This window comes from Microvirga tunisiensis, from assembly GCF_009296175.1.
GTDB lineage: Bacteria > Pseudomonadota > Alphaproteobacteria > Rhizobiales > Beijerinckiaceae > Microvirga > Microvirga tunisiensis.
This window is the reverse complement of the sequence record NZ_VOSK01000038.1, coordinates 1-41,958: the sequence shown is the minus strand read 5'-3', so window position 1 is coordinate 41,958 and position 41,958 is coordinate 1. Positions and strand designations below refer to the sequence as shown.

The 41,958-nt window shown below is 65.4% G+C and carries 46 protein-coding genes and 2 pseudogenes; 21 read left to right on the top strand and 27 right to left on the bottom strand.

What is annotated here, in order from left to right:
• Window positions 1-1,270: 1,270 nt before the first annotated feature.
• The 3 genes from FS320_RS12750 (at window position 1,271) to FS320_RS12740 (ending at window position 3,248) form a co-directional block, all read left to right on the top strand.
• Window positions 1,271-1,963, top strand: coding sequence for a recombinase family protein (locus FS320_RS12750; RefSeq protein WP_152712043.1), 693 nt, complete (start codon window positions 1,271-1,273; stop codon window positions 1,961-1,963).
• Window positions 1,964-2,111: 148 nt separating this feature from the next.
• Complete coding sequence (locus FS320_RS12745; RefSeq protein WP_152712041.1) at window positions 2,112-2,429, top strand: hypothetical protein; 318 nt, start codon at window positions 2,112-2,114, stop codon at window positions 2,427-2,429.
• Window positions 2,430-2,432: 3 nt separating this feature from the next.
• Window positions 2,433-3,248: a hypothetical protein gene (locus tag FS320_RS12740; protein ID WP_152712039.1), complete on the top strand. Its 816-nt coding sequence runs from the start codon at window positions 2,433-2,435 to the stop codon at window positions 3,246-3,248.
• Between the two features lie 84 nt (window positions 3,249-3,332).
• On the opposite strand, the pseudogene FS320_RS12735 reads toward FS320_RS12740, so the two are convergent.
• A pseudogene (locus tag FS320_RS12735) lies at window positions 3,333-3,587 on the bottom strand (His/Gly/Thr/Pro-type tRNA ligase C-terminal domain-containing protein); the annotation flags it as partial.
• A gap of 830 nt (window positions 3,588-4,417) precedes the next feature.
• Between FS320_RS12735 and repA the strand changes: the two are divergent.
• The 3 genes from repA to repC all read left to right on the top strand — a co-directional run bounded on the left by repA (window position 4,418) and on the right by repC (window position 8,051).
• Window positions 4,418-5,632, top strand: coding sequence for a plasmid partitioning protein RepA (gene repA / locus FS320_RS12730; protein ID WP_152712037.1), 1,215 nt, complete (start codon window positions 4,418-4,420; stop codon window positions 5,630-5,632).
• Window positions 5,629-6,651, top strand: a complete 1,023-nt coding sequence (gene repB / locus FS320_RS12725; RefSeq protein WP_152712035.1) for a plasmid partitioning protein RepB — start codon at window positions 5,629-5,631, stop codon at window positions 6,649-6,651. Before repA ends, repB begins: the two co-directional genes overlap by 4 nt.
• 188 nt (window positions 6,652-6,839) lie before the next feature.
• The gene (gene repC, locus FS320_RS12720) at window positions 6,840-8,051 is read left to right on the top strand and encodes a plasmid replication protein RepC (RefSeq protein WP_152712033.1); all 1,212 of its coding nucleotides are present in this window, start codon (window positions 6,840-6,842) and stop codon (window positions 8,049-8,051) included.
• Window positions 8,052-8,123: 72 nt separating this feature from the next.
• Here the strand turns inward: repC and FS320_RS12715 are convergent, their stop codons facing one another.
• From FS320_RS12715 to FS320_RS12690, 6 genes are all read right to left on the bottom strand, one after another.
• Complete coding sequence (locus FS320_RS12715) at window positions 8,124-8,756, bottom strand: hypothetical protein (protein ID WP_152712031.1); 633 nt, start codon at window positions 8,754-8,756, stop codon at window positions 8,124-8,126.
• 55 nt (window positions 8,757-8,811) lie between these two features.
• Window positions 8,812-10,740 carry a hypothetical protein gene (locus FS320_RS12710; RefSeq protein WP_152712029.1) on the bottom strand — a complete coding sequence of 643 codons (1,929 nt, stop codon included), beginning with the start codon at window positions 10,738-10,740 and terminating at the stop codon, window positions 8,812-8,814.
• Between the two features lie 10 nt (window positions 10,741-10,750).
• On the bottom strand, window positions 10,751-12,700 hold the full coding sequence (locus FS320_RS12705) for a coiled-coil domain-containing protein (RefSeq protein ID WP_152712027.1): 1,950 nt from the start codon (window positions 12,698-12,700) through the stop codon (window positions 10,751-10,753).
• Window positions 12,697-13,368, bottom strand: coding sequence for a hypothetical protein (locus FS320_RS12700; protein WP_152712025.1), 672 nt, complete (start codon window positions 13,366-13,368; stop codon window positions 12,697-12,699). The genes FS320_RS12705 and FS320_RS12700 overlap by 4 nt, the downstream gene beginning before the upstream one ends.
• Window positions 13,369-13,489: 121 nt before the next feature.
• Complete coding sequence (locus FS320_RS12695) at window positions 13,490-13,819, bottom strand: hypothetical protein (RefSeq protein WP_152712023.1); 330 nt, start codon at window positions 13,817-13,819, stop codon at window positions 13,490-13,492.
• 121 nt (window positions 13,820-13,940) lie between these two features.
• The gene (locus FS320_RS12690) at window positions 13,941-14,282 is read right to left on the bottom strand and encodes a hypothetical protein (protein ID WP_152712021.1); all 342 of its coding nucleotides are present in this window, start codon (window positions 14,280-14,282) and stop codon (window positions 13,941-13,943) included.
• A 269-nt stretch (window positions 14,283-14,551) separates the two neighbouring features.
• Between FS320_RS12690 and FS320_RS12685 the strand changes: the two genes are divergently transcribed.
• Complete coding sequence (locus tag FS320_RS12685; protein WP_152712019.1) at window positions 14,552-14,797, top strand: hypothetical protein; 246 nt, start codon at window positions 14,552-14,554, stop codon at window positions 14,795-14,797.
• Between the two features lie 195 nt (window positions 14,798-14,992).
• Here the strand turns inward: FS320_RS12685 and FS320_RS12680 are convergent, their stop codons facing one another.
• From FS320_RS12680 to FS320_RS12635, 10 genes are all read right to left on the bottom strand, one after another.
• Window positions 14,993-17,005 (bottom strand): hypothetical protein, encoded by a 2,013-nt coding sequence (locus tag FS320_RS12680; RefSeq protein WP_152712017.1) that lies wholly within the window; start codon window positions 17,003-17,005, stop codon window positions 14,993-14,995.
• A 422-nt stretch (window positions 17,006-17,427) separates the two neighbouring features.
• A complete protein-coding gene (locus FS320_RS12675; RefSeq protein WP_162002805.1) occupies window positions 17,428-18,288 on the bottom strand; it encodes a nucleotidyl transferase AbiEii/AbiGii toxin family protein in 861 nt (286 codons plus the stop codon).
• Window positions 18,289-18,536: 248 nt separating this feature from the next.
• On the bottom strand, window positions 18,537-18,722 hold the full coding sequence (locus FS320_RS12670) for a hypothetical protein (RefSeq protein ID WP_152712013.1): 186 nt from the start codon (window positions 18,720-18,722) through the stop codon (window positions 18,537-18,539).
• Between the two features lie 50 nt (window positions 18,723-18,772).
• The gene (locus FS320_RS12665; RefSeq protein ID WP_152712011.1) at window positions 18,773-18,976 is read right to left on the bottom strand and encodes a hypothetical protein; all 204 of its coding nucleotides are present in this window, start codon (window positions 18,974-18,976) and stop codon (window positions 18,773-18,775) included.
• A gap of 76 nt (window positions 18,977-19,052) precedes the next feature.
• Window positions 19,053-19,667: a hypothetical protein gene (locus FS320_RS12660; protein WP_152712008.1), complete on the bottom strand. Its 615-nt coding sequence runs from the start codon at window positions 19,665-19,667 to the stop codon at window positions 19,053-19,055.
• Complete coding sequence (locus tag FS320_RS12655) at window positions 19,664-19,948, bottom strand: DUF6634 family protein (protein ID WP_342211957.1); 285 nt, start codon at window positions 19,946-19,948, stop codon at window positions 19,664-19,666. Before FS320_RS12655 ends, FS320_RS12660 begins: the two co-directional genes overlap by 4 nt.
• Before the next feature lie 440 nt (window positions 19,949-20,388).
• Entirely contained in the window at window positions 20,389-21,321 is a 933-nt protein-coding gene (locus FS320_RS12650; RefSeq protein ID WP_152712004.1) for an HIRAN domain-containing protein, read from the bottom strand.
• 95 nt (window positions 21,322-21,416) lie between these two features.
• The gene (locus tag FS320_RS12645) at window positions 21,417-21,701 is read right to left on the bottom strand and encodes a hypothetical protein (RefSeq protein WP_152712003.1); all 285 of its coding nucleotides are present in this window, start codon (window positions 21,699-21,701) and stop codon (window positions 21,417-21,419) included.
• A complete protein-coding gene (locus FS320_RS12640; RefSeq protein ID WP_152712001.1) occupies window positions 21,698-22,102 on the bottom strand; it encodes a hypothetical protein in 405 nt (134 codons plus the stop codon). Before FS320_RS12640 ends, FS320_RS12645 begins: the two co-directional genes overlap by 4 nt.
• A 252-nt stretch (window positions 22,103-22,354) precedes the next feature.
• Window positions 22,355-22,573 (bottom strand): hypothetical protein, encoded by a 219-nt coding sequence (locus tag FS320_RS12635; protein WP_152711999.1) that lies wholly within the window; start codon window positions 22,571-22,573, stop codon window positions 22,355-22,357.
• Between the two features lie 136 nt (window positions 22,574-22,709).
• Here FS320_RS12635 and FS320_RS12630 point away from each other — a divergent pair, with 136 nt between their 5' ends.
• From FS320_RS12630 to FS320_RS12585, 10 genes are all read left to right on the top strand, one after another.
• Complete coding sequence (locus FS320_RS12630; RefSeq protein ID WP_152711997.1) at window positions 22,710-23,069, top strand: DUF6634 family protein; 360 nt, start codon at window positions 22,710-22,712, stop codon at window positions 23,067-23,069.
• 169 nt (window positions 23,070-23,238) lie between these two features.
• Window positions 23,239-23,925 carry a hypothetical protein gene (locus FS320_RS12625; protein ID WP_152711995.1) on the top strand — a complete coding sequence of 229 codons (687 nt, stop codon included), beginning with the start codon at window positions 23,239-23,241 and terminating at the stop codon, window positions 23,923-23,925.
• Between the two features lie 516 nt (window positions 23,926-24,441).
• Window positions 24,442-25,005: a hypothetical protein gene (locus FS320_RS12620; protein WP_152711993.1), complete on the top strand. Its 564-nt coding sequence runs from the start codon at window positions 24,442-24,444 to the stop codon at window positions 25,003-25,005.
• Window positions 24,980-25,252 (top strand): hypothetical protein, encoded by a 273-nt coding sequence (locus FS320_RS12615; protein WP_152711991.1) that lies wholly within the window; start codon window positions 24,980-24,982, stop codon window positions 25,250-25,252. The genes FS320_RS12620 and FS320_RS12615 overlap by 26 nt, the downstream gene beginning before the upstream one ends.
• Before the next feature lie 308 nt (window positions 25,253-25,560).
• The gene (locus FS320_RS12610) at window positions 25,561-26,889 is read left to right on the top strand and encodes a DNA cytosine methyltransferase (RefSeq protein WP_152711989.1); all 1,329 of its coding nucleotides are present in this window, start codon (window positions 25,561-25,563) and stop codon (window positions 26,887-26,889) included.
• A 161-nt stretch (window positions 26,890-27,050) separates the two neighbouring features.
• On the top strand, window positions 27,051-29,621 hold the full coding sequence (locus FS320_RS12605) for a heavy metal translocating P-type ATPase (protein WP_152711987.1): 2,571 nt from the start codon (window positions 27,051-27,053) through the stop codon (window positions 29,619-29,621).
• 17 nt (window positions 29,622-29,638) lie between these two features.
• Window positions 29,639-30,127: a Cu(I)-responsive transcriptional regulator gene (gene cueR / locus FS320_RS12600; protein ID WP_152711985.1), complete on the top strand. Its 489-nt coding sequence runs from the start codon at window positions 29,639-29,641 to the stop codon at window positions 30,125-30,127.
• A 32-nt stretch (window positions 30,128-30,159) separates the two neighbouring features.
• On the top strand, window positions 30,160-31,530 hold the full coding sequence (locus tag FS320_RS12595) for an adenylate/guanylate cyclase domain-containing protein (protein ID WP_152711983.1): 1,371 nt from the start codon (window positions 30,160-30,162) through the stop codon (window positions 31,528-31,530).
• 159 nt (window positions 31,531-31,689) lie between these two features.
• Window positions 31,690-32,667: a Vgb family protein gene (locus tag FS320_RS12590; protein ID WP_152711981.1), complete on the top strand. Its 978-nt coding sequence runs from the start codon at window positions 31,690-31,692 to the stop codon at window positions 32,665-32,667.
• Window positions 32,664-33,059 carry a c-type cytochrome gene (locus FS320_RS12585; RefSeq protein ID WP_202882854.1) on the top strand — a complete coding sequence of 132 codons (396 nt, stop codon included), beginning with the start codon at window positions 32,664-32,666 and terminating at the stop codon, window positions 33,057-33,059. The genes FS320_RS12590 and FS320_RS12585 overlap by 4 nt, the downstream gene beginning before the upstream one ends.
• A gap of 65 nt (window positions 33,060-33,124) precedes the next feature.
• Here FS320_RS12585 and FS320_RS12580 read toward each other — a convergent pair whose 3' ends face one another.
• From FS320_RS12580 to FS320_RS12550, 8 genes and pseudogenes are all read right to left on the bottom strand, one after another.
• A complete protein-coding gene (locus tag FS320_RS12580; RefSeq protein ID WP_338105280.1) occupies window positions 33,125-33,751 on the bottom strand; it encodes a class I SAM-dependent methyltransferase in 627 nt (208 codons plus the stop codon).
• A gap of 139 nt (window positions 33,752-33,890) precedes the next feature.
• Entirely contained in the window at window positions 33,891-34,352 is a 462-nt protein-coding gene (locus tag FS320_RS12575) for an EF-hand domain-containing protein (protein WP_152711979.1), read from the bottom strand.
• 123 nt (window positions 34,353-34,475) lie between these two features.
• On the bottom strand, window positions 34,476-35,087 hold the full coding sequence (locus tag FS320_RS47015; protein ID WP_202882855.1) for a class I SAM-dependent methyltransferase: 612 nt from the start codon (window positions 35,085-35,087) through the stop codon (window positions 34,476-34,478).
• Between the two features lie 138 nt (window positions 35,088-35,225).
• A pseudogene (locus FS320_RS50720) lies at window positions 35,226-35,552 on the bottom strand (DUF411 domain-containing protein); the annotation flags it as partial.
• 301 nt (window positions 35,553-35,853) lie between these two features.
• On the bottom strand, window positions 35,854-36,312 hold the full coding sequence (locus FS320_RS12565) for a DUF6691 family protein (RefSeq protein WP_152711974.1): 459 nt from the start codon (window positions 36,310-36,312) through the stop codon (window positions 35,854-35,856).
• A 3-nt stretch (window positions 36,313-36,315) separates the two neighbouring features.
• Complete coding sequence (locus FS320_RS12560; protein WP_152711972.1) at window positions 36,316-36,741, bottom strand: YeeE/YedE family protein; 426 nt, start codon at window positions 36,739-36,741, stop codon at window positions 36,316-36,318.
• Between the two features lie 244 nt (window positions 36,742-36,985).
• A complete protein-coding gene (locus FS320_RS12555) occupies window positions 36,986-37,462 on the bottom strand; it encodes a hypothetical protein (RefSeq protein ID WP_152711971.1) in 477 nt (158 codons plus the stop codon).
• Between the two features lie 45 nt (window positions 37,463-37,507).
• Window positions 37,508-37,786, bottom strand: a complete 279-nt coding sequence (locus tag FS320_RS12550; RefSeq protein ID WP_152711969.1) for a PepSY domain-containing protein — start codon at window positions 37,784-37,786, stop codon at window positions 37,508-37,510.
• A 131-nt stretch (window positions 37,787-37,917) separates the two neighbouring features.
• Between FS320_RS12550 and FS320_RS12545 the strand changes: the two genes are divergently transcribed.
• Genes FS320_RS12545 through FS320_RS12535 form a run of 3 tightly spaced genes read left to right on the top strand, consistent with a single transcriptional unit; the run spans window position 37,918 to window position 40,252 of the window.
• The gene (locus FS320_RS12545) at window positions 37,918-38,229 is read left to right on the top strand and encodes a PepSY domain-containing protein (RefSeq protein ID WP_152711967.1); all 312 of its coding nucleotides are present in this window, start codon (window positions 37,918-37,920) and stop codon (window positions 38,227-38,229) included.
• Entirely contained in the window at window positions 38,229-38,897 is a 669-nt protein-coding gene (locus FS320_RS12540; protein ID WP_152711965.1) for a response regulator transcription factor, read from the top strand. The genes FS320_RS12545 and FS320_RS12540 overlap by 1 nt, the downstream gene beginning before the upstream one ends.
• Window positions 38,894-40,252, top strand: coding sequence for a sensor histidine kinase (locus tag FS320_RS12535; RefSeq protein ID WP_152711963.1), 1,359 nt, complete (start codon window positions 38,894-38,896; stop codon window positions 40,250-40,252). Before FS320_RS12540 ends, FS320_RS12535 begins: the two co-directional genes overlap by 4 nt.
• 11 nt (window positions 40,253-40,263) lie before the next feature.
• Here the strand turns inward: FS320_RS12535 and FS320_RS12530 are convergent, their stop codons facing one another.
• Window positions 40,264-40,848 (bottom strand): cytochrome b/b6 domain-containing protein, encoded by a 585-nt coding sequence (locus FS320_RS12530; RefSeq protein WP_152711961.1) that lies wholly within the window; start codon window positions 40,846-40,848, stop codon window positions 40,264-40,266.
• Between the two features lie 4 nt (window positions 40,849-40,852).
• Window positions 40,853-41,281, bottom strand: a complete 429-nt coding sequence (locus FS320_RS50200; RefSeq protein ID WP_338105281.1) for a PepSY domain-containing protein — start codon at window positions 41,279-41,281, stop codon at window positions 40,853-40,855.
• A gap of 45 nt (window positions 41,282-41,326) precedes the next feature.
• Here FS320_RS50200 and FS320_RS12520 point away from each other — a divergent pair, with 45 nt between their 5' ends.
• Window positions 41,327-41,833, top strand: a complete 507-nt coding sequence (locus FS320_RS12520; protein WP_152711959.1) for a cytochrome b — start codon at window positions 41,327-41,329, stop codon at window positions 41,831-41,833.
• Window positions 41,834-41,958 lie beyond the last annotated feature (125 nt).

Here is a 41,958-nt window from a genome sequence, read left to right as displayed (position 1 = left end):
CTTCGAAGCGGTGCGGGATCTGCAAGTGGATTGATCCCCATTGGACGGGGCCTCGGTACCAGATGCGAAGTCCGCAGCACGAGCTTGGCGGTGTCAAACCGTCAAAATCACTGTGCTAAGGATCTAGTAGTACTACGCCGTCCTGAGGTCGGATCCGCATTCCTCCATGAATGGCATCGGCGCAAGATCTGCTCCTCCGCGATCTCCTCCTCGCCGACGTGGTCGGGCGGCTGCGCGGGTTCATCCTGCCTGCCGCCCCTTGGGACAGCCGTCCCCGGGCGAATGGTCGCCGGACGACGGATGGTCGGCCTGTATCCCGCACCTGCCCCGTGAGCGGAGAGCGGACAGGTCAGGGGTCGACGCGACGTCGCCGCGGGCCCGAGGACGGGCCCGATCATGCCAGCCCCGCCGGGTGGGAGGTGACGGGAAGAAACGTCCTGGTCCCTAGGCCCGTTGTCGCTACCGCAGTCAATTCGAATTCAATCCCCGGGGGAGGTTCGCTTTGGGCAGCGAGCCTCGTGAACAGGCATTCCGACACCGCTCACGGAGCGGGCGCCGCCGCCTGCCCGTGTGCATTCTCCAGGTCAGCGAGCGCCGACCGAAGGCGGCCGTGTACGTCTACCCCTCTCGCCCCGGGGATTCTGACACGGTTCGGTGCGAGTGGAACGGCGATGGCAAGGCGACCAACTGACTGAAAGGGCAGGCAGCGCTCCCGAGAACCGAAGGGAATAGGGCGCTGGCTACGGTCAGCCTATAGGCGGGTAGCTCCGCCTGCTCTGGAAGGATTCATGCCACGGGATTCCAATTTGAAGATCGGGTCATCATGGCATGGGAGCTTACGGGCGGCTGATTACCAATCCGTAAGCAGTTTGATGAAGAACCCGAGGTTCGGAAGGCTCGTCTGGGCTCGAGAGATGACTTCAACCGTCGTTGTCCTGCCGTTGGGAATAACCTTGGGATGAACTCACGCCTCTAGGCTGAGAGAGCGGAGACGAAGTCATTGACGACACGGGAATGGGCGCTGTGGGGGAACGTGTAAACTAGGTTCGACATGAGGCTATCATCGCAGATCCCCACGAGTTCTGTCCATAAACTTCGAAGGGCGAGGCTGAATGCGTCCGGGACGGCACCTCGGGTTCAAGCTTGACGGCATCCAGGGACACGTTACATTTGCCACTACGCTCGTCGTGGCTTCTGTCATTCCCGGCGATTGGTGTTATGCAGTAGCAGGTCGGAGCCTTCTCGGGCGTCTCGCGGCCGAGGGGTCTCCATGTCTCAACGCAAATTCGTCGCCTATTACCGCGTCAGCACCGAGAAGCAGGGAAGGTCTGGCTTGGGCCTCGAGGCGCAGCAGGAGGCTGTCCGGACTTACATGCGTGGCGGGGACTGGCATCTCATGGATGAGGTGGTGGAAGTTGAGAGTGGCAAGAGGAACGACCGCCCTCGCCTCGCCGAAGCCCTCCGGCTCTGCCGACTTCATGGCGCCATCCTCATCATCGCCAAGTTGGATCGCCTCGCCCGCAACGTGGCTTTCATCAGTGGCTTGATGGAGTCCGGTGTGGAGTTCACGGCCGTGGACTTCCCCCAGGCCAACCGCCTGACGGTGCACATCTTGGCAGCCGTCGCCGAGCATGAGCGTGAGATGATTTCCAGGAGAACCAAAGACGCCCTCGCCGCTGCCAAGGCTCGCGGGAAGAAGCTCGGAGGGAACAGAGGTAAAATCCACCTGGTGGCCAAGAAGGGAGCTGCGGCCAGTGCACTCGTGCGGTCGACCAAGGCCAAGAGGCGAGCGGCAGACATCGGACCCATCGTTGCCGATATCCGAGCGAGCGGCGCTACATCCCTCCAGCAGATTGCGGCCGCCTTGAATGGGAGGCACATCAAGACGTCCCGGGGCAAGGATTGGACCCCTACTCAGGTGATGCGAGTCCTTGAGAAGACGGAGCCTGGAAGGACCTCATAGAACTTGGGGGAAGTCGGCCTCCCACCGGGTCGGCGTGGGCTAAGCCGGATTTTCCTTTGCCGAGCATTTGGCTTCGTGCGTCGAATGTGGCTCCGCTCAACCTCGGCTTTGCGGTTGCCGTAACCTGGCGCACCGACTGGAGGCCATCATGCAACCGGGTGACAACCAAACGGGCGACGATGCCCTGAAAGAGGCGTCGTCCACGACCAGGGGAACCGGCATCTTTTCCGTCCCGGACCCTACCAGCCAAGATTATATGGCGCACAAGAAGGTCGTGGTGCCCGACATCACCTACCAGGAGTGCATCCGGAGGGGCGCCTTCTGCATCGCCTATAAGTGGGTCGCCCGCATACTGGATCCTGACGATCCCGCCGAAACGGAGTGCCCGAAACCGCCGAACGGTATGCTGTGCGCCGGCAGTTGCGCGAACGATCTGTGCCTTTGCGTCAATGGCATATGCGTATAGGAGATGTGGAGATACGCAGTCTTCGCCGTGTCCGTGGTCGTCGTTTTCGTCGCCACCTGGATTGGCTCGACTTATCTTCTCCCATATTTCTTCCCGACCTTGCCCGCTATGTCGGCAGACCTCCTGAAGACGCATGCGGAACTCCTGAAGGTGCTTTCGGCGGCCTTGGCGACCGTCGTGGCCAGCCTGTTCACGAGCGGCACTTCAGTAGTCGTGGCCGAGCTGCAACGTCGCGCGAATCTGAACCTTGAGACCCATAAGGGGCGCATCCTCCAGGAACTGGAGGACAAGAAGTTCAGCCTGTCCAAGGATCTCGAGGCGCACAAGAACGTCTTGGCCGCTGAGTTGGACAAGAAGAAGCAGGAACTCGGCTTCGACCTGGACAGGGAACGAAAGGAATTCGACGCCTCCTACTCCCGAACCATGGCCCTTCACGATGCAATCAGTGAATACCGCCAAGCCGTCAACGCGCTTCGATTGGGTCTCTTCGAGCGCGAGCGGGCCGACGCCGCGAAAGTAGGTCTCGATGCCGCGGTGGACTTCTTCCCGCAAGGCACCGCTCTGCGCGCGGCACTGGAGTCGTTCCGGCAACGGGGCCTCTACCTGACGGAGCGATCCGATCGCGTCGAAACGCCGGAAGGGCAGCGGAAGCTCTGGCGCGAACCCAGCAAGCATCCGAAGGATGCAGGCGCGGAACTCGGACGTCTCTTCGCCGCAGATGCCGAACTGGCCCTTTCGTTGCTACGTGGAAAGCGCCAGCGCCTTGTGGAGGGGCACGATTCCCCGCCTGGCTCTCAGCCAGCGGATGATCCGACCTGAATTCACATCCTTCGAGCACGCGTCCAAGGGCGAGGTCCGGCCCGGGGTCCGGGAGGGCGCCCTCCCGGACCCCGGGCCCTCCGCTCACACGCCACCCCTGCCGTCCAAAGCGGCCGACCTGATGGCGGCAGCCGCCTCAGCCAAGGGCACCATCCCGAGGTCGCAGTCCCTGAACTTCAGGGAGACGGCGTTCGCCGCGGCATCCCGACAGCCGATGACCGCCAGAACCGGGATCGCCATCTCCCGCGTCGACGATCCGGCGCGACAGGGTGCGGCCGCGTCGTCGAGAATGCTCCTGAGGCCCGCCTCCGACAGGACGTCGAACACGGCCGCGGCGTGGTCCGCATGGGCCTGCGGTCAAGCCGGACGTCGCATCCCCAAGACAAGGCTCAGCCTAGCCCTCCTGGCCCGAATCGAGCCGAGACATTGGCGGGATACGAGCCTTGGTGCGGCAAGCCACTCGAACTCTCTCCCTGTGTCGAGGAGACCATTCGAGTGGACAAGGAAATCCTTTCTCGTGAGGAGGAGGCCTTCCGGACGGGCCTCGGGTACAATGCCAGGATCTCCCTTGTCGGGTGCCGAATCTACTGCACGGTTCGCCAATTTCCCTCATGGCACCCCGGGCGAGTGCGAGCCGAGCGTTGCCAGGTTCGAGAAAGAAGCTGCTCGGAAGCCGTACCTGTGGCGAACGAACCTCCGACAACTTCTTCTTGAGAAGTGCAAGATCCCCTTCTGATGCTCTACAGTCCCGTGCCGGCGTCGAGTGTGCAGATGAATGGATAGCTTCCCGAACGTCCGGGGTGCATCTACGCATTCCATTTCGGTGTGCGATCATCGCAGCCCGTTGCAACTGATCAGACAGAAGATTTGTCAGGATGGTTGAAAGGGGTGGGTGAGGTGACGAGGAAGGCAGTACATTTATGCCCGTCCCCGTCCCTCCAGGTGTCGGCCGCAGTGTTGAATTTGGCATGGTCCGCGACAGGAACTTGACGGGTTGAAGGGATCCCAAATCGGATTGCCGTAGGGGTTGTTGTCAGGTGACAACACTGGTTTCACAGCGTTAATAGTCTCTTAACCCTTAATCGCTTGCTCCTTGCAACGAATCGTGGCCATATTTCAAGACGGCAAACAGGCGTTTGACGCCATAAAACCGTTTTGAGAGTAGGCTGATGGCAGAAGCGGCACTGAAAACCGAGCAACAAGGTGAGGCAACGAGTGCCCGCATCTCGCGGCATGCAAGCGCCCTATCTCAGCAGCTCCGGACACTGGGGACAGCCCTTTTCCCGCCCAAGGCACTGAAGGGTCTGCGGTCGTTCTCGTCCGGGGAGGTCGCCCGCATTGTCGGAGTGTCGGACGGATACCTGCGCCAGCTTTCCCTTGATGGTCTCGGTCCCAAGCCTGCCCTCGCCTCCGGTGGGCGCCGTTCATACACTCTTGGCCAAGTCAACGAGTTGCGGGACTACTTGGCAGAGGCTCGTCCCCGCGAAGCCCTGCAATTCAAGCCTGGCCGGCGACCCGGGGACAAGATTCAAGTCATCGCCGTTGCCAATTTCAAAGGGGGCTCGGCCAAGACCACGACGGCCCTTTACTTGACACAGTACCTCGCCCTGCATGGCTTTCGCGTCCTTGCAATCGACCTTGATCCGCAAGCCTCGCTGTCCTCCATGTTCGGGTATCAGCCCGAATTCGACATCGCGGAGAACCAGACCCTATACGGCGCGATCCGGTACGACGAGCACCGCCGCCCCATGAGCGACGTGGTGCGTCAGACCTATTTCGATGGCGTCGGCTTGGTCCCCGGCAACCTCGAGCTGATGGAATTCGAGCATCATACCCCGCAGGCGATGATGAGCCGTAAAGAGCGAGGTCATGACCTGTTCTTCCGTCGTGTCTCGTCCGCCATCAACCAAGTGGCCGATGATTACGACGTCGTGGTGATCGATTGCCCTCCCCAGCTCGGATACCTGACGCTTGGCGCACTTAATGCCGCGACCGCAATGCTCGTCACCATCCATCCGCAGATGGTCGATGTGGCATCCATGAACCAGTTCCTGCTCATGACGTCCGAACTGATCTCGGTCGTCGAGGAGGCAGGTGGACATCTCAGCCATGATTTCATCCGGTACGTGGTCACTCGTCATGATCCGAACGACGTCCCCGAGGCTCAGATTGTCGCCCTTCTCCGCAGTCTCTTTGGTGATGATGTCCTGAAAGCCACGGCCTGGAAGTCAACCGCCATTGCGAATGCCGGCCTCACGAAACAGAGCCTCTACGAGCTTGATCGCGGCTCCGTCGGACGGGCTGCTTATGACCGCGCCCTAGAGTCGGTCGACGCCGTGAACGCAGAGATTACGAGCCTCATCAAGGGAGCCTGGGGACGATGAACAAGCGGATGGACGCAATTCGGTCCGCCATCAACAGCCATCAGTCGGACGTGTTGTCAGGTGACAACAAGCCGGCGCCCCTGCCCCGTGTTTCCTCCGGTTCGGTCCGGTCCATGAAGGAATCCTTTTCCGACGTAGAGCGCGAGAATTCTGAGCTGCGTGAGCGCCTCAATTCCGCTGCGGCCGTTCAGGATGTTGATCCGAGCCTTATCGATCCGTCGCCAATCGCGGACCGTTTCCACGACAAGGAAGACGCGGGCTTCAAGGCATTGAAGGTCTCGATCCAGGAGCGTGGGCAGGAAGTTCCCGTCCTCCTGCGTGTCCATCCGGACGATCCGGGGCGCTATCAAAGCGCCTACGGACACAGGCGTATTCGGGCAGCTCGAGAGCTGGGACTGCCCGTTAAGGCGGTGATCCGTTCACTCACGGACCAGGAACTGGTTCTCGCGCAGGGCATCGAAAACTCGGCGCGACAGGATTTGAGCTTCATTGAGCGGGCGGCCTTCGCCGCCCGCCTCGAGGATGCCGGGCACGACCGGAGTGTGGTTCAGTCGGCGCTGTCCATCGACAGAGCGGAGGCCTCCAAGCTGGTATCAGTCGCCCGCTCAATCCCTACGGACATAATCGAAGCCGTCGGCAGAGCCCCGAAGGCAGGCCGGCCTCGCTGGTTAAAATTGGCTGAAGTCATGAAGGCGTCGAAGCCTGCCGTGAAAGCAGTAAGGGCAGTCATCAAGAGCCCTAACTTCACTTCTCGTCCATCAGATGAGCGCTTCCGCAAGGTATTCGCTGCGGCGAGTGCTGCTCCGGAGGACAAGGAGGCGGCAAAGACAAGTCCCCGAGCTGTGCTCTCCCGTGCGGGCAAGAAGATTGCTCAGGTGAAGCAGTCCGGACACGACCTGAAGATTTCACTCGATCAGGGATTGGACGCCGCGTTCGCGTCCTTCCTGGTCGAGCGTCTTCCTGACCTGTTCGCCTCCTTTGAGGGGACGAGCGGACGGGATGAACCTGGGGAGGCTTAACCGCCTTCCCGTGATGCAACGTAAACAGGAGTAGCGCGGCAAAAGAAAAAGGCCCCCGGAACGACGTCACGGAAGCCTCTCTCTGTAGTCTGGACAACTCAGAGAATCCCACTTCCGCACAACTCAGTCAAGAGTCTTGGCGCCATTTCGGCGGGCGGATTTCCTTTGCCCTGAGCAAGGCAAGGATCATGGATCACATTTCGTCGACGCCCTTTGGGCGGCCGCTCTCGCTTGCCATGGTGGCCGCGAGAGTGAGGGTAGGGAGCTGCCCTCAGGATACCATCGCCGAAAAATGGAAGGTGCTCGACAACCTGCGTGAGGCCAAGGAGGCTCTCGGGGTGTCGGATCGGGCACTGAGCGTTCTCAATGCGCTCCTGACCTTCCATCAGGACACTACGCTTGCCCTCAATGCGGACTTGGTTGTGTACCCCTCGAACCGAGCCCTGCTGCTTCGGGCAAATGGGATGGCGCCAGCAACCCTTCGCAGGAACCTGGCGGCCCTTGTCCAGGCTGGTCTTGTCGTGCGGAGGGACAGTCCGAACGGCAAGCGTTACGCCCGCAAAGGGGAGGGGGGTCAGATCGAACAGGCTTTCGGCTTCGACCTGGGCCCGTTGGTGGCCCGTGCGGCCGAGTTCGAGAAGCTTGCCAGGGAAGCTCGTGCCGCGGCGAAGGCTCGGTACCTGTTGCGAGAGGAAATCAGCCTCCTAAGGCGCGACATTTCGCAGACAATCCTCGTTGGTCTTGAGGAGGGGCTTCCAGGCCCTTGGCTCTCCCTTTCGGATCGATTCAAATCCCTTGGTGCGATGCCGGCCCGGAACGCTGACGTCCTGCTCCTTGAGGGAGTGGCGAAGGATCTGCGGGCGCTCTGGCGGGATGTGGATAAGTGTCTGACGGATCACCTGGAAAAGGAGAATCTGAGCACCAATGAGTCTCATAGTGAGCAGCACCATCAGAATTCAAACACCTACCCCTCTAATGATTCTGAAAGCGGCTGCCGGGTAGAGGAAGAAGAAACCGTCACGTCTGATCCTGAAGCCCCGAAGCAACCTGTCAGGACATTCCCGCTGAGTCTGGTCCTCAAGGCGTGCCCGGATATCGCCATGTACACGAGGGGCGGGGAGGGGATTAGGACTTGGCGCGCCCTCTCGGAGGCGGCCGCCCTTGTCCGACCTATCCTAGGCATCAGTCCCAGCGCCTGGGCGGAAGCCTGCGATGCGATGGGGCATGACAATGCGGCCATCACCCTTGCCGCCATTCTCCAGAGAGCCGAAGCCATCCGCAGCCCCGGGGCGTACCTCCGCAACCTGACACAGCGCGCCCGTGCCAATCAGTTCTCTCTTGGGCCCGTCATCATGGCCTTGTTGCGGGCGGAGGCTCAGAAGGAGCGAAGCCATGGATAGGAGGGGAGGGGTTTGCATCTTGGATGAACCGTTGCCGTAAGGGAGGGTCTTATAGGTAGATGAAATCATTACCTACTTCTCCGTGGCCTCTTCCGGCTCCGGATATCCGAATGCAATACGATCCAGGACGATTTCAAGGAGTGCCGGGGCATGGACGACGGCTTCCCACGGCTTGCCCTGATCGGTGCCCACCATCTCGATTTCACCCGTCAGGTACCAGACCTCCTGGTCCAGTTCCTGGCCGTGTTCGTCGAGGGCAACCGTTCGGTCGATCCTCTCATAGACGGCACGGATCTCAAGCGCGTGGATGATCTTGTTGCAGGCCTGCCGGAGGTTCAGATCGAAGTCCTGTCCGTCCTGAGAGTACCCTCCGATGTAACCCTTGCCGCTGGTTTGGGTCGCATGTGCCACATAGGCCTTAGAGGATCCAGAGTTCTTCATGACGTCGTCGTACGTGCGGACGAGGAGAACCATCTGGAGCAGCAGGTTACAGGCCTGATCCTCGGCAAGCTCCATGTGGAGGGCCAGGAGGGGTGCCTGGGACAGGTCGAAGCGTTTTCCTTCCTCCGCCTCCATGGCGTCGAATCCTTCGGCCAGCTCCCGCCCGGCACTGAAGATGTTCGTGAGTTCGAAGCACATCCGCCGGACGGTGCTGAGGTCGATGTTGTGGGTCTTGCCCTTAGTAAACCAATAAGGATTGTCCATTCGGATCTCCGGGATGGATCTGTGTACAATCCCCGTAGCACGCTTAAGCAGCAGTTCAGATGCCGGCGACCTTCGAGGGCGGGCGCTTGCGCCCCTGGACCCGGAAGGCCACGACCCAATAGGTGGTCCTTCCGGCGGTGGGTGTCTTGCGCCGGACGCCGACCAGCTCGCGCAGGTGCCCGCCGCTCCCGCCACGGTCGACCAGATCGAGCACCATCAGGATGCAGAACCTCACCTGCGTGCGCTGATAGGCGGTCGACTGGAGTGCGTACCGCTCGACGAGCCCGTCCAGGGTGCGGTCCCGATCGGTCTTCTTCAGCTCCGCGACGGTCCTGATGGCCTGGTTGAAGAAGAAAACGTCGGCGCGTCCATGGCCAACGCCCTCGACCTCCTTGAGGCATAACTCCCGCAACGGCGTCGCCTGGAGGTAACCGTAGTAGTCGCGGTGCAGGTCCTCTTCTACGGGCTCCTTGTCCCCGCGCTGCGCGAACAGGTACTCCGTTCCGTTCGTCGAAGTACCCGAGACGTTCTCGCGCGAATGCACGAACCCGATCGTATGGAAGACGATCATGTCGAAGAACTGCCGGGCTGCGGGATTGGACGCGTAGTCAGGGTTCGACAGCATCCCATCGCGCATCTCGTGCCAAATCTCGATCACGATCGGTGCCGTTACCTCGAGTTCCAAACTGACGAGGCTGTCGCGCAGTAGCCGCGTCGCTTCCGCCCGCCGGGCCTCGTCCCAACCGCTGGCCTCGATGATCGCGGTGGCCGTGAAGTTCGTGGCCACCGCGTTAGGAGGGTTTCCTAGAAGGCTGGCCTCCATCGCTTGCGCCACGCTCGCGCGAATGGCGACTGCGCCGGGAAGCGCCCCGGTGTCCTGCCTTTCGGCAATCCACTGGTCGAGCAGAGCCAGTTGCACCCTGTTCCGCTGGAGTTCGCCCACGATCCGCGGCCGGACGAGTGCCTCGATGCCGCCATCGCGGGAGCGGCGGAGAATCGACTGGCTCGCGGAATGGATGAGGACCAGCTCCTCCTCGATGACCCGGGCGGCAGACAGCCAGGCGTCCTTCGCCAGGCTCGTGTCGAGGGCGGCAAGGCGCAGCGCCAGGGACGACCAGTGCAGGCTCTCGAGCGAGGCCATTCCCAGCCACGTGTCGCGATCGACCGGGCGGTCGGACGGCAGAAGGAAGGCCGCGACCTCGAAGGCCGCTGCGTGGATGCCGGCAATGCGCTCCGTCAGCCTCCCGCGATCCGAGGCATCATGGAACCCCAGGAGGACGTCAAGGCATCGTAGGTACAGCGTCGCGTCGAGGCGGCCCTCGGAGGCAGCGATGGATTGGCCGAACCGCGAGCGCGCGGCACGGAACCCGTCAAGCGCACGACCCCGGTCCGTCTCGTCCAGCGCCTCGGCAAGTGCGAGGCGACCCAGAGCCATTGCGGCCTCGTCCCTCGCTTCAGCCACGTCGAGCAGGTTCACGAGGACAGCCAACAAGGAGGGATCATCGACATGGGCAAGAACGGTGCCGATGATCCTTGCGGCGTGCCGCAGGTAGTTGCCTTCGTCGTCAATCGTTATGTCGAGAAGGTGAGCCTGAAGCCGACGCACGAGACTGTCCTGCCCCTGCGAGAGATACAACGCCCCGAGGAGGGCCTGGGAGCGGATGCCGTAATGGCTTGAGCCATCCTCCGCCCGCTCAAGGAAGGCTCGAAGGAAGCGACGGGCGGTTCCGTCCCCGAGCGGCAAGCCGCGAGCCAGACCGCGCACGATCTCGGTCATCACGCCAGGGTCGCGAGTGGTCCTGACGAGCGTCTCGGCGGCTGCATGGCAGGCCTCGGTGCCAGAGCGGCACAGCGCGACGAAAAGATCGCCCCCGTATGGATGATCCGCCAGCTCCCTGGCCGCGGCGTCCAGATCGGCAGCGGTCGCTCCGTCGAGGAACATGTCCTCCGGCGCCGCGAGAAAGCGGTCGACAAGCCCATTCATCCCAGCCGCCTTAGAAAAGTTCCTTGTCGTCCCTGACCTGCCGCCTCCGATCCAGTGGCACCCGTTCCTCGAGTTCCGGCCGGCTGACCGCTCCAACGATCACCTGGAGGTTCCCGAAGCGCCCAACCGCCGATGCCACGCTGCCGATGAGGGCGGAGAAGTCGTCCGCGCTCATCTCCTGGGCACCTGGCGAGTCCAGCACCAGCAGGCCCGGATGACGGCCGTATCCCCTCTCCCCGGCGACCTCGAGCGTCGCGAGCGCGGCCGCCACGCGCACGCGTACCATCTCCCCGGGCGTCAGTTTGGTGAACGAAAGATCCGTGCCGCCCTGCCGGATCCTCAATTGCCCATTGGCCAGCAGGTTCATGCTCTCGAGGTTCCGCACGCCGAAGTCGGTCGACAGGCGCGTCAGGCTCCGGCTGACATCGGCGAGGACCTCCTGCTGCAAGCGCTCGAACATGTGCTTCGTGGCCTTTACGGTGGCCTCGAGGATATCCACTTCCTCCTGATCCCGCGAAGTGTGGATCTCCGGGCGTATGGATTTCCTCAACTCGTCGATGCGTGCCTCCACGCCGGCGATGTCGCGGTGGATCTGCTCGGCGCCGTCGTCGTAGGCGAGCCGGGACTGCACGTCCTCGAGTTCGCGCAGTACCCCGTCGCGTGCGGATTCGGCATCGCGCAAGGATTCGCTCGCCCGGAACGCGGCCGCCGTCGCGGCGTCCAACGAATCCTTGGCATCCGAAACCGCGGCTGCGAGAAACGCCTCCCCGTCCCGGGGGGCTTCCTCTGGCAGATCGGCGGTGCCGCACAGGCCGCAGATCTCGGCCGGCGCCGCCTCGAAGCGTCCGACCTCGAACCTCGCCTCGCAGGCGGGACAGCAGACGGGCCGCAGCCTGCGGAACACGTAACCTGCCGCCTGCTCGTCACGCTCCTGCTGGAGCTGGCGCCTCGTCTCGGCGTGGACCGAGCGGGCTTCGGCGGCAGCGGCCTTGCGCAGTTCCGCGTCGTGTCGCGCATCGGTGACCTCAGCTTGCGCCGCGGCCAGGCGTGCATCGAGCGCCTTCAGTTCGGCCCGCATCCCGCGCCGATCCGGAAGGCGCTTTAGGGCTTCCCGATGCGCCTGAAGTTCGTTCTCCAGAGCAATGATGCGCTGCGTGGCATGGTCGGCCTGGCGCCTGTCGGCATCCTCGTCTTTCCTCTGTTCGGCCTCAAGGCGCTTGAGGGCGGTGGATGCCGCGGTGTAGGTCGAGATCCAGGGCAACCCGACGAAGAGCTGGATAAGGCGGATGGGGAGGCCGTCCTCGGTATAGTCGCCGAAGATCGCAACCCCCGGTCCGCTGATGAACAGTGCCGATGACATCGCGGGCCAGCCGTGCTCGCTCGCGCGCCCAGTATCCGAGCGATAAGCCTGGAACTTCGCGAATCCGAGTTCCTCGAGGAAGATGTCGGACAGCGTCCGTTCGAGTCCTTCGTCGGCCGGACCTTCGTAGAGGACGGCTCCCTGCCCGCGGATGACGGCCGCGTGCGCGTCCCTCGCCCGCGTCGTCCCCGCCGGCTTGATCAAGCGCACCGCGAACTCCACGCCGTCGATCGCGAAGGTCGCGTCCACGCGATCGATCCAAGCCCAGACGTCCTGCTTGATGCCTCCCGGGAACCGTCCCTGGAGGACCGCGCGTGTCACCGCGAGCACGCTCGACTTGCCCTTGGAGTTGCCGTCTGTGAGCAGCGCCCAAAGGCCGGGTCCGAGTCCGTCCCATTCGAACGCGAACCGATCGGTCGGCTCGTTGCCGTGCTTCACGCCCTCGAATCTCACCGAGCGGATGGCGAGGGCACGGCGTCGCGGCAGCGTGGCCTGGGCCTGGATGCCGTACTTGGCCAGCGTGCCCTCGACCGTGGCCCGCGGGGCACCCGCGCTCGCGGCGATGGAATCCTGCCAGTCTGTGAGGCCTTGCGTGGTCATTCGGGTCTTCCGATTTCGATCGTCCGCAGCCGCGCGAGGACACGCTGCCGAATGGACGGGATCACTGTGCCGTGCGGGGTCGACGTATATTCGGGATGCTCATAGTGGATGTCCTTCAGGGCGGAACCGCTGCGCGTCGTCGCGATCTTGAGGGCCAAGTCGACCTGCCGCTCGTACCACGCGAGCACGGGCTGGTCCGCGACGGCCTCATCCAGGAACCCCCTCGCCTTCGGACCGACGAGAAACTCGTATCGGATCGCGTCGGGGCCGATCTCGCGCCTCATCGGCGCGACAAGGCCGCGATAGTGCAGGATCGCAAGTGAGTCCTGGAGATCCTCGTAGGCCCCGCGTCGCCAGCGGATCATCCTGACGGTGCGGACCTCGGGCTCGTCGTCCTCGAAGATGCGCCGCGCCGCGGCCACGGCCGTCTCGTCCCCGCTTTCCTCGTAAAGGTCGAGGAGGTCGTCGGCCAGGTAGTCGGGATAACGCATCCAGAAATCGATGGCCTGCGCGCGCTTCTCGCCGATGAACACCATGTCGTGCTCGTCCGTCGTCCGGTCCGGGGGGAGCGGCACGCTCCCGCGCACCAGGATAAACAGAAGGCGAAGGGCGTCACGGAATGCGGAACCCCTCCCGCCGCTATCGTGGGCGCCGGGTTCACCTGACATGACGCCCCGCCTCGAGGTTGACTACACGCACGTTCCTGCCCCGGGACTGCCCGTCATTGGTCTTTCAAACCTGTTTGACCGACCACCCTTCGTCCATTTTGTCAACAATGTCCGGCCGGGATCACTCCCCGCGCTCGCGGCGCCGGAGCCGCTTCACCTCCCGGGCGACCATCGCCTTGAGAGCGGCGGCTGTCTTCTCGGCGTCGAACCTCCGGTTCCCGAGCCCAGTCTCGGACATGAACTCCGCAATGTTCCGCGACGCCTTCTCGAGTGTCTCGGGCGACCGCGCCCAGATCCTCAGGTTGATCGCGAGAATGCCCGCGGCAATGTCCTCCCGGTCGGGAACCCGCTCCTTCTTAAGCCGAATCCTGTATTCATCCTGGTACTCGCGCTGCCGTTTGAGCCGGGTGCGGTAGCGCCGGAGTTCGTCGGGTGCGTGAAACTCTGCCATGTGATCCCTCCCTGTGGTGGCGGGGTGCTTCCCCACCACCGTCATCGGCTTGGGCCATGCAAGGGACCATAATCCGGGTGTGCTCACCCGATGAGCAAACGGGGTGATATCGCTTAAGATACTATAAGGGGATTTCCGGTGAGCTATCCGGGTTTTTGTCCCTCCCCGTCGACGGGATCGCATCATGCCGGGCGGTATTCCGCGCAGCCCGCCGCAGGACTTCCTGGAGTGCCTCCCCAGCGTCGGCCGCGAGGTGCATCAGCGCCGCCATTGCCTGCCGCCGGGAGACGATCCTATAGCCGAACCCGAAGATGTCCTCGCCTTCGACGACGTCGTCCTCGTACCCGTGCTGGATCACGGGCAGGAACCGCGTCCGCGGATGCCGGAGCGCCATCACGGCGTCGTAGGCCATCCGGTCGGGAACCGCCACCACGACCTCGGACGGGAGCGTGGACAGCGACATCCACCCGTACGCCCGCGCGGCCGTCGGTGCGGTGAAAGGCGCACGTGGCGGCAGCATCCCCTGCAAACCGTCCGAGCCCCAGCAACCCCATCGCCATCCTTACGTAGTCGAATTCCCGGTCCCATCCTCGGCCCTTTCTCCGGGACGTCTGCCCGAGACTTGGATTTGGGAGGATTCCCGGGCCTTGTCCGGGCCGCCGGTAGGATTCGGGGAACGGACAAAAAAAGAGGGAGGCCGTAGCCCCCCTGGAAGGTGGTGTTCGCAAAAACGTGACGGCGAGTGAGGCCGACACCAGGAAGGTATCAGCTCGCCTGGGCGGCGACAAAGGCGCCCGATCCGCCGGCGGACCTCACCCAGTCAACGACGATGGCCTTTGCCTCTGGTCGGGACAGCAGGTGCTTGCCGAGGGACGGGATCGGATTCTGAATGTCGCGGAACCCGAGGCCGCCCGCGCGATCACGGCCCTGGCATGCCCGTCGGCATCGCCCTCCGCCAGGATCAAGGCCGACGCCTAGGGGAGAGCCGAATCCTTGGATGGCGCCATCACGGGCCGGGCCAATCCCTTCGCGTTTCAGTCCCGCTCCGCCGCCCGCTGGGCCGGACGGAAGGGTTACAGCTTCCCGGGACGGGTGACCGGACCCATCGGACGCTGTTCTATATGGCGCTGTCCTCGGCTGCCGCACGGTCACGTTCCCTCTGGTGCGATCCAGTCACGAAGACTGGGGGTGCCATGCGGAGGACGGGACGGGCCGTGGATGCGTCCACCGTTGGATTTGGGAGGGGGGATTGGTTGGGACGAGGGATGGCACCACGGAGCCTTCCGATGCGCCCGTAGCGGCTTCCCTGACGGCTGGGGCGGGATGCGCCGTCGCGTCCGGTGCCAGCTCGACCCCGACGTCGGTCCTGTCGACTGGGTTCACCGTTGCCTCCACTGTCGCGACGGTCGGTCTCCTCTTCAGCAGCGCGATGCCCTTCTCATCCCCGATTGTGTCACGCAGGAAGGATGGCCGGATGAATCCCTTGCCCTTCCCGAATCCTTCGCTCTTCCGCTTGCGTCGAGTGTGAAGGGAACCCGAGTCCTGTCCAGACCTGGGTCCCTTCCGCCTTCCCCCGGTCGATCCGGAGAGGTGGGGAGCCTTTATATCTACGCACCGATTGTTACAGTCGCCGGACAGGATGGCCATGGCGTCGTCCCAGCGCCTACCGACGGTGATGCGGTGCAGTCCTGAGACGCGGGCAACGGACGTCTTCGTCACGTTCTCCCCCGCTGCCTCGACCTGACGGATCGCCTCGACGAGACCGGTTAGCGCCTTGTCGGCCTTCTCCCTGCCGGCCCACACACCGGATGCCCGGCGACGGTCCTCCACGGTCATGCCCTCGGTGATGAGGTGGCGCATGGCCCCGCGCTTCGCCCTGCCGCCCGCTCCCCGCTCGTGGTCCCAGGCGCCAGCGGCGTAGGAGATCACGTGACCGAGTATCGCCTCGACGTCCTTCGGCTGCCAGTTCGTGCGCTCGACGAGGACGGCCGGGTCCATGCGCTCGCGCAACATGAAGGCCAGCCCCTCGCGGTCCTTCGTCTCGATGCACCGCAGGTACTCGGCGTCGCCGATGGAGCGGAGGGCGTGCAGGATCGAGTAGGCCTCCTTCTGCCAAGTCGTGAAGGCGAGATTGGACGCTGTCTTGCCGACCGTCGACTGGACCTCGGCGGCCATACGGGTCAATTCCTCGCGGCTGACGGAGGTCCGCACGAACTCGCTGTACTCCGACAGGGTCGGGAACACCTCGTTGTTCAGGTCGTAGCCGAGCAAGTACGGAGACAGCGGGTTCTTCCCGCGCACCGACAGGATCGGCGCGTTGGGGTCCGCTCCAAGGTGGAGCAGGGCGTGGCACAGGCCGCGTTGTACGCCCCCCAGGAGATCGACGATGCGCTGCTTCCCGTTGCCTGTCGCGACGACGGCCGAGCCGGGTGGCAGGATGAACCACAAGTGGGGACGTACCAGCGGACGCCTGTCCTCGGGCAGGTTGAGCCATTCCTTCTCGCGCAGTCCGCCGCCTGCGACCATGTGGGGGAAGCACGGGATCGTCCGGCCGACGAGCTGCTCCAGCTCCCAGACGAGCTCGAAGACGCCGCCCTTGAACACCTTGTCCAGGTCGATGCGGATGAGGCTGACCATCTTGCGGTTGCCCTCGATCCACGGCAGGTCCAACGCATGCACCTTGCGGCGGGTCCAGTGGACGGACATGACTGCCTTGTTGTTCGACCCGCGGATCTTCCAGCCGCGGCGGGTGCCTGCAACGAAGAGCTTCGCGGCCGCCCCCATCCCCTCGCTGCGCAGCCCGCGCTCGCGGAAGGCCGGAACCTCCTCTCCGCCGATCAGGGTGATGGGATCGTGCTCGAAGCCCTGGGTGAAGCGCTTGTGGGTGAAGCGGGCTTTCTCCTTGCCGCGCTCAATGAAGAACTGGGCGCGCTCCGCCTCGTATTCTTGCTCGGCCTGCCACGCCGCGAACTCGGCGGCGTCCATTTCGCGTCTGGCCTTGGCCGTCATCCGGCGCAGGCGCTCGGCGGCCTTCTTCTTGCGGCGCGGTGCGTCCGCCCGGCGGGCGGAGCGCTCGGCGGACGAGATCCAGCCCGCGACCTCGTACCTCGACAGGAATAGCGCGATGGCATCGCCCGGAGGGACCACGTGATGCTGGATTGGTGATGGCGTGGATAGGTCGACCACAGGTCACTCACATCAGTTACGTTTTTTGCGTCGTGAGCGGCCTCCTCTGCGGGAAGTCCATCGTCACTGAGTCGAGCTTGGCGGTGGGCGGCGCACGGTGCAAACCTGCATCCTTTCCGCCGGTGGCGCCGAAGGATTGATTTCATGGCGCGGAAATGGAAAGGGGCCGCCCCGGAGGACAGCCCCTCGGTGGTCCCGCTGGCGTCGCGCCTCAGCCGACTAGATCGAATCCTTCCCGATTCCAGTTCGGCAGCGCCGCCTCGAGGCAGGAGAGATCCCAGACGGGGATCTCTACGCCCTCGGCGAGGAGCTTCTCGACGTTCTTGTCCTCCCACTGGTATTCGACGACGTTTCGGCGTCGATGTCGTCGCGCAGGCGGCGAGCGTCACCCGCGCCCCCAAAATCGCCCCGATCCCGTCCGGTCACGCGATGGAGGGCACCCGGGGAGCCGCCTCCCTGGACAGGACGCGGGCACGCTCCAGGACATCCTCAACCCACGGCCGGATCCGGTAGGTTACCTCAGCAAACTGGGCGGGCGCCTTCCCCTCAAGCTTGGACCGCTTCACGAAGCCCTCCCAAACCTTCTGCATGCTGTCCGCGTAGTCGATGGTGAGGCCGGGCAGCAGGTCCGTTGGCAGCTCGGTATGGCGGTCCTCCCAGGTGCGGACCATGGCGCGTGCGACCGCGTCGGGATCGAGGCCCTCTTTGATGATCGCGATGTCGTGGAAGTCCTTCATGCGCGTGTTGCGGACACCGTGTGACTGGATTGCGTGGATCTTCTCCGCCGCCACGTTCGGCCACGGCAGGCAGGCGATGGTCAGCGGCTCGGCGCCCTTGAGCAGAGACGGGAAGGTCTTCTCGACCACGCCTCGGGGGCGCCGCCCGCCGAAGCCGACGTCGACCTTCGTGTCGATCTTCGTCTTGCCGACCCAGGCGGCGAGCGGCAGTCCATAGCCCGGCTCCTCGTTGTGCTCGGCCTGGATGACCTTCGTGACCTCGTAACGGAGCCCGTCGACGAGGTCAGCGGCGAGGGCATACCTGATGCGGGCGACGGCGTCGTCCAACCCGTCGTGGAAATGCAGGTCAGCGTCCATAGTGGGACGATGCTCGTTGCCGTTCTCGACGAGGAAGAGCAGCGCGCCCTTCAGCACGACTCGATCCCCGAATGCCGCCTTCATGCGGCGCAGAACCCCCTCCTGGGCGTATCGGGCAAGCGCCCGGTCGCTGCCGATCCCCTTGTTCCTGCCTGTATCCTTTACGCGCTCCGCGATTTGCTGGCTCATGTCGTCCCTCCCGGATGTGCTGTCCGGCGAGAGGATGATGTGAAGGCGGCGGGCAAACCGGAAATCGCCGGCGGGAATTGGGTGGCCTGGAAGCAGAGACCCCGAGGTTGGGATGAGCGCTGCCACAGCATGTACCGAACGGGCCGCAACTCCAATGTCGTGAAAACATTTCACGATACGCGAAATCCTGGACAGAACTGGACCACGCAGGTTCATGCGGCGCCTTCGCTCCCGGGGGCAGCACTGCCTCAGTTCTGACCCTTGGGCTTTCTCCAGCGGGTGAGCGGCTCCTGAGCATGGTCTTCCCGGACGATGATCCGCCTGGGCGGGTCCAGCGGAACGAAACCGATCTCGTCGAGCGCCTCGCCCATTGACTTCGCCTTGGTGGCCGGACGGGGTTCGTCGGTGGGATGGGATTGGGGCTTCTCTGCCAAGGTCATCCTCCTGGAATCCGGGTATCCGTGACTTTGACCCGGTGACGGGCTCACTCCTGCTCCTCGGGCTTTCTCCAGCGCGTGAGCCGCCTGGCGGGTCCCAATCGCCGGAGGGTGATCCGCCTGGGCGGGTCCGGCGCCACGAAGCCCATCTCGTCGAGGGCCTCCCCAAGCGTCTTGGCCTTCGTGACCGGGGCGGGTTCGGGCGGCTCCGGCCTTTCCGGGTTCTCTGGCTTCCCTGGCTTCCTTACCACGTTCGTGCCTCCTGATCCCAGCCATGACGTCCTGGCGGATGTCGTCCCTGTAGCGATCCCATGGTTACCTCCTCCGTCAGCCGGGGTCGCTCGGGCGCAGCGGCGGCACTCCCGGCCACGCGTCCCCGAGCAGCCACAGCAGGAGCGAGCGGCCATGGTATCGGGCGGTGTCGTCGAGATCCCCGACGGATCCAGGTCGCGGCCGTCCCGAGAGCGGCACGAATGCGTCGTCCGCCGCGACCGTGGCGAGCCAGCCCAGCGCGGCCCAGGCGAGCGTGATGTCGGCGAGCGTCGGCTGCTGGTCCGTCCCGGCCGCCGCCACGAGGGCCGACACCGCGTCACAGGCAACGGCAAGCCGGGAAGCCGGGTCTCCGAGGACTGCCCGGTAGAGCCGGCACCGGAGGCGCCCGCTCCGGTCGTCTTCCGGCAGCGCGTCCATCAGGATGCCGACGTGTCCGGCGAGCTCGGCGTCGGAGATGTCCGCGTTCCCCACGGCATCGAGCAGGGATTGGGCGGCGGGCCGTGCCTGCTCCGGGCCGTGGGCCGCCTCGTATTTGGCGAAGGTGACGATGTCCAAAAGGAGGTTGTCGCCGAGGAACGGGTACAACCTAAGCAACTCGTCGGCCGTCGGGATGGCGCGTCCGATCATGATGTGCCTGGTGCGGACGATGTGCTCGTCGATCTCTGTCATGACAGCACCGTCTCCTCGTGGACGGTCTCGAAGGGGCGCCCAAGACGGTACCAGCGGCTGAGGGTGCGCGCGCAGGAGTGGTCCTCCGACAGAAGCCACAGGTCCGACGTCCGGATCGGGCGCCCTTTGCCGGGGAGCGTGGGATGCCCGGCGACGCCGCCGACGAGGCAGGTCACCGGGAACTCGCCCCGGACCCAGTAGTCCAGGACAGGCGCGTCCTTCAGCATCCCGTCCTCGGTCGGGATCGCCCCGGCCCTGAGCGCCTTGAGGTCGGCGAGCAGCTTCTCGAGCCCCTGGATCGTCTCGTCGACGTCGCGGCGCGGCCGTCAGCCCCTCGGCCCGGCTCAATGTGAACATGTGTGGCGTCCTCTTGCTGTGACGCCGAGCTATATGAACGAGAAGCGAACCCCTGCCCGGAAGGGATTTGGGGGTATGGTTACCGTATCCCCGGGAAACACAGGATTCGTTGCACGATCCTGCGTGGCCATCAGGTGGCGAGTAGGACGTCGTCCGGCGGCTGGCCGTGTGCAGGTCCGCCGCCAGCACGATGCGTTCGTCGACAACCCGTCAGACCCTCGACGGCGGCGCGGGGGAGGCGGACCCCACCTGCCCCCTGGAGAGCCTGACCAGCCCTTCCGACACCATTCTAGGATTACGTTCTTACGGATTCAGCCCCGTACAGACCAAAGTCGGGACTACCGAGGGCAATCCCCTACCGCCGTCAGGCATTGAATTCGTAGCCGTAGCCCGGCTCGCCGTCGGCCCCTTCAATGCGGGCGTCGAGATCCCTGAGGAACCCGGCGACGACGCTCGGGGTCATGGCCACAGGCCGGGTCTGCTCGTAGGCGTAGAGCTTGTAGGTGACGCGCCCCTTCCGACGGTGGCCGTAGGAGATCCAGGCCCACGGCTCGGCCTTCCCGGGCACGCTGCGGCCGTGCTCCCGCCACACGTTCTTGGTGGCTAGGCAGGGCGGCACCTGATCCCACCAGCCGTAGGTGACGCCGCGCTCGGGCGGCGCCTGGTCGAAACCCGCGGGCAGCTCGACCCCGATGTCCGGGGCGATGGGCAGGAGGGCCTCCACTGCGTCACGCAGCCTGCGGAGGCGGTCCCGCTGGAAGACGATCGCCTCCAGCTTCGCGCGGGCCTCGATGGCGCAGTCGCGACGAGCCGCCTCGGTGGAGCGCTCCCCCTCGTAGTAGGCCCAGCGGGCGGCCCATTCTTGCCGCTGCTGCCTGATCTCGACCGACTTACGCTGCCGCTCGGCGGGAACGGCCTTCCCGACGAGGAGGAGGCTCACAGACCAGGCCTCCCCCGATCCCGACGAGAGCGCATACCCCCTCAGGTCGCGGCCGGCATCCATGGCCGGGGCGATCCCCGCCGCGAGTTCGCGGGGGAGATGGCCGAGCTGGTACTGGCCGTTGTGGTAGAGGACTTGGACCGCGTTCCGATCCTTCGGGTTCTGGGGCTGTCGCACGAGCTGGACGCGCTCCCACGGCTGCGGCCGGAGAACCTCGCCAGTGAGCTCGTCGACGTCATCGTAGGCGTAGTATTGCAGGCCCGCGATCGGGGTCTCGCACCACGACGAATCCGGCCTCTCGCCAAGGGTGGCGAGGACTTCCTCAATGGTCAGAAGATCGGCTTCACACTGCTCCATGTCATCCCCCTCATCTACGTAGGCACGCGGCGCCTCTTACCCGCGCCTGAGGGAGGTCGTGACAGTCTTCTGTCGAGAGGAGGAGCGGGACATCGCTAGTCCCCGAGGCTGCCGTAGAGGAGGACGCCGCCGCTCCGGGCCGGATGGATTCTGACGCCCGTCAGCCCCATCCGATCGGCAGCCGCGCGGGCCTGCTCCGCCGACCGCGCCTGAACCCGGACGCTCACGGGTCCGGCGTTCGGCAGCTCGTCCGACTTGCGACGTAGACGGGCGATCTCCTCGGCGGCCCAGCGCGTGCCGCGCTCGCGGATTTCGGCTTCGACGGCCGCGACGTCCGCCGCGTCCTTCGCCACCAACCCATCGAGGATTCGAGTGATCATGCGGGCCTCCCCGGGGTGCCGATCCCCTCGATCAATTCGGCCACGAATTCATCAGAGGCCCGCCCGACGCCGCGGACCCACGCATGGTGCGCGACAGGCTGGGTCTCGATCCCGTAGGGGTTCGACGGACCAGGCCGCTTGTTCCTGATGTCGTCGGAGTAATGCCAGGCGTGGGTCTCGTCGTAGCCGCGGCGCTCGGCACGCTCCGAGAGGGCTGCGAGCTCGCCGATCCGGCGCATGACGTAGTCGAACGTGAAGGTGTCGCAGCCCGCATCGTCGGTCGCCATCTTCACGGCTTCGGCGAGGAATCGCTGGGGCATCGGATCGCTCGCGGCCCACTCTTTCAGATCAATGCCGAGGCGAAGGACCATTCGCTCGACGCTGCATTGGACACTGGTCATGACGCCTCCGTTGCGGATTGGGGGTCCACAGGGGAGGGCGAAGCCCACCCCCTGGCCAGCGGTAGTGCGGTAGCACTACCAATTGCTGGGGGGTTCTGGCTACGTGATCCCCCTGCAAGGAAGGATTCCGCGGATAGGCCGCCGGCGGAAATGCCGGACCGCACGTCACCTCAAATTAAGCTGAGTTGCCCACGCCCCGAGCGAGTTTATCGAGATCCGATAAACTCGGGTAAGGTCCCTATAACTCGACGCCTATCGCCTCCCGAGGGGGTGCAGCTCGGCCTCAAGGAGGGCCTCCACAACCTCCTCATAGGATCGAGAGACGAGGATCCGACGGGCACCGACCACGACGATGCACTCGCTGCGCATGCCGTCGACGTCCGAGACCTCGATCCGGGAACTCGCCGGGACCAAGTGCCTCCGCCCCTCGTCGTCGACCACCTCGATCCAGCCGCGGCCCACCCGTCTCACGACCTCCTCCATGACCACCTCCGCCTACGAACAAACGAGGAACATATGTCGCAGGTTGGCTCTCCGGGAATCCCTCCTGAAGAGCCATCCCCGGGACCCACAGGACCTGCTACGAGGGTGTCGAGGAGGGACCACGATGTTGAGACTGACGCGGGATGGCAGCCTGGAGGCCACGACGGGAGAGCTGATCGATGACGCGATCGGGAGGCTGGAGCGCCTCACGGCGGACCTGGAGGCCCTCCGTGACGGGGCCGTCCCGACCGAGGCCGATATACTCCGCGACGCGCCTGGCCTCGATCAGTGGAGCGTCGCCGCGCTCGCCGTCCCCTGCCTGGTCGGACGGACGTGGGGGCACCCCACGCTGCCCGGCACGGGGCGCCCGATCCGCACCTCCGACATCTGGGTCATGGCCGAAGACCATGGGGCTGTGCGGACTATCTCCCGGCAATACCGTCTCGGTCGTCCGGCCGACCAGGCCGAGACGGCGCTCTCCTGACGGAGCGCTCGGTCTCGATCTCGGTGAGCAGTTGCCGCTCCCGGAGGGCGAAACGACGGGAGGCGATCCGGAACCCTAACCAGGCGAGCACGGCCAGGACCAGGATCGTCGCCGGGGCGATGACAAGGGTGAAGATCTCGGCAGGGTTCATGCTGGTGCAGGTAGTGCGATGGACGATGATGACGACCAGTTCGAGGACGCACTCCGCCGAGTCCGGGCGACAGGCTCCATGGGCCTCGCGCCGCGCCCGTCTGTCCTTGAGGATCTGATCGGAGACACCGTGCCGAAGCACCCGACCAATTCGTGGCGGTTCTTGGCCGCCGATCCTTGGATGCCCCTGGAGGCCGACATGAGCGATGGACGGGATGCGATGGGCGACGGGGACGAAAAGGAGACCTTCGGGGAAGCCCTCCGTGAGATGGGCTGGACGCCGACGACGGTGTACCGCCGCCGGCTCATCCGCCGAGGGCAGCCATTCAACAGTGCGATCGCCGAGGCCGACGCCATCAAGAACGAGATCCTCCGGCGGGCCGGGGGCTACCTCGAGGAGGCCCTGGCGGCCGACTGGCTCTGCATGGACGTCGCCGAGCTGCGCCAGCACGTCGAGGCAGGCGACCTGCTCGCGGTCGAGTGGGACGGGCGCCTGGTGGTCCCTGCCTTCCAGCTCCGGAACTCGATGACGGTTCTGCGGGTGCGTGAGATCCTTGCCATGATGCCGATCCGCGCGCCATGGATGCGGTTGGAGTGGTTCGTGACACCCGACGACGCTCTTGGCGGGCTGACCCCTTTCGAAGCCTTCCAGGCTGGCCGGGAGGCGGAGGTCCGAGAGCTCGCGCGAGGCCACGGTGCGGACTAGCCGCGCCGCGTCACCAGATCCAATGGCGGAGCTCTACCAAGAGACCCGTCATTGCCGCCATGAAGCTTGTCAGGCCAGCGAGGATCAGCAGGAACTTGGATTGATCGGAAGGCACGGACGCGGTTCTCCATTAAGGAAAGGAATCAGCGTCCGCGTGGGATTTCTTATGTGCGAACTTTCCCACCCCTTGGTCAACATCCAGTTTCGGATGCCCGCTCGCATTGGCACAAAGCTGAGCCCACCCCGGGCCCGGCCGAGGTGGTGCTCATCACTTCTGTAAGGCTTACAGAACCCGGCCATCGGCCTTTCCCTCATCCTCGACGTGCTGGACCTGCACGGGGAGGACGCATAGGCAACAACGGGACGTTTACTCCCTGCGGCTATATTCGAGACAGGCCGCGTAGCGTATCAGGCTGAGGCAACACGGAACCCCGTTCGGCTCTACCCCGGGTGGGGTTTCTGCATGGGAATCCTTGAGACGGAGTTGGTTCTTTTCAGCGGGGATGCCTTGCCTTTATGGTCTGGCGCTTCTTCGGAAGGGATCAACGAATGAAGGATAGGCAGGAGCGGCTAGATGCGCTCGCAAACGCACTCACGGCTGAAGACGAACTAGGGGCTGCCATCCGCGGCCATCTTTACGTTGAGCATGAGCTGAACGAGTTCATCAAGGCGAGGCTGCCTGCGGAAGCCTTCGAGGCTCTAACAGCGGTGAGGTTCGAGTACGATAAGAAGATCACGCTCGCCGTGTCTCTCGGGCTTCCCTCCGAGTTCAAAAGTCCTTTGCGAAAGATGGGCGAGATCCGCAATGCCTTCGCGCATGACCTCAGTGCGTCACTGGAAGAAAAGAACGTGGGCTCTCTGTTCCAGGCTTTCGATGCGGACATGAAGGAGATTACGCAGAAAAGCTACTCCAAAGCATTCAAGAAGATGCCCAACACGGGGCGGCCCAAAGACGTCAATAAGTTGGAGCCCCGGGACAGGTTTTCCTTGTACGTGATGCATCTCTGGTCGCTCCTCTACTACTTCAACCTGCCTGACGAGGAAGAAAGCCAGGATGAGGAATCCCCGCCGGTCCTATGACGAGAACGGGAACGAGATCCGGCCCATGGATCTCGCCAGCATGCGGGAGCATGGCGCCCGGTCGGTCATGGCCATCTGCCAAAGGCATGGCTGCGGGCATGAATCCTCTATCAACGTGGAAAACTGGCCGGATGACATGCCCGTTCCCGACGTCGGGTTGAAACTCAAGTGCTCCAAGTGCGGGAGCAAGGACATCAAGACCATTCCCGATTGGTCGGATCGGGAGCCGCTGATGGGGCTGCGGTGAGCGGATGCTGAGCCGATCCGTTCTTCAAGTTGGGGCTGCGCCGATCCGTTGACATCTTCCATTGGGGAATGGGATTCTGGTCGGAGACATTTGCTCAGTGCATGAGCGTGGTCGACGGCGATACTGCTACCTAGGTTGTGCAGCGGCAAAGTCCCGTGTCCGTTGCCGCTCATCGAACTGGACGAGATGTTAATCCAATGTCGTGAAATCCTTTAACTACCTGCCCAAAAGCCTGGACAGAACTGCGGCAGGCGTGCATGAGCCCGCGGGAATGATCGTGAAGGAAATTCACGACGGGGCAGATTATCATGCGAGTTGTCGAACTGTTCTGCGGTGCAGGAGGAATGGGCCTCGGTCTGAAGCGGGCAGGGTTCAGGATTGTCCGGGCCTACGACGAGTCACGCCCAGCCTTGGCGGTGCATCGAGCCAACCTGTCGCCGAGGCTTGCGCTGGTACCCGGCCACACCCACACCTGGGTTGGTGATCTTGGCGACCTCGTGCGCGCGGCCCCCGGCGTCGCCGTGCTCGCGCCTGACCTGATTGCCGGGGGCCCGCCGTGCCAGGAATTCTCGCAAGCCAACCGCGACCGCCAGGAAGGGGATCTCGCCGACCTGACGACGGCCTTCGCGATCATCGTTGCCACCTCCCGGCCGCGGTACTTCATCATGGAGAACGTCCGTGGCGCACGAAAATCCGCTGCCTACCGACGGGCACGGGTCGTCTTCAAGCGAGCCGGGTACGGCTTGACCGAGACCATCCTGGACGCGACCCGCTACGGCGTGGCGACGACACGCAAACGACTGTTCCTCATCGGCTGCCTCCACGAGGTCGATGGTTTCCTCGCCGACCACCTGAAGGCAGCGAGCGACAAGCGGAAGCTCTGTGTCTCTGATGTCTTGGGAGCGGAGTTCGGTCTCAATGTCGGTGACGGCCGCGGAAATCTCTATTGGTTCGCACCCGGTGGCGAGGGTAGCCCCGGGACGCGGCGTACGGATCGGCCCTGTCCGACTATTACGAGTTCGAGTCCATGGGCGCCGGGCGAAGATTACGTGCCGCGCAAGGGCGATGTCGCCGACGTTCGCAGGCTGCCCGTTCCTACGCTGGACCAGTTCGGCTGGCTGCAAGGATTCCCCAAGGACTGGAGCTGGGACGCATGTGGCGGGAAGACGAACATTGGACAGATGATCGCCAACAGCGTGCCGCCTCCGGTTTCCGAAGTAGTCGGTAGGTGCATTCTGGCTCATGCGAGGGGCGAGCGTCCGGACGTCGACCATCAGTTCCCGCCCTACTTCGACCGATGGCTGAAGGAACAGGACTACCCCATACGCAGGCTCTACGACCTCAAGGCGGCATTCCGGACGGTGCAACACCATCTCGGAGCAGCGGCCACCGGTCCGCTTGAGACGGCGCTTGGGTTGCTCGACCGCGCGTCGGTAATGGCCGACGCCTCACCCCAGAGGCGATCCAACCTACGCAAGGCGCTTTGCCTTCACGCCGAATGCGTCGACGAGTTCATTCGGGACCGGCGTCCCCCGTTCGATGGTCGGGTCCGCCGGCGGCGTTCGGTTGCCACACAGGACGACGTCGGCCTCGCCGAGGAACCAGTACACGGCGACCGACCGGGTGAATCGCCATAAGGACTCCTCAGCGGGTGATCCAGCCAGGAGCATTCATGTCCCGATGAAAGCACCCGGACCCCGTAAGCGACGAGGCCCTCGCCGGCTTGAAACGGCCGCTTGACCTTCCCACTGTTGGAAGGATTACACCTCAGCCAATGCTTCCGGGTAGGAGTTCCGAAATGGCTGTGAAGGAGTTGGCCAGGCAAGGCCTGACGGTCGAGATTCCCGTCCAGGGAATGACCTGCGCGTCGTGCATCGGCCGTGTCGAGAAGGCAATCCGGCGGATCGAGGGCGTCACCGCCGCCAACGTGAACCTGGCGACCGAGCGCGCCAGCGTGTCGTTCGGTTCCGCGGATGGCGATCCGCAGGCAGTCGTCGAGGCCATCCGCGACGTCGGCTATGAGCCAATGCCCGCCACCGTCGAGCTGAAGATCTCCGGCATGACCTGCGCCTCCTGCGTCGCGCGGGTCGAGAAGGCCCTGAAGCGCGTGCCCGGCGTCGTGAATGCCGCGGTCAACTTGGCGACCGAGCGTGCCACCGTGCGGCTCTTCGGCTCGGCGGAGGCGGTGGGCCGCCTCGTCGCGGCCGTCGAGGCGACCGGCTACGAGGCCGAGGAGGTCCGCGTCGGCGTCGATCGCACCGATGAGGAGCGCGCCGCCCGCGAGGCGGAGATCGCGTCCCTCCGGACGTCCCTCGTCATTGCCGCCGTCCTCACGCTTCCGGTGTTCGCCCTGGAGATGGGATCGCACTTCGTGCCGGGGGTGCACGAGTGGATCATGGCCACCATCGGGCACCGGGAGAGCTGGTACCTCCAGTTCGCCCTCACGACGCTCGTCCTGTTCGGTCCTGGCCTGCGGTTCTTCCGCAAGGGATTACCTGCTCTGCTGCGCCGCGCCCCGGACATGAACTCGCTCGTGGCCCTCGGCACCGCGGCGGCCTACGGCTACTCGGTCGTGGCGACGTTCGCGCGGGGCATCCTGCCTGCGGGTACGGCGAACGTGTACTACGAGGCGGCAGCCGTCATCGTGACCCTGATCCTGCTCGGGCGCTTCCTCGAGGCGAAGGCCAAGGGACGCACCTCGGAGGCCATCAAGCGCCTCATGGGCCTGACGCCGAAGACGGCCCGCGTGGTCCGCGAGGGCAGCGTGGTCGAGATCCCGCTGGCGGAGGTCCGCACGGGTGACCTCGTCCAGGTCCGCCCCGGCGAGAAGGTCCCGGTCGACGGCGACGTCGTCGAAGGCTCGTCCTACGTCGACGAATCCATGATCACGGGCGAGCCCGTACCCGTGCAGAAGGCCGAGGGTGCCCCGGTCGTCGGCGGCACGATCAACAAGACGGGCAGCTTCACGTTCCGGGCGACCAAGGTCGGCGCCGACACGGTGCTGGCCCAGATCATCCGCATGGTCGAGACAGCCCAGGGGTCCAAGCTGCCGATCCAGGCGCTCGTCGACAAGGTGACGGCGTGGTTCGTGCCCGCCGTGATGGCCGCGGCCGCCCTCACCTTCCTGGTCTGGCTGGTGTTCGGTCCGGAGCCTGCCTTGAGCTTCGCCCTCGTGAACGCGGTCGCCGTCCTGATCATCGCCTGCCCGTGCGCGATGGGCCTGGCGACGCCGACCTCGATCATGGTCGGCACCGGCCGGGCGGCCGAGCTCGGCGTCTTGTTCCGGCAGGGTGAGGCCTTGCAGGGTCTGGGCGATGTACAGATGGTGGCGCTCGACAAGACGGGCACCCTGACCAAGGGACGTCCGGAGCTGACCGACCTGATCGCTGCCCAAGGATTCGGCGAAGCCGAGGTGCTGGCGCTCGTCGCGGCCGTGGAGACCCGGTCCGAGCATCCCATCGGTGAGGCAATCGTCGCGGCGGCCACGCACCGGGGACTCGAATTGGCATCTGTGGAAGGATTCGAGGCCGTTCCCGGCTTCGGAATCACGGCGACGGTCCACGGCCGGAAGGTCGAGGTCGGGGCGGACCGCTACATGGAGCGGCTCGGTCACCCGATTACGGCGTTCGCGTCGGCGGCATCCCGTCTCGGCGACGAGGGCAAGAGCCCGCTCTACGCCGCCATCGACGGCCGGCTCGCGGCGGTCATCGCCGTGGCCGACCCGATCAAGCCGTCCACCCCGGAGGCGATCGCGGCCCTGCACCGCCTCGGCCTCAAGGTGGCGATGGTCACGGGCGACAACCGCCGCACGGCGCAGGCCATCGCCCGTCAGGTCGGGATCGATGAGGTCATCGCCGAGGTCCTGCCCGACGGAAAGGTCGCCTCGGTGAAGGAGTTGCAGGCCGGCGGACGCCGCGTCGCCTTCGTCGGCGACGGCATCAACGATGCCCCGGCTCTGGCGGCGGCCGACGTGGGTCTCGCCATCGGCACGGGCACGGACGTGGCGATCGAGAGCGCCGACGTGGTGCTGATGTCCGGCGACCTGCGTGGCGTGCCGAACGCGATTGCCCTGTCGAAGGCCACGATCCGCAACATCCGGCAGAACCTGTTCTGGGCCTTCGCCTACAACGTGGTGCTGATCCCCGTGGCCGCGGGCGCGCTGTATCCGGTCAATGGCACGCTGCTGTCGCCGATGATCGCGGCGGGGGCGATGGCGCTCTCGAGCGTGTTCGTCCTGGGCAATGCCCTGCGCCTGCGCGGGTTCAAGGCGCCGGTCGGCTCGGACACGACATCCGGCGCAGCCGCGCCCGCTCCCCGGCTCGCCCGGGAGAATGACGAGCGTGGTCCGCCACGGCGGGCCATCCACTGACCTGAGGAGGATTTGTGATGAACATCGGACAGGCAGCGGAGGCCTCAGGCGTCTCGGCCAAGATGATCCGCTACTACGAGTCGATCGGGCTGATCCCGAAGACGGTCAGGACCGAGGCCGGGTATCGGGTGTACTCCGGCAACGACGTCCACACGCTCGGCTTCATCCGGCGGGCGCGCGACCTCGGCTTCTCCGTCGAGCAGATCGGGGAACTCGTCACCCTGTGGCGGGATCGGGACCGCGCCAGCACGGACGTGAAGCGGATCGCCCTCGAGCACGTCGACATCCTCGAGCGGAAGGCACGGGAGTTGCAGGAGATGGCTGCCACCCTCAGGCATCTCGCGAAGCACTGCCACGGTGACGAGCGGCCCGAGTGCCCGATCATCGACGGACTTGAGGGCGGCCACGATGCGGGATTGATCGACATCCACTCGTCCCCGCAGTTCGGAGCCGTCGGCCTCCGCTCCACACGTCGGGGCACCGCGCCGAAGAGGGTGCGCAACTAGCCAAGGAAGTGGAACGAGGTGAGGACGTCCGAATGATCAAGTTCGCCGGTGCGGTGCCATTCCTGGGCAAGTTCGGAGCCGCGCCCCTGCCGGATCGCGTGGCCGCCTCCCTGCGCCTCAAGGAGCAGGAAGGATTGCGCCTAGCCGCCAAGGTTCGCATCGTGCTTCTCGCCGTGGCCTTCGTTTGGCTCGGGCACGACCTGTTCCACGTCGGCTGGGCCGCCGTGTTCAACCTCGCGGCCGTGGGAGCCGTCCTCGCCTCCGGTTTGGCCGAGTTCGCGATCCTGAAGCGGCACCGCCATCCGCGCGGCATCGCCATGGCGTTCGCCCTGCTCGACAGCGTGATCCTCGGCGCCGTCCTGGCCCTGCCCAACCCCTGGCTCGAAGGCACGATCCCGGTCACCGTGACCCTCAAAGGGGGCCTGGTCCTCTGGTTCGTGTTCCTGCTGGCCCTGCGCACCTTTGCCCTCGATCCCCTCCTGCTGCTGTGGTCCGGAGTCTGTGCGGTGCTGGGCTGGTCCATTCCCCTCGCCGTTGCCGCCCTCGACCCCGGCATCCACATCGGCGTTCCGAGCATGTCGGGGAGGCTCGTCGCGAACGCCGTCGAGGCGTTCCGCGATCTCGCCTTCGTGCATATCGGGCAGTGGTACACCGAGGCCCTCGTGCTGCTCCTGGTGGCGGCGGCGCTCTCGGCCGCGGTCGAACGCTCACGCCGCCTGGCGCTCACCCGGGCCAGTGCCGAGCGTCGGCAAGCCAACCTCGCCCGCTACTTCTCGCCCCGGGTCGTGGAGCGGCTTGCCCGTTCCGATCAACCGTTCGGCGGCGACCGGCGGCAGGAGGTGGCCGTGCTCTTCGCCGACATCAAGGGCTTCACGACACTGTCCGAGCGGCTGGCTCCCGAGGAGGTCATGCAGCTCCTGCGTGGGTTCCATGCCCGGATGGAGGAGATCGTCTTCGCCCATGGTGGCACCTTGGACAAGTTCATCGGCGATGCCCTCCTGGTCACGTTCGGGGTTCCCGATCCCGCGCCGGACGATGCCGCCCGGGCGCTCGCCTGCGGCCGGGCCATGCTGGCCGAGGTCGGACAGTGGAACGGCGAGCGCGCGCGCAACGGCCAGGACGTCCTCGGAATCGGCATCGGCCTTCACTACGGCCCGGTTGTCATGGGTGACCTCGGCTCCGAGCGCTCGATGGCGTTCACGGTCGTCGGCGACACGGTCAACACGGCCAGCCGCCTCCAGGGCATCACGCGTGAGCTGGGCTGCCGGATCGTCGCCAGCGAGGCCTTCATGGCAAGGACTCGCGAGGCGGCAGGTGACCTGTCCGTCGTCGATTCCTTTCGGTCCGTCGGCCCTCGCGTCCTGAGAGGCCGCAGTGCCCCCATCGAGATCTGGTGCGGGTAGGCGGGCGACGCTGGCCCTGGCCTGCGGATCATGGACTCACGAATTCTTGTTGGCCGCTGCAATCCCGGTCAGCGCCGGGTGTCCTAATTCAAACTGACACTCGTGAAATGGTGATCCGATTCCGGAGCATGGTTTCCGGCAGATCAGGAGGACCCCGCCATGTTATCGGCTTGCCGCGGTACCATCGCCCTCTTGGCTTTCTTCGCGCTTGCCGCATCGGGATCCGCACAGCAGTCGCAGCAGGTCTTTCCGCTGCCCGAAGGTGCCTATCCGCACGACGTGGCACCCGCTCCGGATGGCAAGGTCTGGTACTCCGCCCAGCGCAATGGCGCCCTCGGCATCCTCGATCCGAGCACGGGCCAGAGTCGAGAGATCAAGCTCGGGCCGAAGTCGGCACCGCACGGCGTGATCCAAGGCCCCGATGGCGCGGCCTGGCTCACCGACGGCGGACAGAACGCCATCGTGCGCGTCGATCCTCAGACCGAGAAAGTAACGGCCTGGAAGCTTCCCGACGAGACCGGCTACACCAACCTGAACACCGCCGTGTTCGACAAGGACGGCGTTCACTGGTTCACGGGGCAGAATGGGTTTTACGGTCGGCTGAACCCGCGGAGCGGCGAGCTGAAGGTGTGGAAGGCGCCGCGTGGCCGTGGTCCCTATGGCATCACGGCCACGCCGGAAGGCGATGTCTATTACGCCTCGCTCGCCGGCAACCACATCGCCCGCATCGACAAGGCGACGGGCGAGGCGACCGTGATCGAACCGCCGACGAAGGGTCAGGGCGCCCGCCGCGTCTGGTCTGACTCGAAGGCGCGGATCTGGGTCTCGGAGTGGAACGCCGGTCAGCTCGGACTGTACGATCCGAAGGCGAATAGCTGGCGGGAATGGAAGCTGCCCGGCGACAAGCCGCAGGCCTACGCCGTCTATGTCGACGACAGCGACATCGTCTGGGTGTCCGACTGGGGCGCCGACGCCATCCTGTCCTTCGATCCGGCCACCGAACAGTTCACGAGCTATCCGATGTCCGAGGCCGACGCCAACGTGCGCCAGATCCTCGGCCGGCCCGGCGAGGTCTGGTTGCCGGAATCGGGCGCGGACCGGCTGATGGTGATCCGCACGGCCCGGCGGTCGCAGTGATCCGGAAGCCGTTCCCGTCGGCTGCCCTTCTGCTTGGGTTGGCCATCACGGGCGCTCTGGCTGACGGTGGTGATCCGGTGCGGGGCGAGAAGGTGTTCCAGTACTGCTATTCGTGCCACTCCGTGCAGCCGGACGAAATCAACCTCCAAGGCCCGAACCTGCACGGGATCGTCGGCCGCAGGATCGCGTCGCAAGAGGGGTTTTCCTATTCCCCTGCCCTGCGCGGCTTCGCCCAGGAGGAGGACCGCTGGAGCGAAGCCCTTCTGGACCGTTATCTCACCGCCCCGTACAAGCTCGTTCCGAAGACCAGCATGGCCTTCCCTGGTATCGAGGCGCAGGATGAACGCGCCGATCTGATCGCGTATCTGCGTTCAATGGGCGAACACCTGTGAGAATCAGGCTGCCAGCAGTGAGGCACGGCCTCGTCTCAAAGACAGTTAGCCCCGGCCTCACACCTTCAGCCGTGGCGCCGCTGGCAGCGGGTGAACACAAACCGCTGCCGCCCTCCTGACGGAGTCTGATGATCCTCCTCAAACGTCTCAAGGAGGTCGAAAACAGGCCCGAGAAGGGGGGCAATCGCGTCTTGGTTAGCGCGCAGGACGGGCAGTCCGCTGCACCGCTCGGGCCCGCCCGGAGCGAAGCCCGAGATCAGGACGAAGCCGCCTGGTTTTACAGCCTGCCTGACAGCGTCCGCATAGGCGGCCCGGTCCCGGTCCTGCGTCAGGAAGTGCAGGACGGCCCGGTCATGCCAAAGGTCGACGGTAAGGTCGGGCTGCCAAGCTGTGAGATCGGCCACGATGAAGCGGACCGCAAGCCCCTTGTCACCAAGGCGTGCCCTGGTCCTCGCCAAAGCGGTGGCCGAGATGTCGAGCACGGCAATGTTGGCAAATCCCTCCTCGAGAAGGGCGTCAGGCAGGTGGGAGCACCCTGCCCCGACGTCGAGGATTCCTGCGGCCTTGGGAAGGCCGCAGGCGCGGATCAGGCGCAGGGAGGTTTCCGGCCTCACCTGGAACCAGCTCACCGCCTCTTCGTCCTTGGTCGCGAAGATCTTGTCCCAGTGCTCCTGCCGCGTGTCAGACATCATGGACCTCCCGGAAGGATTGGAGGGGATGCAGGCTCTGATCAGTCGTAGACTTCGGCCCTCGGGGAGAAGGAACGCCTGATCTGCGGCGGGGACGGTCTTCGCCGTCCCCGCCGCCCAAGCGGCGATGCGCTGACACGAGCTACTCCCGCATGAAGGCCTGGATCTCCTCGGGCGTCGCCTTGCCGTCCTTGTCGGCGTCGACCCTGTCGAAGATCCGCTTGTGAATGGCCATCACCTCATCGAAGGAAAGCCCGCCGTCGCCGTTCGCATCGGCAATGGCAAGGAAGATCTTCATCGGCGCGGGGCCGGGCATGCCCATCATGCCGCGTTCCATCGTCCCTTGGCCCATCATCCCGGGCTGCATCATGCCGCACATCATGGCGGGCTGCGCGGGCGGCATGGAAGTGGACTGCCCGGCCTGTGCCCCTTGGCCCTGGCTCATCCTGCCCGGCCCCATCATGCCGGGCGGCTGCATCGCCTGTGCGAGCGTCATCCCGGGATGGTGTGGGCCGGCCTCGGTGGTCTGCGCGCTGGCCGCCGTCGTCATGCCGGCGGCAATCATCATGGCCAAGGCGGCTGTGCGTGACAGTGTGGTCATCATCGTGGGTTCCTCCTTGTCTTCAGGCGCTCAACGGAGCGCGTCGGTGACATCGGTGGTACGGCTTCGCCCCCAACCAATCGGGTCTTTGACCTCTTCTTGCACTGCCTTCCCGGCAGCATCTGCTCAGGTGCCCTTCGCGCTCCCTTCGTAGAGGAACGTGAAGGGCTTCGGCCCGGGCGCATAGCCCGTCCGCAGATCGTCTATCTTGAACCCGGCCGCCGTGATGAGATCCGCGATCGGCCGATTGAGATGGCAGCCCCCGGCGAGCGGCCGCCAGGCAGGGGTCAGCCAATCCTGGAGGTGCACGACCCAGCGATCGGGTGCGCGGCCGTGCTCGACGAACAGGAGTTCGCCACCGGGCCTGAGCACGCGCCGCATCTCGGCGAGCGCCGCACGAGCGTCCGGGATCGAGCACATCGTCCACGTGGTCACGACCGTGTCGACGCTGCCCGCGTCCAGCGGGATCGCCTCGGCCGATGCCGGCAAAAAGGAGACCGTCCTGTTGGCTCCCGCCCTCCGCGATGCCAATTCGAGCAGGGGCTGGGAAGGCTCCAGGCCGATGATCTCGGTCACGCTCGAATCGTAGAACGGCAGATTTAGGCCGGACCCGATGCCGACTTCGAGCACCCGGCCGCGGGCTGCCCCGACGACGCGTCGGCGATAGCCGACAAGCTCCTCTTTCCTCATTGCCCGGTCGATAAGGCAGGGCAACACGACGTCGTTGTAGAACCCCATCCACTTCTCCCGTGTCGCCACCAAGGCAGGTTCGCGGTTCATCAGGCCTCCCGGGCGCCCCAGTAGCGCGCGATGGCCCGACGGCCCGAACAGGATCACCTCGTAGGTGTCAGGCTCCTTGTCTTCGACCTCCATGCCGGGAACGGCCAGCCCGGTGGCCCGGGGCTTCTCCGAAAGCTGGCGCCTGATGGCCGGGGCTGGCACGTGCCCGTCGACCACGTAGCCGGCCATCTCGCCCGTATGGCAGGCCGCGAGTGGCCAGGGTACGCCCAACCGCGTCTTTACGTGGTTGATCTCGCTGGTCTCGATCACCGCGAGCGGGAACCTGGCCTGCTTCAGGTGGTCCACCCAGCCGGGGGAACAACCGCAGCTCGGATCCTTGGTGACTGTCACCTTCGATAATCCCTTGGCGGCCGGAAGCGGCCCGCAAGGGCGGCTCCGGCCAACCCTGCCCGTAGGGTGCATGCGAACGCGTTGCCCATTACGCTCTCTGTGTTTCGGCAATGGGATTGGTGAACATGATATGCCTCATCGGAAGAAAACGTATTTCACGAGCGCCGTGATCACGAGGAGCACCCCGACGAGGCCCACGAGCCCGAACAGGCCCGTGCCCCACATCATCTCCCCGCCCATCAGGTCGTGCATCGTGACGTCCTCCTCACGTCGTTACTCGGCGGCAAGCTTGGATTCCCGGGCCAGGGCATCGTCAGCCATAATAGGCCCGGCATCCGCCTTCCCTGGAATCCCGGTCTTCATGTCTTGAGCCTCATCCGTCTATCCGGGAGGCCTCGCGCCGGAAGGTAACCCGAGGCCAGTCCGCAGGAACGAGGCGGAAAATGGACATGCCGAGGATCATTGCGGCTACAAAGACGAAAACTTTGGTTGGACCGAACGTCAGGCCGACCAACGCTGGCCCCGGGCAAAGGCCAACGAGGCCCCAGCCGATACCGAACAGGGCAGCCCCGCTAATAAGGGGAGCGTCAAGGTCGCGCCGGGTTGGGATCTCCAGGCCCGGGGCCAGCACAGGCATGCCGCGGCGCTTGGCGATCAGGTAGCCCAGCGCCGACACCGCGACGGCGCCGCCCATCACGAGAGCAAGGCTCAGGTCCCAGTTGCCGAAGATGTCGAGGAAGCCGAGCACCTTGGCCGGGTTGACCATCTGCGAAACAATCAGCCCGAGGCCGAACAGCAGGCCGGAGACAAAGGCGGAGAGGATCACGGGCATGGTTTACATTCCGATGACGTGACGGGTCAGGAAGACGGTGCCGATGGCGGTGATCATGAACACGGCCGTGGCAGCGAGCGAGCGCGGCGAGCCGCGGCCGATGCCGCAGACGCCGTGGCCGCTGGTGCAGCCCGCCCCCAAACGAGTGCCGAAGCCGACGATCACCCCTGCCAGGGCCAGCACAGGCAGCGAGGCGTCGAGGATAACCGTCGGCAGGGTTCCGCCGAACGCCACGTAGACCAAAGGTGAGATGAACATCCCGGCCAGGAAAGCGAGGCGCCAGCCGATCTGGCCACGCTCGGGTGGGATTAGACCACCGAGAATGCCGCTGATGCCCGCAATACGCCCATTCAGTACTAGGAACAGGGCTGCGGATGCGCCGATGAGAAGGCCGCCAATGAGGGCGGACACGGGGGTGAAGTTTTCCATAACCGACTCCAATCAGGTGGACCTACCGATCTTGGCCCGCTTGCAGGACAACTCATAGAGACTGCCGAAGAGCTGCCCGATGCCTGTGCCGGCGGGGCGATGCCAGATCGTCCGGATCTCGCGCCGGGTCGTGACGATGCCCTCATCTCCATCTTGGCGATGCTGCGACTGGACGGATTGCGACAGCCGAGGTGATCGGAGGCGGCCTGGGATGGCCGGCCCCGGCCCTCGGTGTCGCGGTCGGTCATCGATGCCCCAACGGTTTCCAACCTGGATGATCGAAGTGCTCGCCATAGGCGTCCAGGGCCTGCACGATCGCCAGAGCGCCTTGCTCCCGGCCGGCTTCCCATTTCATGACGTAGATCCCGTCCATGACCTGCGCCAGCGCCAGATGGAGCTGGACGTCGGCCTGCTCAGGCAGCTTGCAGTTCGTCACTACGTCGTCGACCTGCTCTTGGATCCTGTCGGCGAGCGCGGAGAACTCGGCCGCGCCATACCCTCCCGCATGGATCATCGGCCGGGCGGCGTCGACGGCATCGCGGATCCGGCCCATCCCGGTCCGCAGGGCCTCGTCCGTCTGCCACTTCCGGCCGTTGTCGAGGTACATCTCCATGGCGTGCCCGTCGGGTCCGTGCGGAGCCGCCGCGGAAACGGCTCCGTGAAGCCCGACCGTCAGTCCGAGCGCGACCAGGGCGGCGGCAAGGGATTTGTTGATGATCATGATCGGATCTCTTTCGTCGTTCGATTGATTTCCATGGGTTTCCGTTCAGCGAAGCCGCGCCTGGACAAGCTCGCCTGTGGCCCGGGCATACAGGACCTGGATCGGGAAGCCGCTGTCGTTCACCGCCCGGACCTGGTAGCAGCCGTGCTCGGCCTCGATCCGTCCCACGCGATAGCCGAGTCCCTCCAATCCCTTGCTCACCTCGCTCGCGGCGACGCTCTGGCCCTTTGTGGCCGGAGCGCAGCGGCTGCCGGAACCGTCGGCCAAGGCCGGGACGGCGAGCCCCGCCGTGAGAAGGGCTGTTGTCATGATGATCGCGCGCATGTCGGTCTCCTGTTGTCCTGATCCGAACGGCGTGTCCGGATCGAAGGGGACGACATTAGCGAGGGGCCGCTTTCGGCCTGCTGTTGATCCATGTCAGCGAACTGTCAGGTGCGCGGGGGCATTCTTGCCCCATGAGCAAGACCCGCCGCGACATCGTCGTCCTCGGCCTCGCCGCAGCTCTGCTGCCGTCCGCCGCCGTGGCGGATCGCGAGCGCGATTCCGACCGAGCCCGCCGCGCCGTTGAGCGGGGCGAGGCGCTCGCCCTCACCGAGATTATGACACGGGTGCGTTCCGACCTCGGCGGCGAGGTCGTCGGGGTTGAGTTCGAGCGCAAGCACGACCGATGGGTCTACGAGTTCAAGGTGATCGATCCGGCCGGGCGCCTGTGGGAGGTCTATGTCGATGCCGCCACGGCTACGATCCTCAAGCGGGAGGGCCACTGATGCGCATTCTGCTCGTCGAGGACGATGCCCGCATCGCCCGCAAGGTCGCAGGCGTCCTGACGGACGCGGGCTATGCCGTCGATCATGTGTCTGATGGCGAGGAGGCCTGGTTCCGCGGCGACACCGAGGACTACGATCTCGTCGTGCTCGATCTCGGCCTGCCGAAGATGGACGGCCTTGCCGTGCTGAAGCGGTGGCGCGGGGCAGGACGCGACCTGCCCGTCTTGATCCTCACCGCGCGGGGTGCCTGGGCGGAGCGGGTCGAGGGCATCGATGCCGGCGCCGATGACTACCTCGCCAAGCCGTTCGCGATGGAGGAGTTGCTGGCCCGGGTGCGGGCGCTCCTGCGCCGGGCCGTCGGCCGGGCCGCGCCGGTCTTCATGTCAGGTCCGGTCGCGCTCGACACCCGGAGGATGCGGGTCACGGTCGACGACATTCCCCTCAATCTCTCTCCTCTCGAATACCGCTGCCTGAGCTACCTCATGCACCATGCCGGGCGGGTCATCCCCCCGACCGAACTGATGGAGCATCTCTATGCCCATGACCACGACCGCGATCCGAATGCACTGGAGGTGCTGGTCGGTCGCCTGCGCCGCAAGCTCAGCGTCGACCTGATCGAGACCCGCCGCGGCTTTGGCTACCTCGTGCCGGAGTCCGCTTCGTCATGAGGCAGGGCTCGCTCAGGCTGCGCCTTCTCGCGGTTGGCGCGGCCTCCGTGGTCCTCGCCCTCGCGCTGGCCGGCTTCGGCCTGCTGCTCCTGTTCGAGCGCCATGTGGAGCGGCGCATGGTGGCCGAACTCGGCTCGCACCTCAACCAGCTCGTGAGCAGCCTCGCCCGGGCGGCGGACGGCACGCTCGAGGTCGGCACCCCTCCTGCCGAACCGCGCTTCCTCCAGCCGCTGAGCGGTCTGTACTGGCAGGTCACCGAGGAGGGGGCCGGAACCGTGTTGCGGTCGCGCTCGCTTTGGGATGCGACACTGGACTTGCCGATCGATACGCTGACCACCGGAGAGGTTCATCAGCACACGATCCCCGGTCCGGGCGGCGCCTCGCTGCTGGCGGTCGAGCGCCGGATCGCCCTGCCGGCCAGTCTCGGCGGCGGGACGGTCCGCGCCGCGGTAGCCCTCGACCGCGCGGAGATCCATGCCGCAGGCCTGGCCTTCGCCTCCGACCTGGTTCCGTCCCTCGTCCTTCTCGCGGCCTTCCTGATCGCCGCTGCGTGGGTCCAAGTCGGTGTCGGCCTGCGCCCGCTCGATGCGGTGCGCCGTCGGCTCGCGCAGGTCCGCTCCGGCGAGACGGCCCGCCTGGGAGAGTCCTTCCCGGACGAGGTCCGGCCGCTTGCCGCCGAGGTCGACCACCTGCTCGACGAACAGGAGAAGGCCATCGCCAGGGCAAGGGCACGCGCCGCCGACCTGGCTCACGGCCTGAAGACGCCGCTGACTGTCCTGAGTGCCGATGCGGAGGAACTCCGTGCCCGCGGGGACACCCGCCTTGCCGACGAGATCGAGACCGTCACCGCCGGCATGCGCCGTCACGTCGAACGCGAACTCGTGCGGGCGCGGACAGGCCTCCGGGTGCGGTCGGGGCCAGCCCAGCCGATCCGCCCGGTTGTCGAGCAGGTGGTGGGCGTGCTCCGGCGGACCCCGCAGGGGCAGAAGCTGTCGTGGGAGGTCGACGCCATGGAGAGTCTCGGGGTCCGAATGGATGCCCAGGACCTGTCCGAGATCCTCGGCAACCTGGCCGAGAACGCAACTACCTGGGCGGCCGGCATGGTCCGGATCGAGAGCAGACGGGACGGCAATGCCGTAGTGCTTCGGATCGAGGACGATGGTCCAGGGGTGCCGGAGGACCGGGTCGATGCCGTGCTCGCCCGCGGCGGGCGGTTGGACGAGACCCGCCCCGGCACCGGGCTGGGCCTTGCCATCGTCGGGGACCTGGTGGAGGCCCATGGCGGCTCGCTGTCCCTGCGGCGCTCGTCGCTCGGCGGCCTTCTGGCGGAGGTCCGGCTGCCGGACCCGACCTGATGCAAGCGCACTCAGGATGCCCGCTTGCGGCCCGTGATCATCGCCTTCACGAGGTTCTCGCCGTGCTCCAGGCCGGAGAGGACGACGCCCGTCACGTGCAGGACGATGAGTCCGATCGTGGCGTAGGCGAGCCCCTCGTGAAGTGTCTCGACCCACTCGGAGCCCCAGAAAGCATCCGTGGTCATGGCGAACCCGGTGGCCGCGATGCCGACAAGCATGACGAGCAAGACCACGACCATGGCGCCGCCCGCGGGATTGTGCCCGAGATGGCGCGGTGCCTTCCGTCGCACCGCCTGGAGCAGGTACGTCATGATCGCCCGTGGCGAGCGGACGAAATCGCCGAACCGCGCGTGGCGGGGGCCGATGAGGCCCCACACGATCCGCAGTGCCACGAGAGCCGCGATGGCATAGCCGATGCGGACGTGCAGCCACTCGATCTCGTCCCCGGTCACGAAGGCGATGGTGAACAGTCCCACGAGGCTCCAGTGGAAGAAGCGGATGAAGGGATCCCAGACACGGACGGTCCTTTGGGATGAAGAGGCGGCTGCCGCCGGCATCACGCCGGCGGCCTCGACCGCGGATTTGTTCGCGGTCATGACGTCACTCCTTGGCGACGATCTCGCCCGAGGTGGGGTCGACGAACAGCTCCGTGCGGGCGTTGTTGGGGTCGAGAGCGTAGATCTCGCCGCAGGCCTTGGCGATCTTGGCCTTCTGGACCTTGTAGCCCTGGGCCTCGGTCTTGGCCTTGAGGGCCTCGACCGAAAGCCACTGACTCTGGGGCGCCGTGGTGCATGGGCGTCCGAGGCTGCTCGCCTGGGCCGGGAAGGCGCCGACGATGCCGACGGCGGTTGCAAGGACGATGATGGTGGTGCGCATGAGTTTCTCCTGTTGCGTCCGGGCGTGAGTGGAGGCGCCTGGAATGCCGGGAGAGTGGCGCACGCCTGCTGTCAGGTTGCTGTGGAAGGCTGTCAGCGAGATGACAGGTTGGACGGCGTAAAGACCGGCTCTGCTGAAAGATGGATTGAGCATTCCGGCTCAAACCCGCCGCCCGGCCCGTACGGAAGGACGCCACCGATGCCCCGGTACTCGAAAACCCTCATCATTCTCCATTGGGCCACGGCCCTGCTGGTTGTCGCAGCCTGGTTCACCTCTGAGGGCGGGCGGCACGTTCGGGAAAATCCGCCCCTGCTGCACTTCTCCCTTGGCCTGGCCGTGCTGATGCTCGTGATCCCGCGCCTCATTGCCCGGCTGATGGGCGGCGCACCGCGCGTGGAGGACACCCAGGGTCCTTGGCTCAACCTGGCGGCCAAGATCGGCCACACCGTCCTGTACGTGTTCCTCATCGGCCTGCCGCTGACCGGATGGTATGCCGCCTCGCGCCTCGGCGTTCCGATCTCGTTCTTCGGCCTCGGCCTTCCCGCTCTCGTCAGTCCGGTGCAGGGTGCGCCCGGCTTCCTCGCGGAGGTGCATGAGACCGGCGGCATCGTGATTCTGTGGCTCGCCGGACTGCACGCCCTCATCGCCTGCTGGCACCAGTTCGTCATGCGGGATGGCACGTTGCGGCGCATGAGCCCGGTCTAGAGCGCGTTGACATTCATTTGGTCCAGATGAACGCGCTGACGAGGCAAAGGATTGACATAAACGCCCGTGGGGTCTGTTCGTAGCGCGTGGCGATGCGTCTGAAGTGCTTGATTTTCAGGAAGAAG

Coding starts and splice junctions, on each gene's coding strand:
- FS320_RS12705 (WP_152712027.1), bottom strand. CDS start 12,700: ATGACCACGCAAGGCCTCACAGACTGGCAGGATTCCATCGCCGCGAGC.
- FS320_RS12630 (WP_152711997.1), top strand. CDS start 22,710: ATGTTGAGACTGACGCGGGATGGCAGCCTGGAGGCCACGACGGGAGAG.
- FS320_RS12650 (WP_152712004.1), bottom strand. CDS start 21,321: ATGGAGCAGTGTGAAGCCGATCTTCTGACCATTGAGGAAGTCCTCGCC.
- FS320_RS12580 (WP_338105280.1), bottom strand. CDS start 33,751: ATGATGTCTGACACGCGGCAGGAGCACTGGGACAAGATCTTCGCGACC.
- FS320_RS12530 (WP_152711961.1), bottom strand. CDS start 40,848: ATGACCGCGAACAAATCCGCGGTCGAGGCCGCCGGCGTGATGCCGGCG.
- FS320_RS12690 (WP_152712021.1), bottom strand. CDS start 14,282: ATGTCGCTGTCCACGCTCCCGTCCGAGGTCGTGGTGGCGGTTCCCGAC.
- FS320_RS12700 (WP_152712025.1), bottom strand. CDS start 13,368: ATGTCAGGTGAACCCGGCGCCCACGATAGCGGCGGGAGGGGTTCCGCA.
- FS320_RS12590 (WP_152711981.1), top strand. CDS start 31,690: ATGTTATCGGCTTGCCGCGGTACCATCGCCCTCTTGGCTTTCTTCGCG.
- FS320_RS12645 (WP_152712003.1), bottom strand. CDS start 21,701: ATGATCACTCGAATCCTCGATGGGTTGGTGGCGAAGGACGCGGCGGAC.
- FS320_RS12750 (WP_152712043.1), top strand. CDS start 1,271: ATGTCTCAACGCAAATTCGTCGCCTATTACCGCGTCAGCACCGAGAAG.
- FS320_RS12625 (WP_152711995.1), top strand. CDS start 23,239: ATGGACGATGATGACGACCAGTTCGAGGACGCACTCCGCCGAGTCCGG.
- FS320_RS12695 (WP_152712023.1), bottom strand. CDS start 13,819: ATGGCAGAGTTTCACGCACCCGACGAACTCCGGCGCTACCGCACCCGG.
- FS320_RS12745 (WP_152712041.1), top strand. CDS start 2,112: ATGCAACCGGGTGACAACCAAACGGGCGACGATGCCCTGAAAGAGGCG.
- FS320_RS12550 (WP_152711969.1), bottom strand. CDS start 37,786: ATGCGCGCGATCATCATGACAACAGCCCTTCTCACGGCGGGGCTCGCC.
- FS320_RS12520 (WP_152711959.1), top strand. CDS start 41,327: ATGCCCCGGTACTCGAAAACCCTCATCATTCTCCATTGGGCCACGGCC.
- cueR (WP_152711985.1), top strand. CDS start 29,639: ATGAACATCGGACAGGCAGCGGAGGCCTCAGGCGTCTCGGCCAAGATG.
- FS320_RS12660 (WP_152712008.1), bottom strand. CDS start 19,667: ATGACAGAGATCGACGAGCACATCGTCCGCACCAGGCACATCATGATC.
- FS320_RS47015 (WP_202882855.1), bottom strand. CDS start 35,087: ATGGGGTTCTACAACGACGTCGTGTTGCCCTGCCTTATCGACCGGGCA.
- FS320_RS12605 (WP_152711987.1), top strand. CDS start 27,051: ATGGCTGTGAAGGAGTTGGCCAGGCAAGGCCTGACGGTCGAGATTCCC.
- FS320_RS12640 (WP_152712001.1), bottom strand. CDS start 22,102: ATGACCAGTGTCCAATGCAGCGTCGAGCGAATGGTCCTTCGCCTCGGC.
- repB (WP_152712035.1), top strand. CDS start 5,629: ATGAACAAGCGGATGGACGCAATTCGGTCCGCCATCAACAGCCATCAG.
- FS320_RS12555 (WP_152711971.1), bottom strand. CDS start 37,462: ATGATCATCAACAAATCCCTTGCCGCCGCCCTGGTCGCGCTCGGACTG.
- repC (WP_152712033.1), top strand. CDS start 6,840: ATGGATCACATTTCGTCGACGCCCTTTGGGCGGCCGCTCTCGCTTGCC.
- FS320_RS12575 (WP_152711979.1), bottom strand. CDS start 34,352: ATGATGACCACACTGTCACGCACAGCCGCCTTGGCCATGATGATTGCC.
- FS320_RS12540 (WP_152711965.1), top strand. CDS start 38,229: ATGCGCATTCTGCTCGTCGAGGACGATGCCCGCATCGCCCGCAAGGTC.
- FS320_RS50200 (WP_338105281.1), bottom strand. CDS start 41,281: ATGCTCAATCCATCTTTCAGCAGAGCCGGTCTTTACGCCGTCCAACCT.
- FS320_RS12615 (WP_152711991.1), top strand. CDS start 24,980: ATGAGGAATCCCCGCCGGTCCTATGACGAGAACGGGAACGAGATCCGG.
- FS320_RS12610 (WP_152711989.1), top strand. CDS start 25,561: ATGCGAGTTGTCGAACTGTTCTGCGGTGCAGGAGGAATGGGCCTCGGT.
- FS320_RS12740 (WP_152712039.1), top strand. CDS start 2,433: ATGTGGAGATACGCAGTCTTCGCCGTGTCCGTGGTCGTCGTTTTCGTC.
- repA (WP_152712037.1), top strand. CDS start 4,418: ATGGCAGAAGCGGCACTGAAAACCGAGCAACAAGGTGAGGCAACGAGT.
- FS320_RS12545 (WP_152711967.1), top strand. CDS start 37,918: ATGAGCAAGACCCGCCGCGACATCGTCGTCCTCGGCCTCGCCGCAGCT.
- FS320_RS12595 (WP_152711983.1), top strand. CDS start 30,160: ATGATCAAGTTCGCCGGTGCGGTGCCATTCCTGGGCAAGTTCGGAGCC.
- FS320_RS12565 (WP_152711974.1), bottom strand. CDS start 36,312: ATGCCCGTGATCCTCTCCGCCTTTGTCTCCGGCCTGCTGTTCGGCCTC.
- FS320_RS12535 (WP_152711963.1), top strand. CDS start 38,894: ATGAGGCAGGGCTCGCTCAGGCTGCGCCTTCTCGCGGTTGGCGCGGCC.
- FS320_RS12560 (WP_152711972.1), bottom strand. CDS start 36,741: ATGGAAAACTTCACCCCCGTGTCCGCCCTCATTGGCGGCCTTCTCATC.
- FS320_RS12710 (WP_152712029.1), bottom strand. CDS start 10,740: ATGAATGGGCTTGTCGACCGCTTTCTCGCGGCGCCGGAGGACATGTTC.
- FS320_RS12675 (WP_162002805.1), bottom strand. CDS start 18,288: ATGAGCCAGCAAATCGCGGAGCGCGTAAAGGATACAGGCAGGAACAAG.
- FS320_RS12620 (WP_152711993.1), top strand. CDS start 24,442: ATGGTCTGGCGCTTCTTCGGAAGGGATCAACGAATGAAGGATAGGCAG.
- FS320_RS12715 (WP_152712031.1), bottom strand. CDS start 8,756: ATGGACAATCCTTATTGGTTTACTAAGGGCAAGACCCACAACATCGAC.